Source organism: Nitrincola salilacus (assembly GCF_046271865.1).
GTDB lineage: Bacteria > Pseudomonadota > Gammaproteobacteria > Pseudomonadales > Balneatricaceae > Nitrincola > Nitrincola salilacus.
This window is the reverse complement of the sequence record NZ_CP176580.1, coordinates 573,976-631,646: the sequence shown is the minus strand read 5'-3', so window position 1 is coordinate 631,646 and position 57,671 is coordinate 573,976. Positions and strand designations below refer to the sequence as shown.

Annotated in this window: 52 protein-coding genes (2 of these 52 only partly in view); 20 read left to right on the top strand and 32 right to left on the bottom strand. The window is 54.9% G+C overall.

Going from position 1 to position 57,671, the window contains the following annotated elements:
- From fadA to ACK3CJ_RS02880, 10 genes are all read right to left on the bottom strand, one after another.
- A protein-coding gene (fadA, locus tag ACK3CJ_RS02925) for an acetyl-CoA C-acyltransferase FadA (RefSeq protein WP_409524908.1) crosses the window boundary here: on the bottom strand, window positions 1-869 show its 5' portion. Its footprint begins 310 nt before the window's first position; 869 of the gene's 1,179 nt are visible here — the first part of the coding sequence; its start codon is at window positions 867-869; its stop codon lies beyond the left edge, outside the window.
- An 18-nt stretch (window positions 870-887) separates the two neighbouring features.
- Complete coding sequence (gene fadB, locus ACK3CJ_RS02920) at window positions 888-3,035, bottom strand: fatty acid oxidation complex subunit alpha FadB (RefSeq protein ID WP_409524907.1); 2,148 nt, start codon at window positions 3,033-3,035, stop codon at window positions 888-890.
- 62 nt (window positions 3,036-3,097) lie between these two features.
- A complete protein-coding gene (locus ACK3CJ_RS02915) occupies window positions 3,098-4,027 on the bottom strand; it encodes an electron transfer flavoprotein subunit alpha/FixB family protein (protein ID WP_409524906.1) in 930 nt (309 codons plus the stop codon).
- Window positions 4,024-4,776 (bottom strand): electron transfer flavoprotein subunit beta/FixA family protein, encoded by a 753-nt coding sequence (locus ACK3CJ_RS02910; RefSeq protein ID WP_409524905.1) that lies wholly within the window; start codon window positions 4,774-4,776, stop codon window positions 4,024-4,026. Before ACK3CJ_RS02910 ends, ACK3CJ_RS02915 begins: the two co-directional genes overlap by 4 nt.
- 293 nt (window positions 4,777-5,069) lie before the next feature.
- Window positions 5,070-5,834 carry an enoyl-CoA hydratase gene (locus tag ACK3CJ_RS02905; protein WP_409524904.1) on the bottom strand — a complete coding sequence of 255 codons (765 nt, stop codon included), beginning with the start codon at window positions 5,832-5,834 and terminating at the stop codon, window positions 5,070-5,072.
- 26 nt (window positions 5,835-5,860) lie between these two features.
- Window positions 5,861-6,841, bottom strand: a complete 981-nt coding sequence (locus ACK3CJ_RS02900; protein ID WP_409524903.1) for an NAD(P)H-dependent flavin oxidoreductase — start codon at window positions 6,839-6,841, stop codon at window positions 5,861-5,863.
- Between the two features lie 70 nt (window positions 6,842-6,911).
- Window positions 6,912-7,466, bottom strand: coding sequence for a DUF2889 domain-containing protein (locus ACK3CJ_RS02895; protein WP_409524902.1), 555 nt, complete (start codon window positions 7,464-7,466; stop codon window positions 6,912-6,914).
- Window positions 7,467-7,499: 33 nt separating this feature from the next.
- Complete coding sequence (locus tag ACK3CJ_RS02890) at window positions 7,500-9,185, bottom strand: AMP-binding protein (RefSeq protein ID WP_409524901.1); 1,686 nt, start codon at window positions 9,183-9,185, stop codon at window positions 7,500-7,502.
- Window positions 9,186-9,314: 129 nt separating this feature from the next.
- Window positions 9,315-9,803, bottom strand: a complete 489-nt coding sequence (locus ACK3CJ_RS02885; RefSeq protein ID WP_409524900.1) for an SCP2 sterol-binding domain-containing protein — start codon at window positions 9,801-9,803, stop codon at window positions 9,315-9,317.
- Window positions 9,803-11,602 (bottom strand): acyl-CoA dehydrogenase C-terminal domain-containing protein, encoded by a 1,800-nt coding sequence (locus tag ACK3CJ_RS02880; protein WP_409524899.1) that lies wholly within the window; start codon window positions 11,600-11,602, stop codon window positions 9,803-9,805. The genes ACK3CJ_RS02885 and ACK3CJ_RS02880 overlap by 1 nt, the downstream gene beginning before the upstream one ends.
- A 763-nt stretch (window positions 11,603-12,365) precedes the next feature.
- Between ACK3CJ_RS02880 and ACK3CJ_RS02875 the strand changes: the two genes are divergently transcribed.
- Both ACK3CJ_RS02875 and ACK3CJ_RS02870 read left to right on the top strand, forming a co-directional pair.
- Window positions 12,366-13,646: a hypothetical protein gene (locus ACK3CJ_RS02875; protein WP_409524898.1), complete on the top strand. Its 1,281-nt coding sequence runs from the start codon at window positions 12,366-12,368 to the stop codon at window positions 13,644-13,646.
- A gap of 145 nt (window positions 13,647-13,791) precedes the next feature.
- A complete protein-coding gene (locus ACK3CJ_RS02870) occupies window positions 13,792-15,015 on the top strand; it encodes a serine hydrolase domain-containing protein (RefSeq protein WP_409524897.1) in 1,224 nt (407 codons plus the stop codon).
- Between the two features lie 226 nt (window positions 15,016-15,241).
- On the opposite strand, the gene ACK3CJ_RS02865 is transcribed toward ACK3CJ_RS02870, so the two are convergent.
- From ACK3CJ_RS02865 to ACK3CJ_RS02840, 6 genes are read right to left on the bottom strand one after another with little or no spacing between them, the layout of a single operon-like run.
- Window positions 15,242-15,664 carry an acyl-CoA thioesterase gene (locus ACK3CJ_RS02865; RefSeq protein ID WP_409524896.1) on the bottom strand — a complete coding sequence of 141 codons (423 nt, stop codon included), beginning with the start codon at window positions 15,662-15,664 and terminating at the stop codon, window positions 15,242-15,244.
- A 33-nt stretch (window positions 15,665-15,697) separates the two neighbouring features.
- Window positions 15,698-17,533: a feruloyl-CoA synthase gene (locus ACK3CJ_RS02860; protein WP_409524894.1), complete on the bottom strand. Its 1,836-nt coding sequence runs from the start codon at window positions 17,531-17,533 to the stop codon at window positions 15,698-15,700.
- A 24-nt stretch (window positions 17,534-17,557) separates the two neighbouring features.
- The gene (locus ACK3CJ_RS02855) at window positions 17,558-19,291 is read right to left on the bottom strand and encodes an acyl-CoA dehydrogenase (RefSeq protein ID WP_409524893.1); all 1,734 of its coding nucleotides are present in this window, start codon (window positions 19,289-19,291) and stop codon (window positions 17,558-17,560) included.
- A gap of 15 nt (window positions 19,292-19,306) precedes the next feature.
- Window positions 19,307-20,086, bottom strand: coding sequence for a 3-hydroxyacyl-CoA dehydrogenase (locus ACK3CJ_RS02850; RefSeq protein ID WP_409524892.1), 780 nt, complete (start codon window positions 20,084-20,086; stop codon window positions 19,307-19,309).
- 11 nt (window positions 20,087-20,097) lie between these two features.
- Window positions 20,098-21,354 (bottom strand): thiolase family protein, encoded by a 1,257-nt coding sequence (locus ACK3CJ_RS02845; RefSeq protein ID WP_409524890.1) that lies wholly within the window; start codon window positions 21,352-21,354, stop codon window positions 20,098-20,100.
- On the bottom strand, window positions 21,351-22,115 hold the full coding sequence (locus tag ACK3CJ_RS02840) for a crotonase/enoyl-CoA hydratase family protein (protein WP_409524889.1): 765 nt from the start codon (window positions 22,113-22,115) through the stop codon (window positions 21,351-21,353). Before ACK3CJ_RS02840 ends, ACK3CJ_RS02845 begins: the two co-directional genes overlap by 4 nt.
- A gap of 407 nt (window positions 22,116-22,522) precedes the next feature.
- Between ACK3CJ_RS02840 and ACK3CJ_RS02835 the strand changes: the two genes are divergently transcribed.
- From ACK3CJ_RS02835 to ACK3CJ_RS02820, 4 genes are all read left to right on the top strand, one after another.
- Window positions 22,523-23,488 carry a C4-dicarboxylate TRAP transporter substrate-binding protein gene (locus ACK3CJ_RS02835; protein ID WP_409524888.1) on the top strand — a complete coding sequence of 322 codons (966 nt, stop codon included), beginning with the start codon at window positions 22,523-22,525 and terminating at the stop codon, window positions 23,486-23,488.
- Between the two features lie 4 nt (window positions 23,489-23,492).
- A complete protein-coding gene (locus ACK3CJ_RS02830) occupies window positions 23,493-24,056 on the top strand; it encodes a TRAP transporter small permease (protein ID WP_409524887.1) in 564 nt (187 codons plus the stop codon).
- 9 nt (window positions 24,057-24,065) lie between these two features.
- Window positions 24,066-25,364, top strand: coding sequence for a TRAP transporter large permease (locus tag ACK3CJ_RS02825; RefSeq protein ID WP_409524886.1), 1,299 nt, complete (start codon window positions 24,066-24,068; stop codon window positions 25,362-25,364).
- Between the two features lie 108 nt (window positions 25,365-25,472).
- Window positions 25,473-25,922: a MarR family winged helix-turn-helix transcriptional regulator gene (locus ACK3CJ_RS02820; RefSeq protein ID WP_409524885.1), complete on the top strand. Its 450-nt coding sequence runs from the start codon at window positions 25,473-25,475 to the stop codon at window positions 25,920-25,922.
- A 21-nt stretch (window positions 25,923-25,943) separates the two neighbouring features.
- Here ACK3CJ_RS02820 and pobA read toward each other — a convergent pair whose 3' ends face one another.
- The 6 genes from pobA to ACK3CJ_RS02790 all read right to left on the bottom strand — a co-directional run bounded on the left by pobA (window position 25,944) and on the right by ACK3CJ_RS02790 (window position 31,537).
- The gene (gene pobA, locus ACK3CJ_RS02815; RefSeq protein WP_409526541.1) at window positions 25,944-27,149 is read right to left on the bottom strand and encodes a 4-hydroxybenzoate 3-monooxygenase; all 1,206 of its coding nucleotides are present in this window, start codon (window positions 27,147-27,149) and stop codon (window positions 25,944-25,946) included.
- Window positions 27,150-27,274: 125 nt separating this feature from the next.
- Window positions 27,275-28,213 (bottom strand): helix-turn-helix domain-containing protein, encoded by a 939-nt coding sequence (locus ACK3CJ_RS02810; RefSeq protein WP_409524884.1) that lies wholly within the window; start codon window positions 28,211-28,213, stop codon window positions 27,275-27,277.
- 51 nt (window positions 28,214-28,264) lie between these two features.
- A complete protein-coding gene (locus ACK3CJ_RS02805; protein WP_409524882.1) occupies window positions 28,265-29,104 on the bottom strand; it encodes a class III extradiol dioxygenase subunit beta in 840 nt (279 codons plus the stop codon).
- Window positions 29,104-29,556: a protocatechuate 4,5-dioxygenase subunit alpha gene (ligA, locus tag ACK3CJ_RS02800; protein ID WP_409524881.1), complete on the bottom strand. Its 453-nt coding sequence runs from the start codon at window positions 29,554-29,556 to the stop codon at window positions 29,104-29,106. Before ligA ends, ACK3CJ_RS02805 begins: the two co-directional genes overlap by 1 nt.
- On the bottom strand, window positions 29,556-30,497 hold the full coding sequence (locus tag ACK3CJ_RS02795) for an amidohydrolase family protein (RefSeq protein WP_409524880.1): 942 nt from the start codon (window positions 30,495-30,497) through the stop codon (window positions 29,556-29,558). Before ACK3CJ_RS02795 ends, ligA begins: the two co-directional genes overlap by 1 nt.
- A gap of 14 nt (window positions 30,498-30,511) precedes the next feature.
- The gene (locus tag ACK3CJ_RS02790; protein WP_409524878.1) at window positions 30,512-31,537 is read right to left on the bottom strand and encodes an amidohydrolase family protein; all 1,026 of its coding nucleotides are present in this window, start codon (window positions 31,535-31,537) and stop codon (window positions 30,512-30,514) included.
- Between the two features lie 173 nt (window positions 31,538-31,710).
- On the opposite strand from ACK3CJ_RS02790, the gene ACK3CJ_RS02785 reads away from it, so the two are divergent.
- On the top strand, window positions 31,711-32,622 hold the full coding sequence (locus ACK3CJ_RS02785; RefSeq protein WP_409524877.1) for a LysR family transcriptional regulator: 912 nt from the start codon (window positions 31,711-31,713) through the stop codon (window positions 32,620-32,622).
- A gap of 64 nt (window positions 32,623-32,686) precedes the next feature.
- Here ACK3CJ_RS02785 and ACK3CJ_RS02780 read toward each other — a convergent pair whose 3' ends face one another.
- Complete coding sequence (locus tag ACK3CJ_RS02780) at window positions 32,687-33,943, bottom strand: LysR family transcriptional regulator (RefSeq protein ID WP_409524876.1); 1,257 nt, start codon at window positions 33,941-33,943, stop codon at window positions 32,687-32,689.
- Window positions 33,944-34,115: 172 nt separating this feature from the next.
- Here ACK3CJ_RS02780 and ACK3CJ_RS02775 point away from each other — a divergent pair, with 172 nt between their 5' ends.
- From ACK3CJ_RS02775 to ACK3CJ_RS02760, 4 genes are read left to right on the top strand one after another with little or no spacing between them, the layout of a single operon-like run.
- On the top strand, window positions 34,116-34,787 hold the full coding sequence (locus ACK3CJ_RS02775) for a 4-carboxy-4-hydroxy-2-oxoadipate aldolase/oxaloacetate decarboxylase (protein WP_409524875.1): 672 nt from the start codon (window positions 34,116-34,118) through the stop codon (window positions 34,785-34,787).
- Window positions 34,780-35,862, top strand: coding sequence for a 4-oxalomesaconate tautomerase (locus tag ACK3CJ_RS02770; protein ID WP_409524874.1), 1,083 nt, complete (start codon window positions 34,780-34,782; stop codon window positions 35,860-35,862). The genes ACK3CJ_RS02775 and ACK3CJ_RS02770 overlap by 8 nt, the downstream gene beginning before the upstream one ends.
- Window positions 35,863-35,868: 6 nt before the next feature.
- Window positions 35,869-36,798 (top strand): DUF1932 domain-containing protein, encoded by a 930-nt coding sequence (locus ACK3CJ_RS02765; protein ID WP_409524872.1) that lies wholly within the window; start codon window positions 35,869-35,871, stop codon window positions 36,796-36,798.
- Window positions 36,795-37,742, top strand: coding sequence for a Gfo/Idh/MocA family oxidoreductase (locus ACK3CJ_RS02760; RefSeq protein ID WP_409524871.1), 948 nt, complete (start codon window positions 36,795-36,797; stop codon window positions 37,740-37,742). Before ACK3CJ_RS02765 ends, ACK3CJ_RS02760 begins: the two co-directional genes overlap by 4 nt.
- On the opposite strand, the gene ACK3CJ_RS02755 is transcribed toward ACK3CJ_RS02760, so the two are convergent.
- Together ACK3CJ_RS02755 and ACK3CJ_RS02750 are read right to left on the bottom strand one after the other, a co-directional pair.
- A complete protein-coding gene (locus ACK3CJ_RS02755) occupies window positions 37,715-38,764 on the bottom strand; it encodes an aldo/keto reductase (RefSeq protein WP_409524870.1) in 1,050 nt (349 codons plus the stop codon). The two genes, ACK3CJ_RS02760 and ACK3CJ_RS02755, sit on opposite strands and share 28 nt — an antisense overlap.
- Window positions 38,765-38,823: 59 nt before the next feature.
- On the bottom strand, window positions 38,824-39,510 hold the full coding sequence (locus ACK3CJ_RS02750; RefSeq protein ID WP_409524869.1) for a GntR family transcriptional regulator: 687 nt from the start codon (window positions 39,508-39,510) through the stop codon (window positions 38,824-38,826).
- A 204-nt stretch (window positions 39,511-39,714) separates the two neighbouring features.
- Between ACK3CJ_RS02750 and ACK3CJ_RS02745 the strand changes: the two genes are divergently transcribed.
- The 3 genes from ACK3CJ_RS02745 (at window position 39,715) to ACK3CJ_RS02735 (ending at window position 43,839) form a co-directional block, all read left to right on the top strand.
- Window positions 39,715-40,758, top strand: a complete 1,044-nt coding sequence (locus ACK3CJ_RS02745; protein WP_409524868.1) for a Rieske 2Fe-2S domain-containing protein — start codon at window positions 39,715-39,717, stop codon at window positions 40,756-40,758.
- Window positions 40,759-40,777: 19 nt separating this feature from the next.
- Entirely contained in the window at window positions 40,778-41,749 is a 972-nt protein-coding gene (locus ACK3CJ_RS02740) for a PDR/VanB family oxidoreductase (protein WP_409524867.1), read from the top strand.
- Between the two features lie 290 nt (window positions 41,750-42,039).
- Window positions 42,040-43,839 (top strand): methyl-accepting chemotaxis protein, encoded by a 1,800-nt coding sequence (locus ACK3CJ_RS02735; protein ID WP_409524866.1) that lies wholly within the window; start codon window positions 42,040-42,042, stop codon window positions 43,837-43,839.
- 206 nt (window positions 43,840-44,045) lie between these two features.
- On the opposite strand, the gene ACK3CJ_RS02730 is transcribed toward ACK3CJ_RS02735, so the two are convergent.
- From ACK3CJ_RS02730 to ACK3CJ_RS02710, 5 genes are all read right to left on the bottom strand, one after another.
- A complete protein-coding gene (locus tag ACK3CJ_RS02730; protein ID WP_409524865.1) occupies window positions 44,046-44,621 on the bottom strand; it encodes a hypothetical protein in 576 nt (191 codons plus the stop codon).
- A gap of 66 nt (window positions 44,622-44,687) precedes the next feature.
- Window positions 44,688-45,512, bottom strand: a complete 825-nt coding sequence (locus tag ACK3CJ_RS02725) for a universal stress protein (protein WP_409524864.1) — start codon at window positions 45,510-45,512, stop codon at window positions 44,688-44,690.
- Window positions 45,512-47,899 carry an efflux RND transporter permease subunit gene (locus tag ACK3CJ_RS02720; RefSeq protein ID WP_409524863.1) on the bottom strand — a complete coding sequence of 796 codons (2,388 nt, stop codon included), beginning with the start codon at window positions 47,897-47,899 and terminating at the stop codon, window positions 45,512-45,514. Before ACK3CJ_RS02720 ends, ACK3CJ_RS02725 begins: the two co-directional genes overlap by 1 nt.
- Window position 47,900: 1 nt before the next feature.
- A complete protein-coding gene (locus ACK3CJ_RS02715; RefSeq protein WP_409524862.1) occupies window positions 47,901-48,989 on the bottom strand; it encodes a WD40/YVTN/BNR-like repeat-containing protein in 1,089 nt (362 codons plus the stop codon).
- 37 nt (window positions 48,990-49,026) lie between these two features.
- Window positions 49,027-50,211, bottom strand: a complete 1,185-nt coding sequence (locus ACK3CJ_RS02710) for an acetyl-CoA C-acyltransferase family protein (protein WP_409524861.1) — start codon at window positions 50,209-50,211, stop codon at window positions 49,027-49,029.
- Window positions 50,212-50,421: 210 nt separating this feature from the next.
- Here ACK3CJ_RS02710 and ACK3CJ_RS02705 point away from each other — a divergent pair, with 210 nt between their 5' ends.
- The 6 genes from ACK3CJ_RS02705 to ACK3CJ_RS02680 all read left to right on the top strand — a co-directional run bounded on the left by ACK3CJ_RS02705 (window position 50,422) and on the right by ACK3CJ_RS02680 (window position 56,225).
- Window positions 50,422-52,134, top strand: a complete 1,713-nt coding sequence (locus tag ACK3CJ_RS02705) for a potassium/proton antiporter (protein WP_409524860.1) — start codon at window positions 50,422-50,424, stop codon at window positions 52,132-52,134.
- A gap of 49 nt (window positions 52,135-52,183) precedes the next feature.
- Entirely contained in the window at window positions 52,184-52,978 is a 795-nt protein-coding gene (locus ACK3CJ_RS02700) for a copper resistance protein NlpE N-terminal domain-containing protein (protein WP_409524859.1), read from the top strand.
- Between the two features lie 92 nt (window positions 52,979-53,070).
- A complete protein-coding gene (locus tag ACK3CJ_RS02695; RefSeq protein WP_409524858.1) occupies window positions 53,071-53,961 on the top strand; it encodes a DMT family transporter in 891 nt (296 codons plus the stop codon).
- A gap of 174 nt (window positions 53,962-54,135) precedes the next feature.
- Entirely contained in the window at window positions 54,136-54,627 is a 492-nt protein-coding gene (locus ACK3CJ_RS02690; protein ID WP_409524857.1) for a c-type cytochrome, read from the top strand.
- An 89-nt stretch (window positions 54,628-54,716) separates the two neighbouring features.
- Window positions 54,717-55,211 (top strand): SixA phosphatase family protein, encoded by a 495-nt coding sequence (locus ACK3CJ_RS02685; RefSeq protein WP_409524856.1) that lies wholly within the window; start codon window positions 54,717-54,719, stop codon window positions 55,209-55,211.
- A 57-nt stretch (window positions 55,212-55,268) separates the two neighbouring features.
- A complete protein-coding gene (locus tag ACK3CJ_RS02680) occupies window positions 55,269-56,225 on the top strand; it encodes an AEC family transporter (RefSeq protein ID WP_409524855.1) in 957 nt (318 codons plus the stop codon).
- A gap of 61 nt (window positions 56,226-56,286) precedes the next feature.
- On the opposite strand, the gene moeB is transcribed toward ACK3CJ_RS02680, so the two are convergent.
- A complete protein-coding gene (moeB, locus tag ACK3CJ_RS02675) occupies window positions 56,287-57,045 on the bottom strand; it encodes a molybdopterin-synthase adenylyltransferase MoeB (protein WP_409524854.1) in 759 nt (252 codons plus the stop codon).
- Window positions 57,035-57,671, bottom strand: partial view of a peptide chain release factor N(5)-glutamine methyltransferase gene (gene prmC / locus ACK3CJ_RS02670; RefSeq protein WP_409524853.1) — the 3' portion only. 311 nt of this gene lie beyond the right edge of the window; the window shows 637 of its 948 coding nt (coding positions 312-948); its start codon lies beyond the right edge, outside the window; its stop codon occupies window positions 57,035-57,037. The genes moeB and prmC overlap by 11 nt, the downstream gene beginning before the upstream one ends.

Genomic DNA, 57,671 nt, shown 5'->3' with positions numbered 1-57,671 from the left:
GGTACCGGACCAAAGCCCATGATCGACGGATCACAACCCGCCACCGCCATGCTCAGAATACGCGCACGTGGCTTGCAGCCCAGCGCTTCGGCGCGTGCCGCCGACATCAATAGCATTCCGGATGCGCCATCGGAGAAGGCTGAGGAGGTACCCGCTGTGACTGTACCCACTTTGGGCACAAACACTGGTTTGAGTTGACCCAGCTTTTCCACGGTGGTTTCGGGGCGCACGACTTCGTCGAAGGTCAGCAGCGATTTGAAGCCATTCTCATCATGCCCTTCAACCGGCACGATCTCGTTATCAAAACGACCTTCCAGGCGAGCTGCATGTGCACGCTGGTGCGAACGAGCACCCAACTGATCCTGCATCTCACGGCTGATGCCATTCATCTTGCCCAGCATTTCGGCGGTCAGGCCCATCATCAGTGCTGCCTTGGCGACCTGCTTGGACATCTGCGGATTGATATCGATACCGTGCAGGATATCCAGGTGGCCCATATGCTCAACACCACCGACCATGTAGATATCACCCTGGCCAGTCATGATCGCCTGAGCTGCTGTGTGCAGCGCCGACATGGAGGAGCCGCACAGACGGTTGACGGTCTGGGCGCCAACCGTGTGCGGAATACCCGCCAACACCGCAGCGTTACGGCCGATATTGAAGCCCTGCTCCAGGGTCTGGTTAACACAGCCCCAGATGATATCTTCGATCTCGGCAGGGTTGATCTGAGGGTTACGGGCCAGCAGGCCCTGCATCACGGCAGCGGACAGCGCTTCAGCACGAACATTGCGGAAGGAGCCACCCTTGGAGCGTCCCATCGGGGTACGCACACCGTCGACGATCACGACGTCATTAGGTTTCAGGTTCATTATTGTATTCCTCCCACATTAACCGAAATAGGTTTCGCCGTTGGCGGCCATCTGCTTCATACGTTCGGTCGGCTGATACAGCGGACCCAGCTCGGCAAAGCTCTCTGCCAGATCACAGAAGGCTTTCAGCCCCATCTGATCCAGATAGTGCAGAGCGCCACCACGGAATGGAGGGAAGCCGATACCATAGATCAGCCCCATATCCGCCTCAGCAGGAGAAGCGACAATGTCATCTTCCAGACAGCGAACTGTCTCGATACACAGTGGAATCATCATGCGTGCAATGATTTCATCTTCAGTGAACTCCCGCGCCGTACCCACGACACCATCGAGCAGTGCCGGTACTTCAGAGTCGATCACCTTGACCTGTTTGCCGCGGCTATCCAGCTCATACTGATAGAAGCCCTTGTTGTTCTTCTGCCCGAAACGCTGCAACTGATACATGCGATCGATCGGGCTCTCGCCGTCGTGACCCATGCGATCCGGGAAACCAGCTGCCATCACGGCATCCGCATGATGCCCGGTGTCGATACCGACCACATCCAGCAGATAGGCAGGGCCCATCGGCCAGCCGAAACGTTCCATCACCTTGTCGACCTGCAGGAAGTCCGCACCATCACGCAGCAGCATGCTGAAGCCGGCAAAGTAAGGGAAGAGCACGCGGTTAACCAGGAAGCCGGGGCAGTCGTTGACCACAATTGGTGTCTTGCCCATCGCCTTGGCATAGGCTACGGTGCGCGCAACTGCCTCCTCAGAACTCTTCTCACCACGAATGACTTCTACCAGCGGCATACGATGCACCGGGTTGAAGAAGTGCATGCCGCAGAAGTTTTCCGGGCGTTTCAGTGCGGTTGCCAGCTCATTGATCGAGATAGTGGAGGTGTTGGAGGTGATGATCGCATCTTCCGCGACATGGGCTTCCACCTCGGCCAGTACCGCTTTTTTGATCTTCACGTTTTCAACCACCGCCTCGACCACCAGATCGACACGGCCAAAATCGCCATAGCTCAGGGTGGGAGTGATCTGGCTGATCACGCGCGCCATCTTCTCGGCATTCATCTTGCCGCGTTTGACCTGGCCGTTCAGCAGTTTGGTCGCTTCATCAAGCCCCAGCTGCAGTGCCTTGTCGTTGATATCCTTCATTAGAATAGGCGTGCCTTTGGAGGCAGACTGATAGGCAACACCGCCACCCATGATACCGGCACCCAGTACCGCCGCATGGCGAACCGGTGCAGCATCCTTGTCATACTGGCGGCTGATTTTCTTGATGGTCTGATCCTTGAGGAACAGACCCACCAGCGCGCGAGTCACATCGGTTTTGGCCAGCTTGGCGAAGCCCTTGGCTTCCACCTCGATCGCCTTGTCGCGACCCATATTGGCAGCTTTCTGAATCGTCGACAGCGCCTGCATCGGAGCTGGGTAGTGAGGGCCAGCCTTGGCACCGATCACGCCCTTGGCGGATTCGAATGCCATCATCTGTTCGATCTGATTCAGCTTGATCCCGGTGGTTTTCTCGGTGCGGCGCGCCTGATAGTCAAACACACCCTCGGCCGCTTTCTGCAACAGATCCAGACCCGCTTCGCGCACCTTGTCTACTGTTACGACAGCATCCACCGCGCCCTCTTTCAGCGCGTCCGCTGCGCGCTTTTCTACGCCGCCACAGATCCACTCGTTGGCATTATCCACACCGATCAGACGTGGCAGACGTACCGTGCCACCCCAGCCCGGGTAGATACCCAGTTTCACTTCCGGCAGCCCGACCTTGGCGCCATCGGCCATAACACGGAAATCGGTCGCCAGGCACAGCTCGAAGCCGCCGCCCAGCGCGATACCGTTGATCGCCGTGACCGTTGGTGCCGGCAGATCCTCTATCGCATTGAAAATTTCGTGCAGCTTGAGCAGATGCACGATGATCTCCTCTTCCGGCATCTCGAACATGGCACTGAATTCAGTGATGTCGGCACCGACAATAAAACACTCCTTGGCACTGCTGAACAGCACACCACGCAGGCCATCAACCGCCTGCAACGCAGCGACCGCTTCGCGCAGTTCATTCAGGGTTGCCTGATTGAACTTGTTGACGCTGTCGCCCTGAAGATCAAACACTACTTCGTGGAATCCGGCTTCCAGAGCTTCAACCCTGATCGCCTTGCCTTGATAAATCATTATGTACTCTCCCACATTATATTGAGCAGCTTATGAGCAGCCGTATCTTGCTTTAGCGTCAGTTAAAGCTGCGCTTCCAGGGCTGGCACCGCTTCGAACAGATCCGCGACCAGGCCATAATCTGCCACCTGGAAGATCGGCGCTTCTTCATCCTTATTGATCGCCACTATCACTTTAGAGTCTTTCATGCCGGCCAGATGCTGAATCGCACCGGAGATGCCAACAGCAATGTAAAGCTCGGGCGCTACCATTTTGCCGGTCTGGCCCACCTGCATATCGTTCGGTACAAAACCGGCATCCACCGCCGCACGTGATGCACCCACTGCCGCACCAAGCTTGTCTGCCACTCGGTTAAGCAGTTCAAAATTCTCGCCATTACCCATGCCCCGACCGCCCGATACCACGACGCGGGCGCCTGTCAGCTCGGGACGATCCGACTTGGCCAGCTCTTCACCGACAAATGCGATATCCGCAGATTGATGCACACTACCAACTGTGACGATCTCGGCGCTGCCGCCTGTCGTTGCAGCAGGATCAAACGCAGTACCACGGATAGTCATCACCTTGACGACATCGGCAGACTCCACCGTTGCAATCGCGTTGCCGGCATAGATCGCACGCTTGAAGCGATCCGGTGTTTCCACGGCCAGCACATCAGAGAGCTGATTCACCCCCAGCAGTGCAGCCACACGTGGCATCACATTCTTGCCACTGGTGGTGGACGCGGCCAGCAGATGGCTGCGACCCTCCGCCAATTCAACCACCAATTTACTGACATTTTCCGCCAGCTGATGCTCATAAGCTGCATGATCCGCAACCAATACCTGGCCAACGCCCGGCAACGCAGCAGCCGCTTCCGCCACTGCAGCACAGCCACTGCCTGCCACCAGTATAGCGACATCGCCCCCTATCGCCTGCGCTGCTGACAGCAGATTCAGCGTAACAGGTTTCAGGCTCTGGTTATCATGTTCAGCAATAATCAGAATACTCATGCGATCACCTTGGCTTCATTACGCAGTTTATCGACCAGTTCCTCAATCGAGCTGACACGGATGCCCGCTTTGCGATCAGCAGGCGGCTCAACCTTCAGTAGCTTGACTTGACTGGCAACTATAACGCCAAGCTCTTCAGCCGTTTTCACATCCAGTGGTTTCTTCTTCGCCTTCATAATATTAGGCAAGGATGCATAACGTGGCTCGTTCAGACGAAGATCAGTTGTCACAACAGCTGGCAGCGTCAGCTTCAGCGTCTGCAGACCACCATCCACTTCACGCGTTACCAGCAACTCACCACCCTCGACCTTTACTTCAGAAGCAAAGGTTGCCTGAGGGCGATCCAGCAGCGCGGCCAGCATCTGACCTGTCTGGTTGTTATCAGAATCGATCGCCTGCTTACCGAGCAGAATCAGATCAGGTTTCTCTTCTTCGGCGACCTTGGCCAGAATCCGCGCAACCGACAGAGAATCAGGACCATCTGCGGCCTCAACCTGCAGCGCACGATCCGCACCGAGTGCCAGCGCAGTGCGCAACTGCTCCTGACACGCCTTACTGCCGACCGATACCACGACCACCTCGGTCGCTACGCCCTGCTCTTTCAGACGCACTGCTTCCTCTACCGCTATCTCGCAGAAGGGGTTCAGTGCCATTTTGACATTCGCCAGATCAACATCACTCTGATCCGCTTTAACACGAACCTTAACGTTGTAATCGATGACCCGTTTTACGGCGACAAGTACTTTCATACCAGCCTCTCTTTGTTATTTTCACCTGAATGGATGAGGCCCATACTAGCCTCACCAGCCTATTCCTCAATAACAAAAACCATCCGTTTCAGTGACAAAAAATAGCATCACGCCGGCAGGCCGCATAAACACTGATGCCAATTTTCTAAGCCGCACTGAAAAAAGGGGTCAAAAAAACCGGCCGAAGCCGGTATAAAGTGCAGATCACCAGTTGTGTGACAATTGGCGATCCCGGGTGAAACAGAACGATCAACGCTCTGTCTGAGTGCTCAGTGGAGCGCCAGGAAAGGCACTCAGAAATTCGGGGCGCGTTTTTCCATGAAGGCCTGGAAAGCTTCACGCGCTTCAGGTGAAGAGAGGCGAGCAGCGAAGGCCTCCACTTCAGAGACCAGTACGGCATCCAGTGCGGGCTTGTTCGCAGCCTTGAGCATCTGTTTGCTCTGGCGTACCGCTTCCGGTGCCAGACGGGTCAGAGTATGCGCACGTCGCAGGGCACTATCCAGCAACTGACTCTGTGGCAGAACCGTATTGATCAGGCCCAGCTGTGCAGCTCGGTGTGCCGGGATCGCGTCTCCTTCCACCAGTAATTCGAACGCCAACCGATGACCCAACTGCTGCGGCAACAGCAGACTGGTGCCACCCTCAGGAACCAGCCCAAGCTTGGTAAAGGGCAGCTGGAAGATCGCGTCTTCGGATGCCAGTACCAGATCACAGTGCAGCAGCAGAGAGGTACCAATCCCCACCGCAACACCGTCCACCGCCGCCACAATCGGCTTGCTGAAACTGGCCAGCGCCTGCAAGAAGCTCAGCGGTATCCGAGCTTTTTCCGGCTGCCCCATCGCTGCCACAAACGCAGCAATATCATTGCCTGAGGTGAAGCTGCCACCGGCTCCACTGAGCAGCAGCACGCGGATGCCGTCATCCTGCTCCGCCTGCTTCATTGCCTCAATCAGCGCCAGATACATCTCGAAGGTCAGTGCGTTCTTCTTATCCGGCCGATTCAATGTCAGATGAAGCAGATAGCCATCACGTTGTTGCAGTACAAGATCCTGACTCATGAAACTGGTCTCCTCAGTTTAGGTAATCAGCTCAGGTAATCGCCGCTGTTGTCACGAAACTCACCGATCGCATCGCGGTATTCTGTGCGCATTGTCTGCACCAGCTCCGCCACAGTCGGCACATCCTGAATCGATCCTACTCCCTGCCCTGCCGACCAGATGCTTTTCCAGGCAGAGGCACCACCTTCCGGCGCTTGCAGCTCTTCGCCCAGATCCACTTTCTTCGGCTCAGCGCTGTCAGGATCCAGGCCTGCACTGGCCAGGCTCGGCTTGAGGAAGTTGGCCGGAATACCGGATATTTTTGGGGTGTAGGTGATATCAGATGCAGCTGAATCTACAATCATCTGCTTGTATTCTGGTACTGCACGGCTCTCTTGTGTGTTGATAAAGCGCGTCCCCATATAGGACAGATCAGCCCCCAACAACTGAGCGGTGGCGACATCACGCCCGGTCGACATGCAGCCGGACAGAATCACCGTACCTTTGTAGAACTGGCGTATCTCGGCCACCAGTGCAAAGGGACTCAGGGTACCGGCATGCCCACCGGCACCGGCACACACGGCAATCAGACCATCAACACCAGCCTCTGACGCTTTACGAGCATGACGAACATTGACCACATCATGAAACACGGCGCCACCGTAGCTATGCACTGCATCGACCAGATCCTTGACCGCACCGAGAGAAGTGATGACCAGCGGCACCTGATGCTTGATACACAGCTCAAGGTCAGCCTGCACACGTGGATTGGTGTGATGCACGATCAGATTGACGCCAAAAGGAGCGGGCTTTTTACCGGTTTCCTGTTCATAGGCAGCCAGTTCCTGCTTGATCTGAATCAACCACTCCTCAAAGCCCTCACTGCTGCGTTGATTGAGTGCCGGGAAGGTACCCACAACTCCAGCCTTGCAGGCTTCAATCACCAGCTCCGGACCGGAGACCAGAAACATCGGTGCAGAAATCAGAGGCAGAGAGAGACGCCCCCGGAAAGATTCGGGTAAACTCATTTTTTACATCTCCTGGCTAAATCGTCTGGCTTGAATCACCTGAAACAGGTTGTTTCCAGTGTCCAAACCCTCAGCTATCTGAACCCTCTGCCCGATACAACTCAGGCAGATACTGTTTTATGACCTGAGAGCTTTGCCCCCAGGTATGGCAGGTATTGAGCATCACATTGGCGCCGAGCTTCATCACCTCTTCATCGGTGCTTGGCCAGAGCGTCTGAATCGCTGTCGTTGCCAACGGCTTGAGCAGCTCATTCAGATGAGTACAACCACTCGTACCACCGAGCAGCTCACTGGCCTGACGATGCCAGCCAGAACCGATCCGCGTGCCTTCAAGCTTGCGGTACTGACCCGTAATCGCCGGGCAGATGCGAAAGGGCGATGCCTCTATCGCGGCTTCTGCCTGATAAATCTTCAAGGTGCGATCCAGCGTCAGGCGCAGCCAGATATCATGAAAAGGCTCTCCAGCCGGTACATAGCCGCCACGCTCCGGATTATCAACCGTGCCGGTTTTGACATCGGTCATGCGCGCTTCGATATCCCACAGCCCATCGTCCCGCTCGTAGCCATCACAAGTGATGGTACGGCGATGATGCAGCTTGCGCCGGACAGGTTTGGTCAGGGGCATAACTCTCTCCATTCATCCACTATGCGCGCAGAATCAGGCCACTTTTGATGGACTGTCCTGATCTTGATTTTGAGTCTCCTTGAGTTTGCGACGCAGCACCTTACCGACATTGGTTTTGGGCAGTTCGGAAACAAACTCGATCACCTTCGGCACCTTATAGGCAGTCAGGCGTTCTCGACACCAGGCTTTGATCTCATCGGGACTCGGTGGCTGCTCGGGATTTTTCGCCACTGCTACCAACTTGACCAGTTCACCACTATGCTCATCCGGCAGGCCTATTGCAGCACACTCAAGTATTTCGGGATGCGTCGTAACCACATCCTCCACCTCATTCGGATAGACATTGAAGCCAGACACCAGGATCATATCCTTGGCCCGATCAACAATACGCAGATAACCATCTGCCTCACGTATCGCTATGTCGCCTGTGCGGAAATAGCCATCTGCCGTGAAGCACTCTTCGGTTTCTGCCTCTCGCTGCCAGTAACCTACCATTACCTGAGGACCCTTGACGCACAACTCTCCCGGCTGACCATCCGCTACCGGATTACCCTCGATATCCATGATCTGAACATCGGTGCAGTCCAACGGCTGACCAATGGTGCCCAGACGAATGCCATGAGGTGAATTGATCGAAATAGCCGGTGAGGTTTCAGTCAGGCCGTAACCCTCCATGATTTCGCAGCCAGTCACACGTATCCACTCATCCGCCGCTGCGTGCGTCAGCGCACAACCGCCTGATATGGTGATTTTCATGTTACTGAAGTCCAGCTTGCGGAACTCCTCGTTATTACACAGTGCGACAAACAGGGTATTAAGGCCAAGAAAAGCACTCATGCGCCACTTGCCCAGCTCCTTGGCAAAACCCGGAATATCTCGCGGATTGGGAATCAGAACGCTATGGCCACCACAGTCCATGATGACCAGGGAGATAGTAAAGGCATAGATATGATAGAGCGGCAGAGGAGCAATTGCGGTTTCTGACCAGCCAGCCGTGGCCTGGTTGATCAGCTTATGCCCCTGCAACATATTCGATACCAGGTTGCCATGGCTCAATACTGCACCTTTGGAAACACCCGTGGTGCCGCCTGTGTACTGCAACACGGCAATATCCGCCGTTTGCACGGCAACTGGTATTGGTTTTTGCCCAACAAATGGAATCAACGCATTGCGCAACGGAATCGCCGAAGGAAGATTGAACTCAGGCTCCAGCTTCTTCACATACTTGACTACAGCATTCAGCAGATGGCGCTTTACAAAAGGATGCAGATCACCGATCTGAGTCAGAAACAGGTATTTGATGCCGGTTTTACTGATCACCTGCTCAGCCTTATCGGCCATGCTCTTGTAGATGATCAGCGCTTTGGCGCCAGAATCGTTGAACTGATGCTCCATCTCGCGCGGTGTATAGAGCGGATTGGTATTGACGATGATCAGCCCCGCTTTGAGCGCGCCAAACAGCACTACCGGGTACTGAATCAAATTGGGTAGCTGAATCGCAATCTTGTCGCCAGGTTTGAGATCCGTCTCTTTCTGTATATAGACCGCAAAGGCATCAGACAGCTGATGCAACTCGCGATAGCTCAGCGTCCTGCCAAAACTGGTGAAAGCAGGGGCGTCTGCATACTTGTCACACACACGGTCAAAAACATCATTGATATTGATGTAACCATGGGTATTGAGGGACTCGGGAATCGTGCTCCCGCGTTGATGTTCCATACTGTTTCCCCTGACTGTTATTGTTATCGATCAGGTTGATATGTATAACCAGGTTGTCGGGCAGCCCGCATCGGCTGCACAATCCAGATACCTCGCACCTGTCTTTCGATGCGGGTTGCCCTGACCTGCTTAGCTGACCGGAAAGAGAGATGCCAGGCGAGTCGCCAGCATGATGTCGCCATCGGCACGAATACGGCCGGCCATAAAGGCCTGCATGCCGTCGGTTTCGCCGCTCATCACCTCTTCCAGTGTCTGGCTGTCCATATTCAGAGTGACCGTCGGGCTGTCGTGCTCACCTTGGCTGATCTCACAGGTACCATTGCTGACCACAACCGCCCAGGGCTCGCCATCTTCGATCTGATACTGGAAAACAGCATCCAGTCCTGACGCTGCCTGAGCGTTGAATCGTTCACCCATGGAGGAAAAAATTGCGTTCAAATCAGCCATCTCGGAAACCTCTTGTTGTGTGTTCTCTTGTTGTGTGTCTTGTCGTAAGCCACTGCGCTTGTAGCGCCATGTGTAGTGCCATGAGTAGCGCCATGAGTAGCGCCATGCATTCAGCTTAAGCAGGGCAGAGATAACTTTCTGCCCTGTGTGTGTTCTCAGTAGCTTCTTCATCAGAAGGCGAAATCTTCAGCGTCCAACTCCATCAGGTTGGTTGCACCCGATTGCATGGTTTCAACCAGTGTGCGTGTACGTGGCAGAATCCGCTCGAAATAGAAGCGCGCGGTCACCAGCTTGGCTTTGTAGAAAGCCTCTTCATTGGTTCCCGCCGCCAGTTTCTGCTGCGCGACTTCGGCCTGACGCGCCCAGAGCCATGCCAGCGTGATATAACCGGAGTACATCAGGTAATCGACAGCAGCGGCACCCACCTCTTCACGATCCTGCATCGCCTTCATGCCGACTTTCATCGTGATATCACCCCACTCCTGATTCAGTTTAGCCAGTGGTGCGACAAAAGCCTGCATCGCATCGTTACCTTCGTGCGATTTACAGAACCTGTGGATGATTTTGGTGAAACGCTTCAGCAACTCACCCTGGGTCATCAGTACCTTGCGGCCCAGCAGATCCAGTGCCTGAATCTGTGTCGTGCCTTCATACAGCGTTGAGATACGGCTGTCGCGCACGTTCTGCTCCATGCCCCACTCGGCAATATAGCCATGGCCACCGTAGATCTGCAGTGCATGGTTGGCAGACTCGAAACCCGCTTCGGTCAGGAACGCCTTGGCGATCGGTGTCAGCAGTGACAGCAGATCCTCGGCTTCTTTTTTCTCTTCATCGGTGGTCGCCAGCTTGGTACGGTCAACCTGCTGCGCCGACAGATAGATCAGCGCACGCCCACCCTCGGCAAACGCCTTCTGGGTCAGCAGCATGTTGCGCACAGCCGGATGCACGATGATCGGATCCGCAGCACCTTCAGTATTTTTAGGGCCGGTCAGCGAGCGCATCTGCAGACGATCACGTGCATAAGGCAGTGAATTCTGGAAGCCCCACTCGGCATGGGCCAGGCCCTGCAAAGCGGTACCGATACGTGCCGTGTTCATAAAGGTGAACATGCAGTTAAGGCCCTTGTTCGGCGGGCCGATCAAAAAGCCGGTGGCGCCATCAAAGTTCATCACGCAGGTCGCATTACCGTGGATACCCATCTTGTGTTCGATGGAGCCGCAGGATACGCCATTGCGCTCACCGACACTGCCATCGGCAGTCGGCAGAAACTTGGGCACGATAAACAGCGAGATTCCCTTGGTACCGGCGGGTGCATCCGGCAGACGCGCCAACACGATATGCACGATGTTGTCTGCCATGTCATGCTCACCGGCAGAGATGAAAATCTTGGTACCACTGATGCGATAGCTGCCATCAGCCGCAGGCTCAGCCTTGGTGCGCAGCATGCCGAGATCGGTACCGCAATGCGCTTCGGTCAGACACATGGTGCCGGTCCACTCGCCGGACACCAGCTTGGTCAGATACGTGTGTTTCTGCTCATCAGTACCATGGGCATCCAGTGTATTCATGGCGCCATGGCTCAGCCCCGGATACATACTCCAGGACCAGTTGGCAGTACCGACCATCTCGTTGAACACGATACCCAGTGATTCCGGCAAGCCCTGACCGCCATGCGCAGGATCGTGTGCCAGCGATGGCCAACCACCCTCAACAAACTGCTGATACGCTTCTTTAAAGCCTTCCGGTGTGGTCACAGTGCCATCCTTGAAGGTACAACCCTGCTGATCGCCGATCTGGTTCAGAGGAGACAGCACACGCTCAGCGAACTTGGCACCCTCTTCCAGAATGGCAGCAATCATATCAGGTGTTGCTTCTTCGCAGCCTGGCAGACCTTGATAGTGCTTATCCATCTCGAGCACTTCATTGAGAATAAATTGCATGTCGCGCAGGGGGGCTTTGTACTCAGCCATGATACCACCTCATCATTCTTATATTGGGCTACCTGAAGCCTGAGCTGTTGTAATGACAGTTATAGTCATGACAGGCCAGGAAAGCATTGTCTCTTTCATGAGTCTAGAATGAACGATTCAGGCCTGATGACCAATAACAAAAGCTACCAAGATTAGTAACAAAATGAACCAACCCCGTAGCAAGCCTGAAAATTCGTCTCTTAATGATCTGCTTTTAACAGCTCAGACGCCTCAGGAACTGACAAAAGTGTTCGCCGGCCTGTTCCCGACAACCGCATTTAACATAGTAGCGCTCTTTAATAGCGCTCTTTAAAAGTTCTACCTTTCTGATGGGTACCAACGGCAAGGGGAAGACAAGATCCGACTGAAGGGTACACATAGAGCATTAGGTGTAAAAAAATTAAACCTTAGATGAGTATTTATCCAACTGTCGGGTTGCCAAGTGAGCTGACAACCACCTTTTAAATGAACGATTTGTACAACAAAAGCATGCCTTTCCCTGAACAGAGTTCCCAGCCAAAAACCCACCAAAACAGCACCTTTTTTCAATAAATATATAGCTTTACAGATCGGTTACAGCTTCCTTAACAGCACATGGACATCCTCCGCTTTAGTCCAAGATATCGCCCCTCAGTTACTGCTCATCATTTCCTGGAATTTTGACACGACCCTACAAGTTGCACGTTAAAATAATCTTGATTAAATATGTTTATGATGACAACAATGGTGTGTTGAAACTATATAATGATTGTGAGGGTTGACTGTGAATAATAATAATAAATTGAAAATTGGCGGTAAGAGCCGATTAGCAGTAGCCGTGCTTGCTTGCAGCTCGGCTGTAGTACAGGCGTACCCACTTGTTGAGAGCGAGTCGGTCCAGATTAACCTCGATATTGAAGCAGTCGTCGGCCTTTATCGAAGTAGTGAAACTTACGGGAATAGCAATTCATCACCCTCATGGACTGAAGGCTATATCAAGTATGGATTGTCCGGTGCTCGCCAGTTGAGCAAAGGTGAGATCTTTGGTGCGGTTAATGCTGTGAGCGGAGGCACCTGGGGCGATGGAGATGCATCTGGACTTACAACAGGCAAAGAGCGCAGGACTGATATAGAAGACCTATATCTGGGATATCGAACAGATATGTTCGAAGTCTCTACCGGGCGTCAGGTTGTAAGGATGGGTGACGGATTTATTCTGAATGGTGACTCCCTGAATCTGGGCAAAGGAGCAGGCCCTGAAGCGCTTAACCGAGGCGGCGGCTTTGTAATTGCCCCGCGCAGAGCGTTTGACAAGACCTTTATTGCACGCGTAGGAGGCGATGAGCGTTTGCGCTCAGATCTTTTCTGGTTTGAGTCTGACAATGTCGCTCAGGGAATGCCTGAAATGGCTGGTGTGAACCTGGAATATGTGGCGGAGCACGGCACCTTTGGCCTGATGCACCTGAAGGGGCTTGGGGTAGATGAAGTCTGGGGAGACCCACGACGTGATGGCCAGAAGACAACCAGTCTCAGATATCAGGGAAGTGCTGGTGTTGATAACCTGTTTCTTTCGGCTGAGTATGCCCATCAGTCTCAAGGCGATGGCAGTGGAAGCAACAAGGCCTGGTATACCGAGGCAGGCTGGACTTTTTCTGATATGGCCTGGTCGCCGAGTGTGAACTATCGCTATACACATTACGATACTGGTTATGATCAGCTCTTCTTTGGTTTCAACCGTGGTTACGGTACGTGGATTCAGGGAGAGGTTGCTGGTAACTTTGCTGGCCCCTTCAGTAGCGATGCAGATATTCATTATCTCAGCATCAGTGCTAACCCCTCACCACTGCTGACCGTCGGTGCAGGGTACTTTAATTTCAACAACACAGTGGGTGGTAGCGGTGCTAATGACGCACAGGAAGTGAACTTCTGGGCTGACTGGGTTGTGAATCGTCACCTGATCATCAGTCCGGTGCTTGGTTTCTATAAACCTGACTCTGCTAATGGCGTGCAAGGGAACACTAAAGTTAATACCTATGCACAGCTATTGGCGATAGTCCCTTTTTAAATAGTCCCTTGTTAAAACCTGAAAATGCCAGAGGCACGCCAGGAGCGCTGTCCGAGAATAGCGACCGTTATGAAGGAAAGTCCGTCTATTCGCGGAAAGCCTCCTTTCAGTGGCTTGACAACAAAAAAACAACAGGAGTCATCTTATGAAAGCATTTCATCCATCTAAAAAACTGATCCTGGCCATGTCCGCGGCTTTGAGCTGTGGTACGTTTGCCATCCAGAGCACTCAAGCCAGCGATATCAACTGGACCAGCCCGACCCTGTTAGAAGGTCGAGCCAACATGATGTATCCCGGTCTGAACTTCCTGACCTTTCAGCATTTTGACCAGATGTTCTCTACAAGAACGGTCACTGCGGGCGCAAACGTCTGGCCTTTGGAATATGGCAGCGTCGACTTGGGTGACGACTTTGAGCTGCATGGCGAGCGTATGACCTTGGAAGAGCATATGGAGCAAACCCGCGGCAACGCATTGATGGTGATTCATAAGGGAAAGGTTGTTCATGAACAGTATCGCAATGGTATGACACCAGAGTCACGTCACACCGTGTACTCCATGTCTAAATCCATCATCGCGACTCTGTTTGGTATCGCCCTGGAGGAGGGGTATATCGACAGTCTGAATGACCCGGTTACTAAGTATTTGCCCAGAATGGCGGGCTCAGGCTATGACGGTGTCAGTGTTGAGGATGTGCTGCTCATGCGCTCTGGCGTGAACTGGGAGGAGCGTTATGAGTTTGGCAGCCAAACCCAGCTGACGGAAGTGCATGACAACGCGGTTGTGGGTTATGCCTATCGCTGGTGCGACTATGCTGAAGGCATAGAAAAACTCCATGAACCAGGCACACACTTCAACTATGCCACCATCGATACCAGTATCCTGGGATGTATACTTGAGGCTGCAACTGAACGTAAGGTTGCGGACTACATGTCCGAAAAAATCTGGCAGCCAGCGGGTATGGAAAACGATGGCTATTGGATCATGGATGGGGCCGAGCCTGAAGGTGACGAATTCTATGGTGCCGGTTTCAATGCCTCTTTGCGTGATCTGGGACGTTTTGGTTTGATGATGCTCAACCAGGGCGAAGCCAATCAGCAGCAGGTTGTTTCAAAAGAATGGGTGGCTGCTTCAACTATTGCCGCTGAGGGCTATGAGCCAACCGAGCCTGGTTCACCCTTTGGCTACCAATATCAGTGGTGGACGTTGACCGACAGTAACGCCTATTCGGCCATTGGTTTGTTCAATCAGTTCATTTACGTTGACCCTGATTCCCAGACTGTCATCGTGAAACTCAGCTCTCCCGAATCACCTTTGGGAGATGAGGAAGGCAACCTGGAATTCTTTCAACAGATTATTGATAAACTCTGAGCGGAAGTTGCTGGAACTGTGATGCGCGTGAAAGCGCGCATTATAACGTAGCCACTGGTAGTACCCAAACCTGGTAGTACCCAAACCTGGTAGTACCCAAAATAGCATCGAGCCTCAATAACTTCTGGTTATTGAGGCTCACCCACTCCATGCAACCCCCTCCTCCAACACTGACGATATCGATCCCGAGAGATCTGGACGAGCTATGGGAATAACTTGAATCCGTTCAGGCAGGCTCGTTAAACGCTGCCAGAATCTCTTCGGGTATCGGTAGCGCCTTGATGCCACCAGGTTTTTCGGCGTCGGCCCCCACCCATACCCGGGTTTCGAACCCCTCTACCGCGACGGCTTCGCCTTTCAGAATGCGGTGGTGCACATCAAAGCTACTGCGTCGAAACTCGGTGATACGGCTTTCAATGATGATCTCTTCGCCATAGCGCGACGGAATATAGAACTTTGACCGCGTATCCACCATGGGGATACCGACACTGTTAAAGCGCCGGACCATGTCGTATTTCGGAAATCCAGCAGCGGCAAACAAGCGGCCCGTGGCATCATCAAAGTAGGCAAAATAACGAGGGTAAAACACAATACCTGCTGGGTCGCAGTCGCCCCATTCTATGGTGCGGGTGTGGCGGTTGATCAACATCCTGAAATCCTCATGCTCTTTTGAATAAGCCCTTCACGACACGCGAATGACGGCGCCTGAAGGGGTCACGCTGTAGATATCGGCCACAACAGCCGCTCGATTTTCCAATACGGCACGCTGATTGATGGAGCCTTTATCGGTAATTTCGTGTGCATCCATACGCGGCGGCTCATCAAGCAGCACAGCACGCGTTATGCGATTGGATCCACCCGTGCTGGCGTCGATCAGGTCCCGCAACAGGGTTTCGAAACGCGCCCTTACAGCGGGGCTGCGGTGTATATCCGTATTGCTGGCCTCTGGTCCCAGGCCGGACAGGGCGCGGCACTGCTCCACATCGGTGAACACCAGCATGGAGACAAAGGGTTTATCCAGCCCTGCGATCACTGCGTCTTTGATCAGCGGCGCTCCGGCCTCGATCACCTTGGCGCGTAGCGGGCCCACACTGACCCATGTACCTGTGTCCAACTTGAAGTCTTCGGAGATACGCCCATCGAAACGCATGCCACGTTGCGGGTTGGCAGGGTCTATGAACCTGGCCGCATCGCCGAGACAATAAAAGCCTTCATCGTCAAAACTCTTGGCGGTGATATCGGGTTGGCGCCAGTAGCCGGGCATGACATTAGGTCCACGCACGCGAATTTCGGTTTTGCCGCCGTTGGGCACCAGCTTGATTTCCACCCCGAAGGCCGGGGTACCTATGACCCCTGATTGGGATTCTTCGAGTGAAGCGAACATGGCAGACGGGGAGGTTTCGGTGGCTCCCAGACCTGTCAGCATGCCGACTTTATGGCCCAGCGTTTTGATCGCCAAAGCATCAAGCCTGTCCCACACATGCTGCGCCAGACTGGCTCCGGCAAAGAACATCAGATTCAGGTCTTTGAAGAAGTGCTCGCACAGTGCGTCGTCGTGCTCCAGGCGTTCTACCAACAACTCAAAACCTTTGGGTACGTTGAAATACACGGTTGGAGCAATCTCGCGCAGGTTCTGCAGCGTGACATCGATCTGGCCTGGCACCGGCTTGCCATCATCGATGTATAGTGAACCACCGTTGTACAGCACTATGCCGACGTTGTGATTGCCACCAAAGGTATGGTTCCAGGGTAGCCAATCGATCAACACCGGCGGCTGTGTGCGGTGGAAAGTCATCAAGCTGGCAAGCATCTCCTGATTCGAACACAGCATCCGGTTGGTGTTGATAACGCCCTTGGGCATGCCGGTCGAACCAGAGGTGAACAAAAACTTGGTGATCGTGTCGGGCGTCACAGTGGCATGCGCGCGGGCTACTGCGTCGGTCACCGGTGTATTGAGCAGATCAGCAAAGGTTATTGCCGAGCCGTCATAGCCATTGGTCTCGACAGCAACACAGGTGGCATCGGCAGGCTGAATCACTTTCAACGCCGCCGCATAGTCGGCCGCCGAGTCGACCAACAGCAGCCCGGGCGTCAGCAATTCGCAGATATACCTGGCTTTGCTGAAGTCCTTACTCACCAGACAATAAGCCGGTGATATAGGCGCATAAGGTACACCAACGTACATGGCCGCAAAGGCCAATAACAAATGTTCGATGCTGTTGCCAGACAGAATGACGACCGGTCGCTCCGGTGACAGGTCACGATCCAACAGCACCTGGCCCAGCGCTTGCACCTGCTGCAGCGCTTCGGCGTAGGTGACTTTTTTCCATGCACCTGTCTGGTCACGGCGGGCGACTAAAACCCGGTCAGGCGTTTTCTCAGCCCACTCATCCAAACGTTGCATAAAGGTGTCAGGGTAGGACGCTAATGGCTCCAGGTTGCGCAGCAGTTGCGTACCATCGGGGCGATCGATCAGTTCAACCGTGCCGATGCCAATGTCGAGGTCTTTAAAGCTCATGATTATGCTAAGCCTGTCTTATCGTTATTGTTGAAAGTCGTAGTCCATCAGGCCGACATTCGCGTGTTGAACGCGGGCCAGGTTCAGGTGCAGCTCGGGTAACCAATGCGCCTGATAAAACGCGTTCAGGGCGATCAAATTGCTCCGATACGCGGGATCAACCTCCGGGGCATCGGCAGCCACCACAGCTCGGTTCAGTTGCCAGGCACCCGCTAACACGCCAGTGGCTTCAAGCAGTGCCACACTGGCGGCATGCCAAAGCTGGAGGTCTGTTAATGTCGATAACAAGCGTTCAGTGCTGTCGCGCAACGCCTGAGCGGCAGCCACCACGGGCGCGGAACCGTCTTGAATGACCTGATCCAGCCAGCGATACCACACAGCGCCCTGGTCTTTGCTGATTTTGCGCCACAGAAAATCCTGCGCCTGCACACCGGTAGTGCCTTCATAAATAGTGGACACCTTCAGGTCGCGGTAAAACTGCGCCACACCTGTTTCTTCGATATAGCCCATGCCGCCAAACACCTGAATGGCATCACCAGCCAAACGGTTGGCATATTCGGTCGACCAGGCTTTGTAAACGGGGGTCAGCAGTTCCAGTTCGTCGTGTGCGATGACCTGATCGGGATGTTGTGTTTGCCGGGCCTGGTCGACCCGAAAGCCCAGGTAATAGCCCAATAAACGGGATGCCATAATCTGACTGCGCATACGCAGCAACAGCCGGCGAATGTCCGGGTGATGGATCAGAGCCGTGGGGCTTTCACCGGTCAGTGGGTGTTTACCCTGGCGCCGTTCCTGAGCCCAACCGAGCGCCGCTTGATATGCCCGTTCGGCCACAGCGGTTCCCTGCAAACCAACGCTCAAGCGAGCTTCGTTCATCATCACAAACATGATGCGCAAGCCTTGGTGCGCCGGACCGACTAATTCACCCCACGCGTTATCAAAGGTCAGCGAGCAGGTCGGGCTGCCGTGCAAACCCATTTTATGTTCGATACCGGTACAGTACACGCCATTGGGCGCGCCATCGCGGTGGCCCATTCGTATACTAGGCACGGCAAACAACGAGATACCCTGACTGCCTGCTGGTGCACCGGGCAGTCGAGCCAACACAAAATGCACAATACGCTCAGCCATATCGTGCTGGCCGAAGGTAATAAAGAGTTTGTTGCCAGTCAGTCGGTAACCGCCCCTATCGGTTGTATCAACAGCAGCGTCGGGTTTGGCACGAGTGCTCAACAAACCGAGATCAGAGCCCGCACCCGGTTCCGTCAGTGCCATGGAGGCCGTCCAGTCACCACTGACCAGTAAAGGCCCATAGCGGCTGATAAGGTTGTCATCGCCGCTGGCAAGCAGTGCTTCCACCGCACCTTCAGTGAGCGGTTGAATCATGCTGAACGCCAGATTCGCGCTCTGCCAGCATTCCGCCACGGGCATCGCCAGCACTTTGGGTAGCGCTTGGCCACCCAGTGCTTCGGGCAAACACAGACCCGTCCATCCGGCGGCACGAAAATGCGCGTAGGCATCGGCCCAGCCTTCCGGCGTGATTACCTGTCCATCCTGCCATTGGCAGCCCTGGATATCCCCTGCAGCGTTCAGCGGTGCCAGCACCTGCTCGGCAAAACGGCCGGCTTCATCGACAATCGCCTGCATCAGGCTGCTGTCCAGCGCGGCGCAGGAATCGACCTGCGCCAGCGCATCGGCACCTATGTGATGCTGAAGGATGAAAGCGATGTCGGCGCGCGGGGCGTGGTAATCCAGCATGGGTGCAGTCTCCGCTCAGCGTGGCGCCATGCGTAAGGCGCCGTCGAGACGGATAACTTCACCATTCAACATGGGGTTTTCGATGATGTGGCAAGCCAGCCGTGCAAACTCATCGGGTTCACCCAGGCGGGCCGGGAAAGGCACGGCCTCACCCAGTGAGCGCTGAGCCTCTTCAGGCAAGGCATCCATCATCGGAGTTTTGAACAAGCCCGGTGCAATGGTCATCACGCGGATGCCAAAATCGGCCAGCTCACGCGCGATAGGCAGGGTCATACTGACGATACCGCCCTTTGAAGCCGCATAAGCCGCCTGCCCGATTTGCCCATCATAGGCCGCGATCGATGCGGTGTTGATGATCACCCCTCTCTCACCTCCTGCATCAGCAGCGTTATGCTGCATAGCGTCGGCGGCAAGCCGGATCATGTTAAAGGTCCCGATCAGGTTGACGCCGATCATGCGCTGAAAGCGTTCAAGATCATGCACACCTTTACGCCCTATCAAGCGCGCAGCGCCGGGAATCCCCGCGCAGTTCACCAGCCCACTGAGCTGCCCGCCCCAGCTTACTGCCGTGGCAATGGCCTGCTGTGCTTGTTCGGCGTCGGCGATGTCGGTGCTGACAAAACGCACGCGCTCACCCCGCTCTGTGGAAAGAGCTGCGGCGATGCTTTGGCCGCGCTCGACATTCACATCGGCCATCAGCACGCGCGCGCCCTGTTGCACCAGGTATCGGGTGACACCTTCACCCAGACCAGAACTGGCACCGGTGACGAGAAAAGTTGAGTCTTGAATATTCATGTAGCGTCCTCTCAGCCAGCGTTTTCCAGCAGCACGGCAATGCCCTGACCACCACCAGCGCAGGCAGTAGAAATACCGAACTGTTGTTGTTCGCGTTGCAGTTGGCGACCCAGTGTGTGCGTCAGCCGAATACCGGATACGGCCAATGGATGACCCATGGCTGTCGAGCCGCCCTGGCGGTTCAGGCATTCGCGATCGAGACCCAGTTCACGCTCTACCGCAATGCATTGCGCAGAGAAAGCTTCGTTCAGCTCCACCCGAGCAATATCACTCAGCGCCAGCCCTTGATGCTTCAATAGGGCGCTGATTGCGGGTGCAGGGCCAATACCCATGATTTCGGGTGGTACGCCGACCACTGAGCCCGCAACAATACGCGCCAGAGGCTTTAAGCTATGCGCCCTGACATAATCGCCGTGGGCAACCAGTACCGCACCTCCACCATCAACCACACCGGATGAGTTACCGCCGGTCTGCACGCCTCCGAAAGCGGGGCGCAGGCGATTCAATATTTCCATGGGACTCGGACGAACATGCCCATCACGGGTGAACTCGGTAGCCCTGTCGGCCAGCTTGAGGCCACGGCTGGCGTAACCGTCTAACGTCCATTCGACATTATGTACCGGCACCACTTCGTCGTCGTAATACCCTTCATCCCACGCTCGAATAGCATTGGCAAAGCTGCGCGCTGCAAATTCGTCGGCTTCCTGGCGGCTGATATCGTATTGCTGGGCCAGGTTCTCGGCCGTCTGCCCCATGTTGATGCCTGGTGCTGGATCGGTCAGAGCCTCCCAAAGGAAGTCTTTGAACTCCACCTGACCCATGCGAAAACCTGCGCGATGTGTGTAGGACGCGACCGGATTGCGTGACATGGATTCGCCTGCCGCACACAGCACCACTTTGGCTTTGCCCAGAGTAATCTGATCGGCCGCAGTTAAGATGGCTTCAAAGCCTGTGCCGCACAGGCGGTGGACGAGCAGCGCAGGGCGGGATTGCGGTACGCCGGAGTACAAGCCGATATGGCGTGGCAACATGTAGGCGTCGAAGCTGGTTTGTGCCACGCAACCTGCGACGATGGCGTCTACGTCAGCAGCAGGAATACCAGTAGCATCAAACAGCGCGCGCGCAGCGTAAATACCCAGATCAGTTGGGGATACATCACGCAGCACACCGCTCAGATCGGCAAAGGGGGTGCGACGGCCATCGACTAACCAGATGTCATCGTACTGGCCAATCTGAGCATGTTGTTCAGCGTCGGAAAAACGGTTCATGACGATTTCTTCCTATTCAAAAATTCACCGATACGAGCCTGTACTTCGGGACTGGTCTGGGTCATGCCCGCTACCAGCGATTCGGTATAGAGGCCATCGTCGCCGCTCATGTATTCCAGGCGACCCAGCGCGGTCACCATGGCCCAATTAGACAACTGCGTGTTCTGTGCAATGGTCCTGGCCAGCTCCAGAGCCTTGGTTTCGGCTTCACCCGCTGGAACAATGTAATGAGCCAGCGCCAGGCGTTCGCCCTCTTCTGCCGACAGTGTGCGCCCTGTCAACATCATGTCGGCCATACGTGCTGAGCCGATAAGACGGGCAATGCGTACCGAGCCACCACCGCCCACAAAAATACCGTGCCGACCTTCAGGGAGGCGGAAATAGGTATTGGATTCGGCAACGCGCACATGTGTACTGGCTGCCAGCTCAAGCCCGCCACCAATCACCGCACCCTTTAGCGCTGCAACTACGGGCAGGCCACAGTTCTGAATTTTACCGAATACGCGGTGCCACATACGGGAGTGTTGCACCACGCCGTAAGGGTCACGCGCCTGATGCTCGGCAAGGTCGAGTCCTGCGCAAAAGTTGTCACCGTTGCCGCTCAACACCACCACGCGGACACTGCCCGGCAATGGGTCGAACAACTTCTCCAGGTCCAGCAGCAACTGGTCGTTGATAGCATTGTGCTTGACTGGACGATTGAGCCGAATATGGGCAATGCCATCCTGTTCGTGATAGGTAACTAAGCTAGAATCAGTCATGTGAGCACCTGTCGTTAACTGATGAAATACTCTGATATGCTTAACATATGGAATATTGTTGTGATATCAAACAATCTAAACCACTAACATAATCGACGTCAAACAATATAATTGTAAAAACAGTTATATTTTATAATTGTTGCAAAACAAAACAATCTATGTATGAATGTAGGTATGGACAACGACCTCCAGAACAGTCGAACAATAAATCTAATAATGAGGACCGTACGATGTCTAAACGTACCTTAAGCAAGGGGCGGCTAATAGGCCTGCTGGCAGGAGTAACAGCCCTCGCTGTACTTAGCCATACCGCGTTCGCCCAACAACTTCGGCTGACACCAGGCACCCCACCCGCACACCCAGGGCACACGCCGTTATACACAGTATTCCAGGAACAACTACCACTGTTGAGTGACGGTCGACTGACTGGGCGTATTCTGGGTACGGAAGTGGCTAATCTGGGCAATATGCGTACGGCGGTTCGCTCCGGTTTATCGGACGCAGGCATGTTTCTGCCTGCGTATTTCCCGTCTGACCTACCCAACATCAACCTGGTGGGTGACTTGTCATTCCTGGGTACAAACTCGCAAGCCATGGGCGCGGCGATGACCGAGTACATTGTTAACTGCGCTGACTGCCAGGCTGAATTGAAACGCCTCGGCGTGGTTTACACGACCTCACACGCTTCAGACTCCTATCAAATTCTGACCACCAAGCCGATTCGTAACGCCGAAGACTTACGTGGTTTACGCCTGCGAGTTGGTGGACCACACCATGCACGCTGGGCGGAAGCCATGGGTGCAGTGGGCGCAAACGTGTCTGTGGGTGAAACCTTTGAAGCCATTTCGCAAGGCGTGCTGGATGGCACCATTGCCTCTACGGCAGACATGATCTCCTTCCGCCTGGATGATGTAATAACCCACATCAGCACGCTGCGTTTGGGCACCTATCATTCGACCATCTCACACGCGATTGGAAATAATACGTGGAAGCGTTTGTCAGCGGATGATCGCAGGGCCATCGCCGAGGCATCTTCTGTCGCCAGTGCGATGTCCACACAGCGCTGGGCGCACGAAATGGCCTCTGCTGCGGAAGCCGATGCTCGCACTAAAGGCGTGGAGTTCATTGAGCCAAGCGACGCTCTGGTCGCTGCGTCAGAAGCATTCAAGGAGCAAGATTTAGCGAGCATCGTTGATCGTGCCGAAGGTCGTGATGGCCTGACCAACGTCGCCGATAAAATCGCGGAATTCGAACGCTTGGTAGATAAGTGGACAGCCATAGCGGAATCGGTCGATAACGATCCTGAAATGATGGCAGAGCAGATCAAGCAGGAAGTCTGGGCTAACGTCGACTTCACACGTTACGGGTTATAGTGCCTTGGGCGAACCTGACCGTTTAGGCTCGCCCTTTTTTATTTTTGATCACGAGGTGAACATGAACACCTTACTGCGTTTGTCCGATCGACTGACCATGGTGCTGGCTTTGCTCGGAACGCTCGGCATCGTTGCCATGATGCTGCACGTCACCCTGGACGTGGTATTACGTTCGACTATAGATGTATCGATGCCCGCCACTCTGGAACTGGTAACACGTTATTACATGGTGCTATTGGCGTTGTTGCCTTTGGGCTGGGTGGAACGTCAACGCCAGATGATAGCAGTGGAGATCTTCTCTGATCTGCTCAGTCCGCGGGGTCGCCGCTGGAATGATGCCTTGGTAACGCTGTTGTCTTTGGCCGTTTATGTCGTATTCGCCATAGCGACGTGGGAAAAAGCGCTCGAGCAATATGAAGTGGGCGCTTATGTCATGTCATTGGATACACGAATTCCGGTGTGGCCATCCTATTTTGTGTTGCCGGTCTCTTTTGCGTTAGCCGCTTACGTATGTCTGATACGTGGTGTGCAGTCCATGTTACCGCTCTCTGAAACAGCGGCGAATTGAGGTTTTATCATGGCGGTTGAAGTTGGCTTTTATGGTCTGATTGTCTTGTTGGTGTTGTTGGCGCTACGCGTGCCGGTGGCACTGTCGCTGATGGCTGTATCCCTGGGTGGCGTGACCTATATGCTGGACTGGAGCATTGCGTTCAGTCTGCTGGCGTCGACACCTTACGAATTTGTAGCGAAATGGACCCTCAGCGCCGTGCCCATGTTCCTTCTAATGGGCTTTGTGAGTTTTCATACCGGCCTGACGGCGGGCTTGTTCAATGCTGCCAAGGTGGTGTTTCGGTGGCTACCCGGAGGCTTGGCTATCTCCAGTATTTTTGCCAGTTCGGGCTTCGCGGCGGTCAGCGGTTCCAGTGTCGCCTGTGCCGCAGCCATGGGGCGCATCGCCATCCCTGAAATGGTTCGCAGCGGTTATAAGCCCAGTTTTGCCTGTGGTACCATCGCCGCTGGCGGCACAATTGGTGCATTGATTCCGCCCAGCATTCTGATGATTGTCTACGGTGTATTCGCCCAGGTTTCCATTACGCAGGTGTTTCTGGGTGGTATCTCCATTGGTTTGCTGACGGCCTTGAGCTACGCTTTGATCATTTTTCTGGTCAGTTGGTTTCGGCCCGACATCGCTCCTCGCCATTCCGAGCATAGTGAAGGCTATACCGCCCGCCAGGCGGTGCTGGAGATCTGGCCTATCCTGGTACTGGGTCTGTTGGTGTTCGGCGGCATGTTCAGTGGCTTCTTTACCGCCACCGAAGCCGGTGCCGTGGGCGCGGCCGGCGCATTGGTCATCTCCCTGCTGACCGGAAAACTCAGTTGGCCCATTCTGAAAACCTCTTTGCTGGAAACACTGGCCACCACCAGCGGCTTATTGATCATTGGCGTGGGAGCATCGATGTTTACGGTGTTTCTAAGCCTGAGCGGTATGGCAGGGTTCATCTCACAAGCCGTTTCAGGATGGGGCCCCACCTACCTGGAATTGATGCTGGTCGTTGTGTTGATCTATCTGTTCCTGGGCCTGTTTATGGAGCCTTTTGGCGCCATGCTGATCACCCTGCCAATCTTTCTGCCGGTATTTGAGCTGTACGATGTCAGTCTGATCTGGTTTGGCGTGTTACTGGTCAAGCTATTGGAGATTGGTATGATCACCCCACCGGTGGGCATGAATATTTTCGTCATCCGGGGAGTTGCCAGCCAATATGCGTCGCTTGTGGATATTTTCAAGGGCGTAGCAATCTTCTTGATTGCAGACTTGCTGGTGGTTGCTCTGGTGATCTTTTACCCAGACATCGTTATGCTGCTGGTTCGTGATTGAATGAACCGTGATTGAATTGACCACCAAGTACCGAATCAGGGGGCGGGGTGTTATCATGCCCCGCGAACCAAGGTGCACACTGATCAATAGGAAGAGTCAGGAAATCGGATGACACAGAATAGTAATGATATCGACTACTCTATGCTGAACTCATTAGTGGGGTATCGATTGCGCCGAGCACAGCTCGCCTATTTCGAGAATTTCAACACCACCTGTACGGAGCAAGGTGTAACGCCTGGCCTGTTTGGGATATTGGCGATCGTATTGAACAACCCCGGGCTGACGCAAACCGCCGTCGCTCAGGCGATCCACACTGACCGCTCAGCCATGGTGGCAGCGGTGGATAAGCTGGAAAACCTGGGTTTGATGGAGCGTCGACCGTCAGAAAATGACCGGCGCTCCTATGCGCTGTACCTCACCGGTGAAGGCGAGCGTTTCACCAAATCGCTGCATCAAAAAGTGCTGGTGCATGAGTCTCATTTTGAACAGGTGATGAAGCCCGGCGAGAAAGAGCAGATGCTGGGCTTGTTGATGCGAATCATTGATCTCGGCAGTTGATATAGCGCTACTGATATAGCGCTACGCCAACTCTTCGTAAGGCAAGCCGACATACTGTTCAGCTATCACCCGCTGCCCTGCTTCAGAGGTAAGGTAATAGTGAAGTTCCGAATCCATAAAGCGCTGTTGCGTGTCACGATCGGTGCCGTCTTTGGCCACACCTTCATCGAAGTTGTGCATCATATTGGTCATCCACCACGAGAAGCGTTCGCCATTCCAGACGCGGCGCAAGCAGATCGGTGAATACTGTGCAATAGCGCTGCGATCCCCTTCCTTGAACACCCGCGTCAACACTTTATAGAGCGTCGCCACATCTGACGCAGCCAGGTTCAGTCCTTTGGCACCTGTGGGTGGCACAATGTGTGCGGCATCCCCGACTAAAAACAGATTACCGTACTGCATGGGCTCACACACAAATGAGCGCAAGGGTGCAATGCTCTTCTCAATGCTGGGCCCAGTCACCAAGCCTTCTGCCACATCAGCGGGCAAGCGCTTTTTCAGCTCAGCCCAGAAGGCATCGTCTGACCATTCTTCTAACTTATCGGTCAGTGGCACTTGCAAATAGTAGCGTGAGCGCGTGGACGAACGCTGACTGGCCAGGGCAAATCCACGATCCGTTTTGGCGTATATCAGCTCTTCATTACACGGCGGTGTGTCGGATAACAGGCCCAACCAGCCGAAGGGGTATACCCGCTCAAACTCTTTGCGCGAGTCATCAGGGATAGTCTTGCGCGATACCCCATGGAAGCCATCACAGCCGGCGATAAACTGGCACTCCAGGCGGTGAGGCTCGCCGTCTTTGATAAAGGTGACGTAGGGCGAATCGGTTTTGACGTCATGCAACTCAGTGTTTTCGGCTTCGTACAGAGTGGCTAAACCCGCTGCTTCACGTGCTGCCATCAGATCACGCGTGATTTCAGTCTGGCCGTAGCACATCACAGAGGAGCCGTCGGCATACTTTTTCAAGTCAATACGGAAACGTTCATCGTTGATGCTGAGCTCAACCCCATCGTGAACATGACCCTCTTGCATCATGCGCTCGGCCACGCCAGCTTCGTGCAGCAGACCTACCAGTCCCTGCTCAAGAATACCTGCGCGAATACGGCCTAATACGTAGTCACCGTTGACACGTTCAACGATGATGTTGTCGATACCCTGCTTATGCAACAGTTGGCCCAGCAACAAGCCCGAAGGACCGCCGCCAATAATGGCGACTTGAGTTTTGATGGTCTTCACAGCACTAACCTCATTATTGTTATATCAGTGAGATAAGTGTGCGGATTTCAGCGCTGGTATTTAATGCAGTTACTGATCAAGTTTCTGTACTTTTCGTTCAAAACGAACTTTGATGGCTAGGTGTTATCAATACCGTCATCCAGGCTTTTCATACCATCGTGTTGCTGACGATACACTTTTGGCGATACGCCTTCGGCTTGTTGAAACACCCGTGAAAAGTAAGCAGGATCGACATACCCCAGATCAAAGGCGACCTGCTCGATGGTGGCACGGGTATAAATCAACTTGCGCCGAGCTTCCAACAGCAACCGTTCCTGCAACAGCGATTTGGCATTTCTACCCAAGACAGTTTTGCACATTCTGTTCAAACGGGCGGGTGGCATGTTGAGTTCTCGAGCGTAGTCCTCAACTTTCCATTGGTTGCTGAAATGCGCTTCTATCAAGGCACGAAATTGCTGCATGTGCCGGGTTTCACGGGTACGCGTTTCGGGCGCTCGGCGCTGCGTCTCTACACAGCGACTCAGTTGCAGAAGCACAGTCTGCAACAACCATTCACAGAGTAAATGCCGCCCCGGATTAATACTGCGAAACTCTTCCAGCATCTGCTGCACATTGCTGCGCAGTTGGTGCAACACGGCAGCATTACTGGCAAAGGAGATGATTTCAGGCTGTGTAAACAAGGCATCTAAATAGGTTTTAGTGCGCTCATCCGCCAGGTCGGTCACCATCGCCTGCGCCACCGTCAATACCATGCCCTGAGTGTCTGGCGCAAAACGAAAGCCGTGTACAATCCCCGGCGGAAGGCTTATGCAACAAGCCCCCTCCAGGCGATGCTCTTGCTCGTCAACCCATGCGGTTACTGCACCCGTAAACACCATAATTAGCTGATGCAGCCGAGCGTGTCGATGCGGCTTTATAAACCACCCATTTGAACGACTACGTGTGGCAATCGGTTCAAGGTGCAGAAACTCCAGCGTATCATGATGTTCAGCTTCGCCGTAGAGCACGAACTGCGGGACATCTTGCGATTTACGTGGGTTGGGTTTTTCCGACATTCGCCTTCCCGCCGCATGGTTGAAGGAGTCATACAATTCGTGCGTTTTAGCTTATTTATTCTCGAGTATAATATGTCCCACGGCGGTATTCGAGGCGGGCACATGGTAGAAGCGATAACGCTCGTCAACCTTGTCGTTCAACGCACCACGCATGATCAACCACATCACCATCTCAATCCCTTCGGAACCCGCTTCGCGCACATAGTCGATGTGCGGCATGGCAGCCATGGCCTGTGGATCCTTGGTTAAACCATCCAAAAAGGCGGTGTCGAATTCCCGGTTGATCAAGCCCGCACGCGGCCCTTGCAGCTGGTGCGACATACCGCCCGTACCCCAGATCTGCACATTCAGATCTGCATCGAAAGAGTCCACGGCACGACGGATCGCTTTACCGAGGTTATAGCACCGATTGCCGGTTGGTGGTGGGTATTGCACCACGTTAACGGCCAGCGGAATGATCTTGCACGGCCACTCTTCGGGCTGACCGAACATCAGTGACAAGGGCACGGTCAGACCGTGATCGACGTCCATTTTGTTGACGATCGTCATGTCGAATTCGTCCAGAATCGTCGATTGCGCAATGTGCCACGCCAGCTCCGGGTGCCCTTTAACCGTTGGCACCGGGCGTGGGCCCCAGCCTTCATCGGCGGGCTGGAATTCATCGGCGCAGCCAATGGCGAACGTAGGAATCAAGTCCAACGAAAAGGCCGAGGCATGGTCGTTATAGACCAGAATGATCACATCCGGCTTTTCGTTTTTGATCCACTCTTTGGAAAACTCGTAACCGGCGAACAGCGGCTTCCAGTAGTCGTCCTGTGTTTTGCCCGAATCGAGCGCCGCACCGACGGCGGGTACGTGTGAGGTCGCAACCCCTGCGGTAATTTTAGCCATTATTCTTTCTCCGATTTACTGCGATTGCCATCTGGCGAGCGGCCACCGGCCACCATCATGGCACGATATTCCTCTTCCGTAACGCCCGTCATCAGGGACGCCAGATACTGGAAGGAATGCCCGTCTGTTGCGCCGATTTTGGCGAGGAAATAGATGTTGCCGCCGAGGGAGATCATGCGGTTATAGTCGCGATCCAATACAGCTTGCCGCTGCTCAGCGGTCATGGGGTATTGCTGCAAGTACGCGGCTTCATCGGCCAGAAAGGCTTTGCGTGCATCGGCTTTCATCAGCGACATGCAAAACTGGTTCAGATGAAACCCCATGCGCGATTGCGTGGCGTCAAATATCACCGTACCCGGAATATCTTTAAAGGCGTCGTTGTAGTTGCTCTTACTTGAGTTGCTCTTACTTGAGTTGCTCTTACTTGAGCCGCTGTTTTTGGAGTTGCTCATCACTTTACCTCTTCAGGCCAGTATAACCGCATCGGGTTATCGACCAGTAATTTTTGCTGCAATTCGGCCGTGGGCGCGATCTGCGGAATGAAGTCGACCAGCAAACCATCGTCCGGCATGTGATCTTTCAGGTTCGGGTGCGGCCAGTCCGTCCCCCACAATACGCGCTCGGGAAAACGTTCAACCAGATATCTGGCAAACGGTACCACATCCTGGTACGCCTGCTGTTCGCCGCTCAGAGCTTTAGGCCCACTGACGCTCAGGCGCTCGGGGCAGCTCACTTTCGACCAGATATTCTCATGCTCGTCCATCAAGCGCACGAAGCGCTGAAACTCTTCGCCCTCGACTGATTGGGTAACATCCGGTCGCCCCATGTGGTCCACCACAAGGGTGGTGGGCAAGGCGGTGAAGAAATCCCACAGTTCGGGCAGATCGACCGCTTCGAAATAGATCACGATATGCCAGCCCAAGGGCGCAATGCGCTGGGCGATCTCCATCAACTCCTCTTTCGGCGTGAAGTCCACCAACCGTTTGACGAAGTTAAAGCGTACTCCGCGCACACCAGCGGCGTCCAACGCCTGAAGTTCCGCATCTGAGATGTTGCGTTTTACGGTCGCAATGCCGCGCGCCATACCATTTGAATGTTCCAGCGCATCCACCATGGCGCTGTTGTCGGAGCCGTGGCAGGTAGCCTGCACCACCACATTACGCGCAAAACCCAGATGATCACGCAGGGCGAACAACTGGTCTTTCGAGGCATCGCACGGTGTATATTTGCGCTCGGGAGCAAAGGGGAATTGCTCGCCGGGGCCAAACACATGGCAATGCGCGTCTACAGCGCCCGCAGGCACCTTGAACTTGGGTTTAGCTGGGCCGTCGTACCAATTGAGCCAGCCGGGCGTGACTGCAAAACTTTTCTCAAAACACCTCTCAACACTCATGCATGACTCCTCGCTCAGCGGCCTTGTTTTTTCAGGGTGGCGTCCAAACACGGGAATACGCGTCGTGCGTTGCCTTCGTAGATCTGGTAACGCTGGTCGTCGGTCAAATCTGCGGCTTCGATGTAGCGTTTGGTGTCGTCAAAATAGTGCCCGGTTTGCGGGTCGATGCCGCGTACCGCGCCGATCATTTCTGAGGCAAACAGCACGTTCTTGGTATCGATCACATCGGTCAGCAGATCAATACCCGGCTGATGATACACGCAGGTGTCGAAGTAGATGTTGTTCATCAGGTGTTGATCCAGCATCGGCTTTTTCATCATGTCGGCCAAGCCACGGAAACGTCCCCAATGATAGGGCACCGCGCCACCGCCGTGCGGGATGACAAAGCGCAGCTCTGGGAAGTCTTTGAACAGGTCGCCTTGCAGCAACTGCATGAACGCGGTGGTGTCGGCGTTCAAATAGTGCGCGCCAGTACTGTGGAAGCAGGCGTTGCAACTGGTGCTGACGTGGATCATCGCTGGAATATCCAGTTCGACCATTTTTTCGTAAATCGGGTACCAATGGCGATCAGTCAGCGGCGGCTCTTTCCAATGCCCACCGGATGGGTCCGGATTGAGGTTGATCCCGACAAAACCATACTCATTGATGCAGCGTTCAATTTCTGGAATGCAGCTTTTTGGGTCCACACCGGGTGATTGAGGCAGCATGGCCGCGCCAATAAAACGGTCAGGGAAGAGTTGCGCTACGCGGTAGCACAGCTCGTTACAGATGGCGGCCCAGGTCGAACTGGTTTCAAAGTCACCAATATGGTGCGCCATAAAACTCGCCCGTGGGGAGAAGATGGTCATATCCAGGCCACGTTCGTTCATCAGCCTGAGCTGGTTGGTTTCAACCGACTCGCGCAGCTCGTCATCACTGATTTTCAAATCGGACGGCTTAGGTCCAGCACTCGGATTACCCAACGCGGCGACCTGTGCGTTACGCCAGTCCTCCAGCGCTTGCGGCGCGGTGGTGTAATGCCCATGACAATCGATGATCATTGCAACTCTCCTGTAGGCAGCCATGGATGCGCAAGCATCACCCGCATGCCAAATAAAGATATGGCACTATTGTTCACCTATTACAGCCACTCAGCTACGCACAATCTCCTCTATCAGCTATAACAAACTGCTATACTTCGCCGAAGATATAGAAAATTAATAGGCACTCAACGATGGACCTACGACAAATTGAATATTTTGTGCGCGTGGCAGAACTGGGCAGTTTTACCCGGGCGTCCATCGCTCTGAATATTGCTCAACCCGCGCTGAGCCGCCAGATACGCCTGCTCGAAGTCGAGTTGCGTCAACCCCTGTTGATACGTAACGGGCGTGGAGTGACCTTAACGGACGGCGGCCAGCGCCTGTTGGAACATGGACGAGGTATTCTGCATCAGGTGGAACGCACCCGCGAAGAGATGTCCATGCTGCGCGGCGGTCTGACAGGGCGCATCGTCATTGGCCTGCCTCCCAGCTTATCGAAGTCGATGGCCGTGCCTCTGGTGCGTGCGTGCAAAAAGATCATGCCGGAGGCGACCCTGGCCGTCAGTGAAGCACTGTCCAGCGCCATGGTCGATGCGTTAGTGGCCGGTCGGTTGGATATCGCTCTACTGTACAACCCCACACCATCACCCGAGATCGACCTCTCGCCTCTGGGTGAGCAGGAGCTGTTTCTGGTTACCTCGGCCGCACTGTCGACCGACCTGGCCACAGGTGATCCCATCCCCCTGGCTCGTTTGGCTGACATGCCCCTGATCACCCCCAGCCCGCACAATGCCATACGGCGCTTCATTGAAAGCGAACTGGCCAATATCAAGCGGCGGCCTGACATAGTGTTGGAGATCGACAGTATTGGTGCCATTCTGGACCTGGTGGCCGATGGTGCGGGATCAGCCGTACTGTCACGCAACGCGGTGCGCAGCCTCGGTGATCCACAGCGTTTTGCCATTCATCCCATTGTCGAACCCGACCTGCGCATCAAACTGTTTCTTGCCACCAGCACCCGACGACCGGCCACCCAGATGCAGCGCGCCATGATGACCTTGATCGAGCAGGAAGTGGCGGCGCATGTTGATAGCCCTGATTGATAGCCCTGATTGATAGTCCTAATTGAGAGCCCTGCTTGATAGCCCTGCTTAATAAACCAACAAGTTAAGTATCTGCCAAACCGGGCGCTGATCTACCACAGGAAAGCTGTTCACTCAGTGATTTAATGATCGACAAAAACAAACGCTGAGTCGGCGTCGGGTGCCAGTCACCACGTTGGGTAAGCCCGATAGGCCGACGCGTGGCTGGGAGTTCAGTATCCAACACCGCCAGTATGCCCTGCTGCTGTTCATGCTGAATCTGATGGCTGGAAATAAAAGTCAGGCGGTCACTGCCGGTCAGCAGTTCACGGATCACAACTTGTGAGCTGCACTCGACCAGTCCCTGCCTGACCTCAGGCACCTCCCGCGTGATCAACTGGTCAAACCAGGTGCGGGCGGGCGTGCTGGTTCGGGGCACTACCCAGCGGTAAGCGGCCAGGTCCGCCAGGGTCAAACCTCGGCGCCCCACCAAAGGGTGATCATTGCGACACACCACCGATAATTCAGTATCAAACAACAGATGCTGTACAACATCATTGGTCGGCAACGGGTCACGTAAGGCACCGATCAACAGATCCACTTCACCAGACAGCAGACGCTGCAGCAAGTCATCATAAGGCCCCTCAACCACGCTGATACGCGCCGCCGGGCGCAGTTCGCTGAGGCGATTAATGGCCGAGGGAAGAATATAAGTACGCGCCAAGGGCATCGATCCCACCACAATCGATGTCGAATCCATACCGGAGAAATCACTGAGCTCATCGAAACCCTGCCCTATCTCTTTCAGCGCAAGTCGCGCCAGTCGCACGAGGCGCAGTGCTCCTTTGGTCAGCGATATACCGATGCTGGTTTTCTCTACCAGCTTGACGTTCAGTTGGTCTTCCAGATCATGTACAGCCCGATACACCGCGGGTTGTGACACGCCGATAGCGCGCGCCGCACTGGAGAAAGTGGGTGCGTGCTGCAACGCCAACAGCGCCCGCAGATGCGTATTGGTCACCGCTGCTGCGGGGTCGGCCGCCGGGTGCCGTGTGGCATCCTTGCGCTCGCCTGAACGTATGGTTTCCCGTACACCCTGGCCAAGCAGATCCAGGCAGCGACCTACTCGATGATGAAACAGCTTGCCCTCTTCGGTCAGGTACAGCCCATTGTGGCGACGATGGAAAAGTCCGCAATGCAGGGCCTGCTCTAACTTGGCGATGGCTTGCGTCAAGGCAGATTGAGAGAGGTAGACGCACTCGGCCGCCGCACTGATGCTATGCAACCGAGCCACTTCGTGAAACGCCCGCAAATGCCGCAGATTGGGTGTTTTATCCGACATGACACCTCCACAGAAAAACCCCTTTATAACATAAATTAATACCTAATAAAGCAAATCTAAATAGCCTTACGCCACGGGCAAGACAATACTCGGCGCATAAGAGTTGAGGTGATTCTGAAAGCGGATTCTAAAAACGGGTTCTAAAAACGGATTCTAAAAACGGAGAGCGGTTATGAACGTCGTCGTACAACATATTGAGCGGGCCGAACAACGTATCATCGACGGGCTGGCGGTCTGCGGCGTTGCCACCGTGCATGAAGCTCAGGGCCGTAAGGGCTTGCTGGCTGATTACATGCGCCCTATCTACTCGGGTGCATCGGTTGCTGCCTCGGCGGTAACAATCTCTGCTGCCCCCTGTGACAACTGGATGGTGCACGTCGCCATCGAACAGCTGCAGTCGGGCGATATCCTGGTACTGGCACCCACCTCCCCCTCTAACTCGGGATATTTCGGCGACCTGCTGGCCACCTCGGCACAAGCGCGCGGTTGTCGTGGTTTGATCATCGATGCTGGGGTGCGTGATATCCGCGACCTGACCTCCATGCAGTTCCCAGTGTGGTCGAAAGCCATTTTCGCTCAAGGCACGGTGAAAGAAACGCTGGGCTCGGTGAATGTACCCATCATCTGTGCCGGTGAGCTGATCAACCCAGGTGACATCATTGTTGCTGACGACGACGGTGTGTGTGTGGTGCGCCGCGAAGAGGCTGCTGATGTACTCGATAAAGCACAGCGCCGTATGGCATTGGAAGAGGAAAAACGCCAGCGTCTGGCAGCCGGTGAGCTGGGCCTCGACATCTACCAGATGCGTGAGCGTTTGAAAGAACGAGGACTCAAATATGTCTGACGCAGTGCGTTGCATGTGGATGCGCGGTGGCACCTCGAAGGGCGCATTTTTCCTGGCGGAAGACCTGCCGTCCCTCCCTGCCGACCGCGATGCCTTTTTGCTCAGTGTTATGGGCTCGCCCGATGAGCGCCAGATTGATGGCATGGGCGGTGCCGACCCGCTGACATCCAAGGTGGCTGTGGTCAAGCGCTCGGAACGTCCGGGCGTGGACGTTGAGTATCTGTTTCTGCAGGTCTATGTTGATCAGGCGTTGGTCAGTGATGCACAGAACTGCGGTAATATGCTGGCGGGTGTGGCACCCTTTGCGGTGGAACGTGGCTTGGTCGCGGCTCAGGATAAGGAGACGAACGTTACAATCTATATGGAGAACACCGAGCAGATCGCTGTGGCGACGGTGCAGACTCCGAACGCAGTCGTCACCTATGAAGGTGAAGCCGATATCGACGGAGTACCCGGCATCTCCGCTCCGGTATTGATTCAGTTTCAGGACATTGCCGGCTCCAGTTGCGGCGCCTTGCTGCCCACCGGCAATGCGCGGGATCTGATTGATGGCACCTGGGTAACCTGCATTGACAACGGCATGCCGACGGTATTGTTGCGCGCACAGGATTTAGGCATCACCGGTCAGGAAGATCGTGCGACACTGGACACGCGTGATGCTTTAAAAGCCCGACTGGAGCATATTCGTCTGCAAGCCGGATACCTGATGAAGCTGGATGATGTGACCAACAAGACCGTCCCCAAGATGACTCTGATCAGCGCGCCACAAATCGGGGGTACCCTGTCGACGCGGACCTTTATTCCGCACCGCTGCCACGCATCTATTGGCGTGCTCGGTGCGGTATCCGTGGCAACGGCCTGTGCGGTCAAGGGCAGCGTAGCCGCCGATTTGTCGAGCGTACCGGAAGGGCCACGCATTACTTTGGACATTGAACATCCAATTGGCAAAACCACCGTTGTCTTGCTGCGCGATGCTCAAGGTACCACCACTGGTGCAGCGATATTGCGAACTGCGCGTAAGCTGTTTGATGGTGTGGTCTTTGCGCGCACTCATGTGCTACCACCAACAGACTGAGGTCTCATGATGCAGTCAAGCCACATAAACCGCACAAACAACACATACACCATCGCTTTTATCGGTTTTGGCGAAGCCGCCCAAGCCTTCGTCAGCAAAATGGATCGTAGCCGTGTGCAACGCGTGCGCGCCTTTGACCTGAAACTGCTGGGCGCCGAAGCAGCAACGGTGCAGACCACTTGTGCACAATATGAGGTAGAAGCCTGCGCCACGCTTGCTGAAGCTTTGTACGGAGCGGACATTGTGTGGTCTCTGGTCACGGCTGATCAAGCGCACGTGGCCGCTCACGCGGCAGCGCTTGAGCTGATGCCTGACGCATGGTTTTTCGACTGCAACTCCTGCGCGCCACACACCAAGCAGGACTCGGCAGCGCTGATCGAACAAGCCGGTGGGCGCTATGTGGACATTGCGGTGATGTCGCCCGTACTACCCGCGCGCAATCGCACACCACTGTTACTGAGCGGCCCGCATGCCGATGACGCCAGCGTGCTGCTAAATACCCTGGCCATGAACGCCAGTGTGGAGCCAGGTCCTGTCGGTACGTCATCGGCAGTAAAAATGGTGCGCAGCATTATGGTGAAGGGGTTGGAAGCCCTGTTCGCCGAATGCACCTTGGCTGGGCGACTAGCAGGAGTCGATCAACAGGTTTTTGCCTCACTCGAAGCCTCAAATCCCGGTTTTAACTGGACCGAACGCGCCGCCTATAACCTGGAACGCATGACTTTGCACGGCGAGCGTCGTGCTGCTGAGATGGAAGAGGTCTGCTCTTTTCTGAGCCATCTCGGTTTACCCGAACGCATGTCGGAAAGCACCGTACGCTGGCAGCGACGACTTGCACAGTCTGGCGTGCAGGCCAGCGCAGACGACTACACCGCACCAACCGATGCGCTGCTCAAATATTTTAATTTACCAAACGATCAGGAGATAACCCGATGAAATTATGTGTCGCTGGCGCCGCCGGTGCGTTTGGCATGAAGCACCTGGATGCTTTAAGCAAGATCGAAGATGTCGAAATTCATTCTGTGGTCGGTCACGATGCGCAGCAAATGATCGCCTTTGCAAAGGAGCGTGGCATTCCCCACGCCTACGGGGACCTGGACGAAGCTCTGCAAGACCCTGCCTTGGATGCCGTCATTCTGGCCACACCGACGCAACTGCACGCCAGCCAGGCCATGGCCTGCTTGAAAGCGGGTAAGCACGTGATGGTCGAGATCCCCATGGCCGACAACATCACTGATTCGCGCGAGCTGGTGCGGGTACAGCAGGAAACCGGTTTGGTGGCCATGGCTGGGCATACGCGACGCTTTAACCCCAGCCATCAGTGGATCCACAATAAGATTCAGGCCGGTGAATTGAAGATCCAGCAGATGGATGTACAAACCTATTTTTTCCGTCGTACCAACACCAACGCCAAGGGCGAGCCACGCAGCTGGACCGACCACTTGCTGTGGCACCACGCCTGCCATACCGTTGATCTGTTCCAGTATCAAACCGGCGAACAAGCCGACAAGCTGCAAGCCTTGCAAGGGCCGAAGCATCCTGAACTGGGCATCGCCATGGATATGAGCATTGGCATGAAGGTACCTTCAGGGGCGATCTGCACACTGTCGCTGTCGTTCAATAACGACGGCCCGTTCGGTACTTTTTTCCGTTACATCTGCGACAAGGGTACCTACATTGCCCGCTACGATGATCTGGTCGACGGCAACGAAAACCCGATCGACCTCAGCGGCGTGGCAGTATCGAACAACGGTCTTGAGCTGCAGGACCGTGAGTTTATTGCCGCCATCAGAGAAGGCCGTGAGCCGAACGCCAGTGTCGCGCAGGCATTAACGGCCATGGAGAGCCTGCATCAGTTGGAACAGTTGCTGGACGACTGACCGGAATCGCCAAACTCTTCCGTATCAATCTCCGTCTGAGTGGCCGCGTTGTAGCGTGGGCCACTGACGTTGTGCTGATTCAATGCCGCATCCAGGCGCGCCAACATCTCTGCCGACAGGTGAATCTCGTTCGCTTGCACGTTTTCAGACAGATGCTGCAAAGAGGTGGTACCGGGAATCACCACCAGCGCGGGGTCCTGATGCAGCAGCCACGCCAGCGCCAACTGAGCAGTCGTGCAACCTTGCTCGCGGGCCAAGGCCTGCACGGCGTCAACTCGCTGACAATTGGTCGCGTAGTGCTCCGCTTGAAAGCGCGGCATCTGATGACGCAGGTCGTTGGCTGGCAGACTTTCCATCTCCAGCAGCGCATCGGACAATACACCACGCCCTAAAGGACTGAATGCCACAAAAACAGTACCAAGTTCACGACAGGCATCCAACACGGCGATTTCCGGGTTGCGTGTCCACAGCGAATATTCAGTTTGCACGGCGGCAATCGGGTACTCGCGGTGGGCTTTACGTAATGTCTCGGCAGAGACTTCCGACAGACCAATCGCACCAATCTTGCCCGCTTTTTTCAAATCGGCGAGCGCCCCGACGCTCTCCTCGATAGGGACGTTTTTGTCCCACCGATGCAGGTAATACAGATCGATATGCTCGGTACCCAAACGCTGTAGCGCGTCGTCACAGGTCTGGCGGAGCACCTCTGGGCGGCCATTGACCGCACGCTTGCCATCGGGGCCTTTGAACAATCCGCACTTGCTGGCCAGAAAAAATTCGTTACGGCGCTGCATGACCGCCTTACCCAGCAGAGTTTCGTTCGCGCCGAAGCCGTACAGTGCGGCCGTATCCAGATGGTTGTACCCCAGATCCAGCGCACGGTTCAGCAAAGCGATGCCCGCCGCTTCGTCCGGTGGCACCCCATAAGCGTGAGACAGGTTCATACAACCCAGACCCACACGGTGGGTTGCAGACAGGTCAGGTGATACCGGAGATGCAGTTGCTGAACGTGTTGAAGACATTGTACTGATTCCTCTTCATAAATCGGCAGGAGCGCCAACTTGGTGCTGATATAAGTCCATTACTTAAGTGCGTCGGGTAATCCAAACAAACCGCCGTAGCGCAAACCGATATAGGCGTGCTCGCGCATCAGCATTTCGACGCGGGCGCTTTCGCCCTGCACCAAGGCCTGGAATACCATTTGATGCTGCAGGTGTGCCAGATGCAGTTTGCGGAACTCCTTATCCAAGTGATCGGTGTCGATGATGATGGAGTCGGATGATGCAAACGGAAGATGGCTGTTTCGTGCGATGGCGTCGGCAATGGCACGACTGCTGGCACCCTGCACGATGATAGCGTGAAAACGGGCGTTGATCTCGCTCCAACGTTGGACATCGTCGGCACTGGGTGGCTGTTGCGCAAATAACGCATCGCCGTCGTCCAGACACTGCTGCAAGGCTGCACGCGCCTCATCACTCAGGCCTGCCTCAGCCATACGACGCGCCGCCAGACCTTCCAGCACACCACGAATCTCCAACCCACAGATAACATCTTCGCGCGAGAACTCGCGTACCACAAAGCCTTGTTTTCCCGCTTTTTCCAGCAGCCCCTCTTGCTCCAGCGTACGAAAGGCCAGGCGAATGGGCGTGCGTGACACCCCCAGCATCTCAGCAACCTGCACTTCACCCAGTTTTTCTCCGGGCTGCAAATGACCGTCGCTGATGAGCTTGCGCAGGCTGGATACGGCGATTCGACTGACGTTACTCATGATTTTCTGGGACTTCCACGGCGATTAACAGCCGCAATTGTTGACCGCACAGCTCTCAGATGCAAGTGCCAGAATCAGAAATTTTCCAGCCCCAGCTTAAAATTGGATCCATTTATGCAATTTAACTTGACTGAAATACTATTTAATCCTATTTTTGGATCCATAATAAACAAAGCGGATAAAAGCCGCCTTCGGAGGAACCCAATGACGACTGCACAGACCTGGCCCAAAAACACCTGGTATGTCGCCTGCACGCCGGACGAGATCGCTGATAAACCACTCGGTCGTCAGATCTGCGGTGAGCGCATCGTTTTTTATCGTACACAAGGCAATAAGGCGGTCGGCATTGCCGACTTCTGCCCGCACCGTGGCGCCCCCCTTTCACTTGGTTTTGTGAATGAAGAAGGTGATCTGGTCTGCGGCTATCACGGTTTGGTGATGAACTGTGACGGCAACTGCAAGTCCATGCCGGGGCAGCGGGTCAATGCCTTCCCAGGTGTGCGCAGCTATCCGGTGGAGGAGCGTTATGGCTTTATCTGGGTGTGGAGCGGTGATGCCGAACAGGCGGATCCCAGCCTGATTCCAGAATTCAGCTGGTTTGACGACCCGGACTGGGCCTACGGTGGCGGCCTGTATCATATCAACTGCAACTACAAACTGATGATCGACAACCTGATGGACTTGACGCACGAAACCTACGTGCACTCCACCAGCATCGGTCAGCCCGAAATTGAAGACGAACCACCGGAATCCTTCCGCGACGGCGACACCATAGTCACCAGGCGCACCATGGAAAAAATTCCAGCGCCGCCATTCTGGCAAAACGCGTTGCGCTTTAACGATCTGGATCCAAATGTGCCGGTGGATCGCTGGCAGATCAGCCGATTCACCCCGCCGAGCCATATCATGATTGAAGTGGGTGTCGCGCACGCCGGTCATGGTGGCTATGACGCGCCTGCCGATAAGAAAGCATCCAGCACTGTGGTCGACTTCATCACCCCTGAAACCGAAACCTCAATCTGGTACTTCTGGGGCATGGCGCGCAACTTCAAGCCTCACGACACTGAACTGACCGACAAGATACGTGAAGGCCAGGGCCAGATTTTCGCCGAAGACCTGGAGATGCTCGAAGCGCAACAGCGTAATCTGCTGGAGAACCCGGACCGTCAACTACTCAAATTGAACATCGACGGTGGCGGCGTACTGGCGCGCCGCATGCTCGATAAAATCATTGCCGCTGAAGGCTGATGGAAATGGGAGCAGTACGATGAGTAAAACCAGCCTCAGCATGATTGTACAGGTTAAACAGAAAACCCAGGCCGCAGCGGATATCGCCTGTTTTGAGTTGGTTGACCCGCATGGGCGTGAACTGCCCGCCTTCACTGCAGGTGCACATATCGATGTGCAAACCGCTGACGAGCATCTGCGGCAATATTCTTTAAGCAATGCCTCCCGCGAGCGCCAGCGCTACCAGATCGCCGTATTGCGTGAACCACAGTCGCGTGGTGGCTCCCTCGCCATGCACGAGCAGGTGCAGGAAGGGGATTACCTGCGTATCAGTGCACCACGTAACCATTTTGCGGTGGATCACGCTGCGCAGCGTAGTGTACTTTTTGCGGGCGGGATCGGCATCACCCCCATTCTGGCCATGGCCGAAGAGTTACACGCAAAGAGGGCTGAGTTTGAACTTCACTACTCCGCCAGCACACCCGATAACGCTGCCTTTGTGGACTATTTGAAAGCCGCACCCTTTGCCGATCGCGTGGCCTTTCACTTCACTCAGGTCACCGATGGCCAACGTATTGATTTAGCCAGCATGGCTGCCAGACCTGAAACAGCAACGCACATTTATGTGTGTGGCCCCGAAGCCTTCAACGACGCGGTTATGAGTGCTTACGAATCAGCCGGCTGGCCAAAGCAGCAACTGCACACTGAGTACTTCGTCGGGGCAACAGTCGATACCAGCAGCGATGGCAGCTTTGAAGTTCAGCTGGCACGCAGTGGCCTGAGCTTTCAGATTCCACCGGATAAGAGCGTGGCGGATGTGTTGATTGATAATGACATTGATCTGCTGACATCGTGCGAACAAGGTATCTGTGGTACCTGCGTGACAAAGATTCTGGAAGGTACACCGGACCATCGTGATCGCTATCTGACCGACGGGGAACAGGCAGCGAATGATCAGTTTACACCTTGCTGTTCGCGGGCGAAGTCGAAACGGTTAGTGCTCGATCTCTGAAAAAGTTTCTGCCTCTATCTGCTGTTATTAAAAAGCGCTGCGCGTCACTCCAGTGTTTATCAGCACATGGTTTTAACAGTTTCAGCCGCTTACAGCGTAACCTTCACCATCACAAACCAGCCCCTTCGGGGCATTCATCCTGGAAATCGCCATGTCATCATATGCTGACATGGCGATGATTTTGCCTACATTCAGAACCAAACTTTGCTGACTGACATTGCCCCCGCCGTTAAGCGATACTCAATTCATTTCAGAGACCTACACCGCCATCATCAACACAGAGTAAGCCAATGAGTTTGTATCGATCGATTGAAAAGCGTTTCTGGAGCTCACTGACCAGGAAAATAGTCGGCAATGTTCTATTTCTCCTGTTTCCCTTCGTGCTCCTGTTGCTGTTGATGTTATGGCACTCCGCCAGTTTCAAGGCGGATCTGCAGGCTCTGCCGCTTGCTGCTGAACAGTCGAATCAGATCCTGCAGAGCTACGAGCGCCTTATTCTGCCGGGTATCGCTGTCATGCTGTTTGCACTGGCATCAGGTATTTTTACAATCTTCTTTATGCGCCATCTCTTTTTGCGTCCGATCAAAGATATCACCGATGTGCTGCGCGCGATCAAGGATAAGGATGGTGATATATCGGCCACGCTACCGGACTATACCCACGATGAAATTTCAGAAATGGCACGAAGCTACAACGACTTTTCCGCCAGTCTGAAAAAAATGATTGCAGAAACACGGCGTCGATCTGTGAAGGTGGCGTTGTGCAGTAATCAACTACAGAAAGTGCTGATTGAAGCAGGCAGTGCGTCGGATCAGCAGGAAGAACTGGCGATGCAGGTGTATGATGCGAGTAGCCAGGCGTCTCAGGCGATTGATGAGATCGCCGGTAACACGCTGAAAATCAGTGAGCAGACCAGCAGTAATATGGGAGAGGTCAGGGCATCCAGCGCTGAACTGAAAAAGGTGCTGCAGCAGGTAAAGTCGATTCGTGAGCTGGCAAGCAATTTCCAGACGACTGTCCAGCAGTTGAGCGAGAACTCAGTCAACATCACCAAAATTCTGTCCATGGTGAAGGATTTTTCCGATCAGACCAATCTGCTGGCACTGAACGCCTCCATTGAAGCGGCCAGAGCGGGAGAAGCTGGCCGTGGCTTTTCAGTCGTGGCGGACGAAGTGCGAAATCTTTCTCGTCAAGTCGGTGATGCCACAGTTCAGATCGACTCCAATATCAACGAGATGCGTTCACTCGTTGAGGTGACCCACAGCAGTGCCGTTGATATTCTGCAGTATGTCGAAAACACCGAGGAATTTATTGGTAAGACCAATGATCAATTCATCCGCATGGTCACTGATTTCGAACAGACAACCTCGCAGTTAACCAGTATTTCTGCTGCCATTGATGAGCTCTCCTATACCAACAAGGAGTCACATACACATGTACAGGTGATTACCAAACTCTCGTCCGAGATGAGGGACGAGATGGATACATCCCGCAAGTTCTCAACTGATCTGGAACTGGCAACCGAACAGACACAGGAGCTGCTGTCACGCTTTACCATCGGTTTCGGTGGGTTTGAGACCATGACCCAGACGGGGCAGAACTGGGCAAGGCAGGTGATGAGTAAACTGGAGGAGATGAAGGCTCAGGGCATTAATCTGTTTGATACCAGCTATACCCGCACGAATCCGAATCAGCTGCCGGAGAAGTATGACACGCGTTACGCTGAGATCTTTGACCAGCAGATGCGCCCAATATTTGATAACTTTATTCAGCAACGGCCCGAGTTTATCTATGCCATCGCGGTGGATAAGAACGGCTATGCGCCGGCTCATCACAGCAAAGTCTCCAAACCAATGACAGGGAATTTCGATGTCGATAATCTGCAGAGCCGCAACCGGCGTATCTTTGCAGCCAACCGAGCAGAGAAGCGCAGAGCGTCACATCAATCACCATTTCTGTTGCAGACTTTCATCCGGGATACCGGAGAAGTGCTGAATGATCTGTCCATCCCGCTTTATGTGAATGGCCAGCACTGGGGATCTCTGATCATGGGCTTTGATCCAAAACACCTTATGGATGATTCGGCCTGAGACGCATTAACCCTGTCAACTCACCTCAACCCGGGTCTGTGATTTAACTGGTAACTGCTTGTATATGAAAATATTCTTCAGGCATTGGGGAAGACGACGTGAATGCTTCCCTGCAGCATGCACTCACCCAAAACCTTCGGAATATTCTGCAAAGTCACGGACTCATCGGTGAATAAGGTGAGCCCATGACCATGGGCGGATATCGATCAGCGATCCATAAACACCGCATCAAGACGTCCCATATGCGGGCGCACTACCTGTTTATCCGCATCAGGTACTTTGGCGAAACTGCGTGCCATCACCATTGCCTGCTCCATCTGGGCACGAACTTCTGCCGGCATCATCGCCAGCATGCTCGGATCCATTGTCTCCATCTGCTTGACCATCTCAAACAACTGAGGATTTTCGCTTTCAGCCTTCAGCGCGCCATAAGCCAGAATCACGCGATCACCAATCGCCGCCCAACTTTCACCATTGCTGAAACCATGACGACCGACGATTTTACCCAGCTCTGCATATTCGGCGGGGTCGTGCTGTTTCAATGCGGAGATTCCGCGCGTATGAGGATCGAAGTTTTCGCCTTCCATAGGCGAGACTTCATTCAGCCAGGCCTCATCCTTGCCCTGACTTTCCATTTTCTCACCAAACGCTTCCACTTCCGGCAGACTGTTGATGTAGGATTCCACCGCTTTTGAATCAAAGGAGGAGGCTTGACTCTGGGATATGACAAAACAGGTGCCAGCCAACATCACCAGCGCCTGCAACACGATTTTTCTGATCATTTCACTTACCTTTACTGACCTGTTTGGATACCGAACTGCATGGGATTCAGAAGAGTGTAGCAGGTATCAGATATCGTCGCCCAGAGCGCCCGGCAGCACCAGCAGGTCGCAGTTGACCCGATCCAGCAACTGCTCGGATGTATTACCCAGCAACGCACCGGTAATACCACGCCTGGACTGTGTTCCGATCAGCAATAATACCGCCTTGCTATCTGCCGCAGCACTGGCGATCCAGTGTTCGGCCGGCCCCTCCCCAATCAGGATAGATTCAGCCTCAACAGCTGCATCAGACAGCAGCGCTGCTGTAGCAAACTGATGACGCTGACGCTGCGCTTCATCACTGAGCTGCTCCGGCTCATCGCCAAGCATTGGAGTATCCCAGGCGATCACTGGATGTACAGTGGCGTTGAACAGCTGTCCCAGTTGCTGTGACATCTGCAGTAAGGATCGGTTCAAGGCCTGGCGTTCAGGAGACTTCGTCAGTGGCTCTATTGCCACCAGTATGGATCCACCCTGCCACTGGCTATGTTGTTTCACTAACAGTACCGGGCAGGTGGCATTGCGCAGCAGTTTCCAGTCAAGCGGCGGTAACAAGCCCTTGTGGTCTTTTTCACTGGCCTTGATCAGCAGCGTATCAGGATGCTGCTCCGTGAAGGCGATGACCTGTTTCAGCAATGACTGGCCGTCAGCGAGACAGAGCTCCGCAAGGCGAATATCTGATGATTTCAGTGTCTGGACCTGTTGTGTCCAGAGGCCCGCCTTATCAGCCTCGCTCTGCCACAACAGTGTCAGCAGCAACTGCTGACGTTGCGCCAACTCAGCAGCCCTGGCCAGCGCAACCTCGCTGGCCGCATCCTTATCCAAAATCAGCAGGATTTGTTGCTCAGACATCAGGATTCACCTCGGTTGACTGATTTATGCAGACCAGGATCACGCTGGCCGGGATGAGGCTTCAGAACACACGCCAGTGCCGGCAGCAGCAGCAGTGCGCCCAGCATGTTCCACAGGAACATGAAGGTCAGCAGGATGCCCATATCGGCCTGGAACTTGATCGGCGAGAAGACCCAGAGAATGACCCCGATCGCCAATGTCAGCCCGGTGAAGGCAACCGGTTTGCCGGTGGTTTTCAGGGTTTCCAGATAGGCTTCGCGCAGTGCCAGCCCCTCCGCCAGATAGCTGCTGAGTCGGGAGTAGATATAGATACCATAATCAACCCCGATACCCACACCCAACGCAATCACCGGCAGTGTCGCCACCTTGACGCCAATACCCAGATGCGCCATCAGCGCCTGACACAGCACCGAGGTCAGCGCCAGCGGCGTGATGATGCACGCAACGGTACGAATGGAACGGAAGGTGATCAGGCACAGCAGGCTGACCACACCATAAACCCAGGCCAGCATCTCATACTGAGCACGTGCGATAACCTGATTGGTCGCAGCTTCAAAGCCACTGTTGCCTGCCGCCAGTTTGAAGCGAAGTGCATCGCTGTCGTAGTCTGCTGCAAACTGTTCGATTGAGCTGCTTAGCCGATCCAGTGTCGCAGCCTTGTGATCATCCAGGAAGATGATCACCGGCAGCAGCGAACAGTTGGTATTCATCAACCCACCGGGCACATAGGCCAATGAGGCGTTGATCACGAACTGGTTACGGCTGACCGCGCGCCATTTGGGGTTACCCTCATTCAGGCCCGCCGTAACACGCTTGGAGACATCCGCCAGTGATACACTGGACTGGACACCCTCGATACCCTGCGCAAAGTGTTGAAAACGCTCAACGCCTGCCAGGGTTTCATAGGTGGTGCACTGCTCCGGTGGCGTCACCGCCATCACGACAAACACATCACTTGAGGTGGAGTAGTTATCGGTGATGAAAGCATTATCCAGGTTATAGCGTGAATCAGCACGCAACTCCGGTGCACCACTGTCGAGATCACCTATCTGCAACCCCTGGGCGGCATACAGACCATACAGCAGCGCCAGCACGGCAACACTGATCGATACGCCGGCACCGGCAGGTGTCGCAAACCAGCTCAGACGTTGCCAGATAAGCCCCTCCTGCTGAGACTGTTTGCGTGCGTGCGTGATCGCCTTCTGCCCGACACCGGCATAGGACATCAGCACCGGTAGCAGAATCAGGTTGGTCAGAATGATCACTGCCACACCCATCGACGCCGCCACTGCCAACTCCTGAATCACCTGAATATCAATCACCATCAGGGTAAAAAAGCCGATGCCATCAGACACCAATGCAGTGAGGCCAGGGATATAAAGCACCCGGAACGCGCGCCTGGCAGACAGCCAGGGATCGGGATCCTGCAGGCTTTCGAGGCGGATGGTATTGACGATCTGCACGCCATGGCTGACCGCAATCGCAAACACCAGAAAAGGTACCAGCATCGAATAGGGATCAATACCGTATCCCAGCGCATTCAACAGCCCCAGTTGCCAGATCACGGCAATCAGCGAGCAGGCGATCGGTATCAGGGTGCCAGCGATACTGCGCGAATAGAGATACAGCAGCAAAGTGGTGATCACCAGCGCGATGGCAAAGAACAGGGCCACCTGCCGGGCACCATCGATCAGATCACCGACGATTTTGGCAAAGCCGGTGATATGAATGCTGACATTGTCGTTCTGGTACTGATCACGGACCAGCTCTTCCAGCTGTTGTGACAGCTGATTGTAGTCCAGTCGCTCCCCCGTCTCGGGGTTATGATCAAACAGGGGCACCTCAATGATGGCAGAGCGGAAGTCGTTTGCCACCAGACGCCCGACCTGACCAGAGCGCAGCACGTTCAGACGCAACGACTCCAGAGATGCCTGAGTGCCATCATAATCCGGTGGAATCACCGGACCACCGACAAACCCCTCTTCCGTCACCTCCGTCCAGCGCACATTGGGCGTCCAGATAGACTGCATTGCCGAGCGATCAACACCGGGGATAAAGAAGAGTTCATCCGTTACCCGACGCAGCACATCCTGAAAGTCGGTGCTGAAAATATCTTCACCCGTGGTCGCCACCGACACACGGACACTGTTCCCAAGGCCAGACAGGTCATCGCGATAATCCAGATAGTTTTCCACATAGGGGTGGCTGGATGGAATCATCTTGATAAAGCTGGCATCCGGCCTGATCTGACTGGCCTGCCATACGAGCAGCAAGGTAACCAGCACAAAAAGGGAGATCACCAGCAGGCGATGATGAAACAGCACCCGCTCAATAACCTGCTCACTACGCTTCAGCGGTGCGACTATGGCCTGACTCAGACGTCCCATTTCAGTTTACTCCTTCAAGGGATAGACGCATCGGCCCCTGTTCGCCGACCAGTACCCAGTGATCATCCGCCATCACGACACCACTCAGCGCACGCCGCTGACCACCATCAAGGGGTTGCAGATTCTGACTGCCGGCCCCCGACAGCAAGGTGCCACCCAGCCCCACCAGCAGCAGGCGACCATCTTCACTGTGACCACTGAGCAAGGAGGCACGACTACCCGTCACAACCGCCTGCCAGCTATTACCCATATCCATACTGCGGAAAAGATTGCCACGCAGCCCCAACAACAACAGCTCATCCTGATGTTCGACCAGTGCAAACAGAGAGCCTGTGTAGGGGGACGCCAGCTCATACCAGTTCTCGCCGCCATCATCCGAGCGCAGCAATAACCCGGCTTCACCGGCAATGAACAGCGCACCTTGATGTTCGATCAGATGATTGAGGTGATAGCGATCAGGGTTGGGCAGAGCAGCGGTCAGAAACTGCCAGTTGTGACCACCATCAGCGGTTTTCATCAGCAGGCCATAGGCCCCGAGAATAAAACCGGTCTGAGTGTCCTGAAACCAGACATTGAGCAGCGGGTTGACCGGGCCATCTTCAGCGGCGAACTCGGCATCTTCGAGGGCGAACTCAAGCTCTTCCAGCTCAAAGGGGTCGGCTTCGGGATCCTGTTGCAGACTTTCCAGTTGCTCTTCATAGTGAGCGATGCGCAACTGGTTGATCTGCTCTCCCTGCAACTGCAACTCCCAGTGGTTGCCGGCATCCTGTGTGTGCAGCAAAACGCCATCATGCCCGACCGCCCACCCGCTTTGCTCATCAGCAAAATAGACAGCTGTCAGCAGAGTACTGACAGGCACCTCGGCCTGATACCAGTTGAGGCCAGCATCATCCGACAGCAGAATCACCCCTTGATCACCAACCGCCACCAGACGCTGCCCCGCCGAAGTGATCGACAACAGCAGGGACTGTTCGGCAGCGGGAGTTTGCAGCGCAGGCGATTCAAGACGGTCCGGCACCTGCCCCTGGACCACCGGGCTGAGGAGTAACAAGGCACAGAGCCAGGATCTGTAGTTTTTCAGTATCTGCATAAGTCGTTTCTTATTTTTGTATAGCAGGTTAAGTCTCTCAGACGCGTTCAAACAAAGCGGCTATACCCTGTCCACCGCCGATACACATGCTGACCACGGCATAACGCCCTTTGATACGCTGCAGTTCGTAGAGCGCCTTGACGGTTATGACGGCGCCGGTTGCACCGATCGGATGTCCCAGTGAAATACCACTGCCATTGGGGTTTACGCGCGCCGGATCAATTCGCAGATCCTGCACCACCGCCAACGCCTGCGCAGCGAACGCCTCGTTCACTTCCCACAGATCGATATCCTCAACACTAAGGCCGGTCGCCTCCAGCAGGCGATTCACCGCCGGTACCGGGCCGATTCCCATGTAGCGTGGTTCGACACCGGCAAAGGCATAATCCACCAGACGTGCCAGCGGCTGCACACTGCTCGCGGCCAACTGATCCTCGGTAGTCAGCACAACGGCTGCTGCGGCATCGTTCAAACCTGACGCATTACCCGCCGTGACCGTACCATCCTTCTTGAACACCGGGCGCAGCTTGCTCATATCATCTGCTGTGCAGTTGAGGCGCAGGTGCTCATCCGTATCGAATATCACCTCACCCTTACGGCCGGACATCACAATCGGCAAAATCTGATCGCTGAAATAACCCTTCTCAATCGCCGCCTGAGCACGCTGATGACTGAGCACGGCCAACTCATCCTGCATCTCGCGGCTGATCTGCCATTTTTCGGCAATATTCTCGGCGGTGATCCCCATATGGATATTCTCCATCGGACAGGTCAGTGCGCCGACCATGGAATCCAGCATCTGAGCATCGCCCATACGCTGTCCCCAGCGCGCCGATGGCACCCAGTAGTTAGTCCGGCTCATCGATTCGGCACCACCAGCAACCGCTGACTGACACACACCCAGCTCAAGCTGCTGCGCCGCCGAGATGATCGCCTGCAGCCCGCTGCCACACAGACGGTTGACGGTCAGGGCCGGTGTCGTATCGGGCAATCCGCCTTTCAATGCCGCCACACGTGCCATATACAGATCACGGCGTTCGGTAGGCACGACATTGCCAAACACACAATGCCCGATGACGGCGCTGTCCAGACCGGAGCGACGCACAGCTTCTGCCACGACCTGCCCTCCCAGCTCTGTGGGTGGTTGATCCTTCAGAGAGCCGCCGAAAGTTCCGATTGCCGTACGCACTGCACCTGTTACATAAACCGCTTGCTTAGCCATGTTTGTCTACACCCTGATTTATTGATATTGGATGGCTGAATTACCGTACAGCATCGCCAAACAGGCAATAACAGGCAATAACAGATGCCACCAGTTTAGCTGACATTATTGTTCAGTGGTGCCTGATATACTCAAGAACTCAAGGATAAGTCCTTATTCTAAAAAGTGGTACTAAAGGTTAAACTTGAGTCCACTGCCTGCGGAGCCATCATGATTCTGACCCTGTTACTTGCCTCAGCGCTGCTGATGGCCAGCATACTTCTGAGCCCCCTTTCCAACAGAATCGGCATGCCGGTTCTGCTGCTGTTTCTGGGCGTCGGCATGCTGGCAGGACAGAACGGCTTCGGGCACGTCCTGCCTGCAGATACCGATACCACCTTTCTCGTCGGCCATCTGGCGCTGGCCATCATTCTGCTGGATGGCGGTATGCGCACCCGCGCTGAAACCTTCCGTGTCGGCCTCAAGCCTGCTCTGACGCTCGCAACCCTTGGAGTGGTGATCACCGCCGGCATCACCGGCCTTGCCGCCGTCTGGATCTTCGATCTGCCGCTGCTCTACGGCCTGCTGATCGGCACCATCATCTCCTCCACCGATGCGGCAGCGGTCTTTGCTTTGCTGCAGAATCATGGCTTGAGGCTGAACGAACGTGTCAGTGCCACGCTGGAGATAGAGTCAGGCAGTAACGACCCAATGGCGATCTTCCTCACCGTGGTGCTGCTGGAGCTGATCACCCGTGATCAGCCTCCCGGCATTGGAGAGTCGGCCCTGCTGCTGTTCAAACAACTGGCGATCGGTGCTGTCGGAGGCTGGCTCGGCGGCATTGCCCTGGCAAGACTGCTCAAGACCATACCGCTGATTTCGGCTTTTTATCCCCTGCTGGTGACAGCCACCGGGCTGTCAGTATTTGCCGCCACCTACCTGCTTGATGGCAGCGGTTTCCTGGCGATCTATCTGATGGGGGTAATCCTCGGTAACAGTCGCCTGAAAAAGATGGAGGAGATCCTTCAGGTACACGATGGCCTGGCCTGGCTCGCGCAGCTCTGCCTGTTCCTGATGCTGGGGCTGCTGCTGGCACATGGTGACAAGATCACCTTTATCGGCGAAGGCCTGCTGCTGGCGGCAATACTGATTCTGGTTGCAAGACCGGTGGCGGTCTTCATGACCCTGTGGCCTTTTGGATTTCGATTCCGGGAGCAGATATTTATTGCCTGGGTCGGCCTGCGCGGGGCTGTTCCGATCGTACTGGCGCTGTTTCCGCTGATTGCAGGCATTCCCAATGCCGGCATGTTTCCCATCGTCGCCTTTATTGTTGTCGTGGCGTCGCTGGTTATTCAGGGCGCATCTCTGGCTCAGGCCGCTCGCTGGCTGAAGCTGGAATTGCCTGCAGAATCAAAGCCATTGCAACAGGTGACGCTGGAATGGTCTGACCATGCCGATCATAAACTGATGCTGTTCGAACTGGATGGCGAGCACTGGACACCGCCGCGCTCATTGAACGGCATCAAATTGCCGGAACAGGTAGTGGTCAGTGCAGTGATGCGCAACAATGAGATACAGGCGGTGAATGAGCAGTTCAAACTGCAAGGGGGAGATCGTATCGCCGTGATCGGCCCGACCACTGCCGAGCAAACACTGGCAAAACTCTTCAGCTCAACCGCCAAAATTCCTGCACTGCGCGAGAATGTTTTCTTCGGTCTGTTTGAGCTCAATGGGGAAATTACACTGGGCGATCTGGAAAAAAGTTTCGGTATCCCTATTCCTGAAAGTGACCCTGAGCAGTTACTCTGTGACTATATCGATTCACATCTGCCAGGACACCCGATTGTCGGCGACAGGGTCAAGGTTGGCCCGGTCACACTGGTGGTTAAAGCAGTGGAAGGTGATAAGATTCTACGAGTCGGTCTGAAGCTGTCTGCCGGCTGACACCTCATCACGTCTGATCTGTTCAGCACTCTGAAAGCGAAGGAATGGCATGTTTATCTCCAAGGGTTCACGCGCAATCGACCGTATTCTCACCAGCAGACTTTCGTATCCTGCTTTTGTGGTCAACAGCTTACTGGTAAGTGCACTTTTGATCGGTGCCCTGCTGTCCAGCGGCTGCGCACCTGTTTCACCTCAGGAATCCGAACAGGCATCTCCCTCGCAGGACCTGGCCACTACTCACTCGCCATTTGCAGAGTTCCCGGCGGTATTTGCAGGCACACTACCCTGTGCTTCCTGCCCCGGCATAGACTATCAACTGCTGTTGCACAGTAATCAGAGCTACCTGCTGCGCCGGCATTATCAGGACCGAACACCTGGCACGTTTGACAGCATCGGACAGTGGCGCCTGGACGACAACACTCTGACTCTGTCAGAAAACGATGGCAACCAGATGTTTCAGTTGCTGGATCAAGGCGACCTGGAACTCCTTGATCCATCAGGCCAGATCATCAGCTCAAACCTCAACTACCGCCTGACACGACAGGAAGATACCCTGTCCAGGCAGTTTGCGCTGCCACTGCAGGGACAATTCACCTATATGGCGGATGCAGCCAGCTTTGTTGAGTGCACCACAGGCCTGCGCTTTCCTGTCGCCATGCAAGAAGCCTATCTGAGCGTTGAGAAAGCCTATCTGGGAGCGCGCCTGACACCCGCAGAACCGTTGCTGATACATCTGGTGGCCAGAATTGAGTCTTTGTCCGACATGGAGGAGACACGACTGCAACCCACTTTAGTGGTTCAACAGCTCATCACCCTCTGGCCAGGACAACCCTGCCCGGAGTGAACAGATCTGGGGAATACCTCCCCACATACCATGAATACCACAGACCAAAAGTCTGAAAATCCCGCTAAAGCCGGGATACCAAGGAGTGTCACATGCCCGTTCCCGTCTCTTATCTGGCCGTACTGCTGATCTGGGCCACCACACCACTGGCGATTCTCTGGAGTAGCGAAAGCGTTGATCCAGTTATGGCTGCCTGGTTGCGGATGGGTATAGCTGCCGCATTGGGTTGGTTGATTATGCGCGTGACCCGTATTGAACTGCCCTGGAATAAAGCCGCCCTGCAGACCTATGGCTATGCCGCCATTGGCGTATTCGGTGCCATGTGCTGTGCTTATCTGGCTGTGCGCTTTATTCCCAGCGGCCTGATGTCAGTACTGTTCGGACTGGCGCCGATAATATCCGGCCTGATGAGCCAGTGGATACTCAAGGATAACGCCTTCACCACCCTGCGCTGGTTCGCTTGTGCAGTAGCAATCTGCGGGCTTTTGGTGATTTTTTCAGATGACATCGCCCTGAAGCCGGGCAGTTGGCCGGGTATTTTGCTGCTACTGCTCGGGGCAACACTGTTCAGTTTCAGCGGTGTTATGGTGAAAAAGATGGCAGTGCAGATACATCCACTGGCGCAGACTGTCGGCGCCCTGCTCTTTTCATTGCCCTGCTTCGGTATCACCTGGTATCTGATGGGTGCCCAGATGCCCGTTGATCTGTTTCAAAGCCGCTCTATCTGGGCCATTCTCTACCTGGCCCTGCTCGGATCATTAATTGGCTTTGTCGCCTACTACCATGTATTGCGCCATCTACCGCCGAGCACGGTTGCGCTGATCACGCTGATCACACCTGTATTTGCGCTGCTGCTGGGCTTCTGGCTGAATAATGAACCACTCACCACGACACTGATGGGTGGAAGTCTGATCGTAGTTGGTGGACTTGCTCTGTTCTTTTTCGGGCATCGACTGCCGGGGCTTCGCGACAAGAGCGCTTAAAAAGCACATCGCGCGCCCTTCCTTGCCCACCTGAGAGGTCTATGCTTGATGTTGACTTGCCGGGCCGCGACGGTACAGGGCGGTCTTCGCCAACGGCATGCCGAAGGTCTTCGCCTTCGAATAAATCAACTGGAACAAGCACCCGGTACCAACCGGGTTTTACGGAGGCAGAGGATGGAAACAGTTTCGCAATCAGTATCCAGAGTGATGTCCTGGCTGGTATTCGGTCTGATACTAGCCGGTCTGGGCGGCGCTGTGGCCGTGCAGTGGTGGTCGGATGCGCGCATTCAGGCCGATCCTGCTGACGTGGCACAAGTCGCCGCTGGCCAGGTCGTCTATGCGCAGTACTGCGCAGCCTGTCACGGCGACCAACTGCAAGGGCAGCCCGACTGGAAGAAGCGGTTACCGAACGATCGGATGCCGGCGCCACCGCATGACGAGAGCGGCCATACCTGGCACCACCCGGATCAGGTGCTGTTCGGCATCATCCGAACCGGCCTGGCGCCACCCTATGCGCCGGACGGCTACCAGAGCGATATGCCGGCGTTCGGTGAGCACCTGAGTGACGCAGAGATCATGGCTGTACTGGCCTATATCAAGAGCCACTGGCCAGCCAAAACCCAAGCCTGGCAAGCCAATAAAACCCAACAATACCGGGACCGGTAGGAAGAAACAAAGTAATTTTTTGCTTTCACCGCCATTTCGATCCAGTATTAACGGGTTGGACGTCACTGCGACTACAAAGGAGATGCAAGATGAAGCGACTGACGCTTGTACGGCATGCCAAATCCAGCTGGAAGCATCCTGATCTGAGTGACTTCGAACGCCCTCTGAGCACCCGTGGGAAGCGGGACCTTCCTGGCCTGGCAGAGCGCCTCTGTACGTTTTCACCAACTCCGGATCTACTGCTTTACAGCAGCGCGCTGCGCACAACAGCAACTGCTGAGCGTATTATTCAGACGCTGAACTTCGCTTTCGAAGACTGCCGTGCCGTTCCCGAGATGTATGAGTCCTGTTACGAAACACTGCTCAACCTGATCCAGAGCCAGGCGGACAATTTTCGCCACATCATGCTGGTCGGCCACAACCCGGGATTAATGGATCTCGGCAACTATCTGACGGGTGAGAATATCAGCCACTTCCCAACCTCCGGCGTGCAATTTATTCAGATCAGTGTGCTGGAATGGCGCGAAGTTGCCCAATCCTGTGGTATCCTGTTGCAACTGGATTATCCCAAACTACACCAATAATAAAGCCAATCCTGACAGCTCCTCTACTTTCCTGTAACTGAACCTGGAAGCAGAACCTTGGATCTCTATCTGGAAACCTTTGGCTTTACTGCCAATATTGTCACACCCATTTTCTTCATCGTATTTCTCGGCTATCTGCTGCGCAGACTCAAGGTGATTGATGAGTCTTTCATCGCTGTCGGATCTAAGCTTGTCTTCACCATCACGCTGCCGGCACTGGTGTTCATGTCGATCGCGCAGATGGACTTTCAGGCGGTGTTCAATCCCGGACAGCTCACCTATGTCGTGATCGGCACACTCCTGACCTATGCCATTATCTGGATCCTCGCCGCACGCTGGATCAAGGATCCGAAAGATCTGGGTGTTTTTGTCCAGGGCGCCTTTCGCAGCAATTTCGGCATCATCGGCCTGGCGGTCAGCTTCAACCTGTTTGGTCAATCCGGTCTTGCTCAGGGGTCACTGCTGCTGGCGCTGGTGATTCCTCTGTATAATGTGATGGCGATCATCTGCATCATGCTGCCGCTGAGGAAAGAGCGTTCTCTGAATCTGGCCTCGGCCGGGATCGAGATACTGAAAAACCCACTGATCATTGCTGTGGTGCTGGCGCTGCCGGTGTCCTACTTCGCACTGCCGCTGCCTGAGGTGGTATCCACCACCGGGCGCTATTTCGCCAACCTGACCCTGCCACTGGCTCTACTGACAATCGGTGGCACGCTGAGTATGAAAAGCCTGCGCGACAGCTCGATCATGGCCTCCTGGGCCACGGCCACAAAGCTGCTGTTGTTACCGCTGTTTCTGACGCTGGGTGCCTGGCTGGTCGGATTCCGCGGGCAGGAGCTGACGCTGATGATGGTGCTCTTCGCCTGCCCGACGGCGGCAGCGAGTTTTGTTATGGCCAAAGCGATGGGGGGCAATGCCCAGCTGGCCGCGAATATCGTACTGACCACTACGCTGGGCTCAGTGATCACCATCAGCTCGGCCATCTATCTGGTCAGAGTGCTCGGGGTAATTTAGTCGCAGGCTGTGGGCAGGTTTCAGACCTGCCTGCATCCGCGAACACTCATGACAGCCTATCTCAGACCGGCTCTGCCTGACCACAGACAGGGCAGGCTGGGTCTTTATGCAATCGTAACTCGCGCCACTCCATACGCCGACCATCGAGAATCAGCAGGCGCCCGGTCAACGGACGTCCAATGCCTGCAAGAAGTTTCAGCCCCTCCATCGCCTGCATCGCGCCGATGATGCCCACCAGCGGTGCCAGCACACCGGATTCGGAACAGGTCAGATTTTCATCATCGCCACCACCATACAGGCACTGATAGCAGGGTGAGTCGGCAGTGCGTGGATCATAAACACTGATCTGCCCATCAAAGCGGATCGCGGCTCCCGACACGAGTGGCACACCGGCGGCAAAACATGCGCGATTGAGGGCAAAACGGGTCGTGAAGTTATCCGTGCAATCCATCACCATATCGACTTGTGCTACCCATTGCGCCAGCGATTCGCCATCCAGACGCTGCTGCAGGGTAGTGATGCGGATATCTGGGTTGAGCGCCAGCAGCGAACACCGGGCAGATTCGACCTTGGCCATACCGATGCGGTCCTGTCCATGCAATATCTGCCTTTGCAGATTACTCAGATCCACCTCATCATCATCCACCAGCACCAGTTCGCCGATACCGGCGGCGGCCAGATAGGCTGCAACAGGACTACCCAGACCACCCAGACCAAGAATCAGCACACGGCTGTTGAGCCAGATCTCCTGCCCGGCTACTTCCACCTCAGGCAGCATGATATGCCGGCTGTAACGCAGTAATTGATCATCACTCAACATCGTCTGGCCCTGCCTGTAGTTGGTTTTGCGGGTCTGTCTGCGGCTTTGCCTGCTGCTCTGACTGCTGTTCTGTGTGCTGTTTTGTCTGAACAGGGGTCTGCGTATCACTGGATGAATAACATCCACCCGTGACACGCGGCTGATCACCCAGATCTCGCTGAGTAAACAACTCCGAATAACCCAGCTCACTCAGCAGCGCCTGCACCTGCTCCGCCTGATTATAGCCATGCTCGAAGATCAGCCAACCACTCTCAACCAGATGCCCCCGCGCCTGATCCGCAATCAGTTGAATATCGGACAAGCCCTGCTCGCCCGCCACCAGCGCTGAGTGCGGCTCAAAGCGCAGATCGCCCTGCTGCAGATGTGGATCGTCCGGCTCAATATAGGGAGGGTTGCTGACAATCAGATCATACTGCCCCTGCAGAGGCTCGCACCAGCTTCCCTCCAGGATATCGACATTACTCAGCTGTAAGCGATCACGATTACGCCGGGCCAACGCCACGGCATCCGGCATGCGATCAACGGCCACCAGTTGCCAGTCAGACCGCTCAGATGCCAGCGCCAGCGCAATCGCACCAGTCCCCGTGCCCAGATCTACAACACGTAATCCGGGTTGAGTGAAGCGC

Bases quoted from the DNA above. Each gene is read 5' to 3' on its own strand.
- ACK3CJ_RS02860 (WP_409524894.1), bottom strand. From the start codon at position 17,533: ATGAGCTTTAAAGACCTCGACATTGGCATCGGCACGGTTGAACTGATC.
- ACK3CJ_RS02900 (WP_409524903.1), bottom strand. From the start codon at position 6,841: ATGAGTTTACCCGAATCTTTCCGGGGGCGTCTCTCTCTGCCTCTGATT.
- ACK3CJ_RS02740 (WP_409524867.1), top strand. From the start codon at position 40,778: ATGAGTAAAACCAGCCTCAGCATGATTGTACAGGTTAAACAGAAAACC.
- ACK3CJ_RS02685 (WP_409524856.1), top strand. From the start codon at position 54,717: ATGAAGCGACTGACGCTTGTACGGCATGCCAAATCCAGCTGGAAGCAT.
- ACK3CJ_RS02700 (WP_409524859.1), top strand. From the start codon at position 52,184: ATGTTTATCTCCAAGGGTTCACGCGCAATCGACCGTATTCTCACCAGC.
- ACK3CJ_RS02785 (WP_409524877.1), top strand. From the start codon at position 31,711: ATGGACCTACGACAAATTGAATATTTTGTGCGCGTGGCAGAACTGGGC.
- ACK3CJ_RS02885 (WP_409524900.1), bottom strand. From the start codon at position 9,803: ATGAAGAAGCTACTGAGAACACACACAGGGCAGAAAGTTATCTCTGCC.
- ACK3CJ_RS02780 (WP_409524876.1), bottom strand. From the start codon at position 33,943: ATGTCGGATAAAACACCCAATCTGCGGCATTTGCGGGCGTTTCACGAA.
- ACK3CJ_RS02745 (WP_409524868.1), top strand. From the start codon at position 39,715: ATGACGACTGCACAGACCTGGCCCAAAAACACCTGGTATGTCGCCTGC.
- ACK3CJ_RS02725 (WP_409524864.1), bottom strand. From the start codon at position 45,512: ATGTCTGAGCAACAAATCCTGCTGATTTTGGATAAGGATGCGGCCAGC.
- ACK3CJ_RS02695 (WP_409524858.1), top strand. From the start codon at position 53,071: ATGCCCGTTCCCGTCTCTTATCTGGCCGTACTGCTGATCTGGGCCACC.
- moeB (WP_409524854.1), bottom strand. From the start codon at position 57,045: ATGTTGAGTGATGATCAATTACTGCGTTACAGCCGGCATATCATGCTG.
- ACK3CJ_RS02790 (WP_409524878.1), bottom strand. From the start codon at position 31,537: ATGATCATCGATTGTCATGGGCATTACACCACCGCGCCGCAAGCGCTG.
- ACK3CJ_RS02755 (WP_409524870.1), bottom strand. From the start codon at position 38,764: ATGTCTTCAACACGTTCAGCAACTGCATCTCCGGTATCACCTGACCTG.
- ACK3CJ_RS02870 (WP_409524897.1), top strand. From the start codon at position 13,792: ATGAAAGCATTTCATCCATCTAAAAAACTGATCCTGGCCATGTCCGCG.
- ACK3CJ_RS02735 (WP_409524866.1), top strand. From the start codon at position 42,040: ATGAGTTTGTATCGATCGATTGAAAAGCGTTTCTGGAGCTCACTGACC.
- ACK3CJ_RS02865 (WP_409524896.1), bottom strand. From the start codon at position 15,664: ATGTTGATCAACCGCCACACCCGCACCATAGAATGGGGCGACTGCGAC.
- ACK3CJ_RS02915 (WP_409524906.1), bottom strand. From the start codon at position 4,027: ATGAGTATTCTGATTATTGCTGAACATGATAACCAGAGCCTGAAACCT.
- ligA (WP_409524881.1), bottom strand. From the start codon at position 29,556: ATGAGCAACTCCAAAAACAGCGGCTCAAGTAAGAGCAACTCAAGTAAG.
- ACK3CJ_RS02710 (WP_409524861.1), bottom strand. From the start codon at position 50,211: ATGGCTAAGCAAGCGGTTTATGTAACAGGTGCAGTGCGTACGGCAATC.
- fadB (WP_409524907.1), bottom strand. From the start codon at position 3,035: ATGATTTATCAAGGCAAGGCGATCAGGGTTGAAGCTCTGGAAGCCGGA.
- ACK3CJ_RS02795 (WP_409524880.1), bottom strand. From the start codon at position 30,497: ATGAGTGTTGAGAGGTGTTTTGAGAAAAGTTTTGCAGTCACGCCCGGC.
- ACK3CJ_RS02765 (WP_409524872.1), top strand. From the start codon at position 35,869: ATGATGCAGTCAAGCCACATAAACCGCACAAACAACACATACACCATC.
- ACK3CJ_RS02850 (WP_409524892.1), bottom strand. From the start codon at position 20,086: ATGAATATTCAAGACTCAACTTTTCTCGTCACCGGTGCCAGTTCTGGT.
- ACK3CJ_RS02825 (WP_409524886.1), top strand. From the start codon at position 24,066: ATGGCGGTTGAAGTTGGCTTTTATGGTCTGATTGTCTTGTTGGTGTTG.
- ACK3CJ_RS02775 (WP_409524875.1), top strand. From the start codon at position 34,116: ATGAACGTCGTCGTACAACATATTGAGCGGGCCGAACAACGTATCATC.
- ACK3CJ_RS02820 (WP_409524885.1), top strand. From the start codon at position 25,473: ATGACACAGAATAGTAATGATATCGACTACTCTATGCTGAACTCATTA.
- ACK3CJ_RS02880 (WP_409524899.1), bottom strand. From the start codon at position 11,602: ATGGCTGAGTACAAAGCCCCCCTGCGCGACATGCAATTTATTCTCAAT.
- ACK3CJ_RS02720 (WP_409524863.1), bottom strand. From the start codon at position 47,899: ATGGGACGTCTGAGTCAGGCCATAGTCGCACCGCTGAAGCGTAGTGAG.
- ACK3CJ_RS02730 (WP_409524865.1), bottom strand. From the start codon at position 44,621: ATGATCAGAAAAATCGTGTTGCAGGCGCTGGTGATGTTGGCTGGCACC.
- ACK3CJ_RS02690 (WP_409524857.1), top strand. From the start codon at position 54,136: ATGGAAACAGTTTCGCAATCAGTATCCAGAGTGATGTCCTGGCTGGTA.
- ACK3CJ_RS02750 (WP_409524869.1), bottom strand. From the start codon at position 39,510: ATGAGTAACGTCAGTCGAATCGCCGTATCCAGCCTGCGCAAGCTCATC.
- ACK3CJ_RS02890 (WP_409524901.1), bottom strand. From the start codon at position 9,185: ATGGAACATCAACGCGGGAGCACGATTCCCGAGTCCCTCAATACCCAT.
- ACK3CJ_RS02715 (WP_409524862.1), bottom strand. From the start codon at position 48,989: ATGCAGATACTGAAAAACTACAGATCCTGGCTCTGTGCCTTGTTACTC.
- ACK3CJ_RS02905 (WP_409524904.1), bottom strand. From the start codon at position 5,834: ATGAGTCAGGATCTTGTACTGCAACAACGTGATGGCTATCTGCTTCAT.
- ACK3CJ_RS02810 (WP_409524884.1), bottom strand. From the start codon at position 28,213: ATGTCGGAAAAACCCAACCCACGTAAATCGCAAGATGTCCCGCAGTTC.
- ACK3CJ_RS02840 (WP_409524889.1), bottom strand. From the start codon at position 22,115: ATGACTGATTCTAGCTTAGTTACCTATCACGAACAGGATGGCATTGCC.
- ACK3CJ_RS02760 (WP_409524871.1), top strand. From the start codon at position 36,795: ATGAAATTATGTGTCGCTGGCGCCGCCGGTGCGTTTGGCATGAAGCAC.
- ACK3CJ_RS02855 (WP_409524893.1), bottom strand. From the start codon at position 19,291: ATGCTGGATTACCACGCCCCGCGCGCCGACATCGCTTTCATCCTTCAG.
- ACK3CJ_RS02895 (WP_409524902.1), bottom strand. From the start codon at position 7,466: ATGCCCCTGACCAAACCTGTCCGGCGCAAGCTGCATCATCGCCGTACC.
- ACK3CJ_RS02845 (WP_409524890.1), bottom strand. From the start codon at position 21,354: ATGAACCGTTTTTCCGACGCTGAACAACATGCTCAGATTGGCCAGTAC.
- ACK3CJ_RS02910 (WP_409524905.1), bottom strand. From the start codon at position 4,776: ATGAAAGTACTTGTCGCCGTAAAACGGGTCATCGATTACAACGTTAAG.
- ACK3CJ_RS02770 (WP_409524874.1), top strand. From the start codon at position 34,780: ATGTCTGACGCAGTGCGTTGCATGTGGATGCGCGGTGGCACCTCGAAG.
- ACK3CJ_RS02805 (WP_409524882.1), bottom strand. From the start codon at position 29,104: ATGGCTAAAATTACCGCAGGGGTTGCGACCTCACACGTACCCGCCGTC.
- ACK3CJ_RS02705 (WP_409524860.1), top strand. From the start codon at position 50,422: ATGATTCTGACCCTGTTACTTGCCTCAGCGCTGCTGATGGCCAGCATA.